Consider the following 54,600-nt stretch of genomic DNA (forward strand, 5'->3'; position numbering starts at 1 on the left):
GCCGTTGCGGTAGCGCCCGTCCTCCAGGGTCAGCCAGCCGAGCACGGCGGCGACATCGGCCACCGCGCGGGTGCCGTCCGTGGTCGCGCCGATCGCGGTGGCCAGCTCGTCGAGGGTCTTGGGGCCGTCCTCCTCCAGGGTGCGGAAGATGCCGAGCTTGGCGGCGGAGGTGAGCGCCGCGTAGCGGATGGTGGAGCCGATCACCTCATCGATCGGGTTGCCCGCCAGTTCGGCGTCGGTGGTGGTCTTGAACATGGCTGATCTCCTCGGGATGGCAGGGAACGGCCGCACAGCGGAGGCGCGGCCAGGACATCCCGTGCGCGCGGCGGGCGCGGGCACGGGGAAGGTGCTGGGACTGCCGAACGGGGACGAGCTTCAGCCGGCCGGGACCGGTGGGAACCGGTACGCCCGGGGGCGTAGCGGCTCCGGCGGCGCCGCGAGGGCGCGCAGGAGGTGTGCCACGCCTTGCCGGCCGTGGTACCTCACTCCGGGGTAAGGGCCCCGGGGCGGTGTGGCGTCGGGCCGCGATCGGCTGCCTGTTGACGCCGTCCGGTGCCGGGACGGCACCGGAGCGACCGGCCGGGCCTCGCGGGGCCGCGGAGCTTCCGCGGCCCCGTCGCTTCCTCTCCAGCCCCGTGACGGGGCCGGCAAGGAGCCGGGAAAAGGCGGCCTGGGCCGGTGGATGGAGGAGCGGACATCGGAGGGTCGGGGCCGGATGAGGAAGGCCTCGCGGAGCCCGTGCGGCGACGACGTCACCGCCTCCCGGGACAGGCCGGCCACGGGTGGCGCCGGGCGGCGGCCGCACGGGGCCGGGAGGACAGCCGGGCCCTCCGTTCCCGCCCGCGGCGCACGGCTGACGGCCGGTGTGCCGGGGCCGGGGGCGCCGCACGGCGGGCGGCCCCGGGAGCGGGCCGTGGCGCCCGGAGGGGCGCCTGGAGCGAGCGCGGCCATGGTGCCCGCGCCCCCACGACGCGGGCCGCCATTGCCCCGGCCACCGCCGTCCCGATGAGTGGGTGACGGCTGATCACGCCGCGGTGTACCGCCCCGGACCGTGAGTCCGCAGGGGTCGCCGCAGGCTCCTGACGGCTGTTCATCGGGTCCCCCCGTCGCAGCTGCCTCAGTGCGGGTCACCGATGATCAGGCGGACACCTCGTCGAATCCGACGGCCGCCCGTCCCGCCACGTGGACGTGGGCGGTCTCGGCGATCCGGCGACCGAGTGCCTCGGCGGTACGCAGGTCGCTGGCGCAGGGCGTGACGTCGGCGCCCTCGTCGTTGTTCGACTGGGACATGGCGCCCAGCCAGCTGCCGAGCCGGTTGAGGTCCTCGGGGCTGCCGGACGAGGTGTTCCAGCCGCCGTACTCGGCGAGGCCGACCCAGACCATGCCGTGCTGGGCGGCGAACAGCGCGATGTCGATGAGGGAGTTGAGCTTGTCCCCCGCCATGTTGCCGCTGTTGGTGAAGCCGCCCGCGATCTTGTTCTTCCAGCGCATGTTGTCGCCCCAGACCTGGCTGGTGGCCTCGACGAACGCGCGGAAGACGGCGCTGCTGCCGCCCATGTAGGTCGGCGTGCCGAAGATCAGGGCGTCGGACTCCTGCAGCACCTCCCACAGTTCGTCGTTCAGCTCGGCGAGGGAGACCAGTCGCACCTGGGTGTCGGGGACCTTCTCCGCGCCGGCCGCGACGGCCGCGGCCTGCTTTGCGGTGTGGCCGTATCCACTGTGATACGCCACCGCAACCTTGATCTGCATACTTCTCCCCCACCCGGGAACGAAACGATGGTTTTAGCTTTCACTAAAGCTGTCCAGAAAGCTTTAGGCGCTGGTTACGCTATCCATGCCCGCACTTCCAAGGCAAGCGTCTCCGGCCAACACCCTGAAAAGAACAGGTAAATCCGCAGGTGGGGACATCCTGCACAACCACTCCCACACCTCCCGACACAGACGCATCGCGTCGGACACCCGTCATCACGGCCGATTCGGCGCCGATCTCACGTCGTCGGGTGAAATCGGGCGCCACGGCACACTTCCCTACCAGACGCGCGGAGCCACTCCCAGGGGGCCACTCACCCGTCAAATCCCTTTTCGGTCAAGGAACTTCACCGGTCGTCGCGATGGACGCGGCTCCCCGGCCCACCCTCAATAGCTATGTGACCCAGGTCACATGAAGGGGTGTCATACGTCGCGGGGACGTCATCCGTGTGCAAGGTGACGGGCCCGCACGGGGCCCTGATCACGGGGAAAGGACAACCCATGCGTAACAGGCGAATTCTCAGCACCGCGGTCGCCGCCGCCGCACTCACCGTCATCGGCCTGACCGGTGCCTCCCAGGCGCACGCCGCCACCGGGGCCGAGGGCGCGGTGTCGGCCGTCTCCTCCGCTCAGCAGCAGGTGAAGCCGATGGACGGCCCTCCCGGAACGGTGTGGACCGGCAAGAAGTTCTGGACCCTCAGCGGGTGCCAGGCGGCCGGCACCGACCTGGTCAGCAGCGGAAAGTGGGCCGACCCCTTCTGCGACGGCTCGGGCCTCAAGTACGACCTGTGGGCCCGGCCGCTGTAAACCCGCCACAGAAGCGGCAGTTGACCGGTAGCCGCTGACGGTGACCTGAGCAGGGCGGCCCGTTCCCGCGCACATCCGCGGTCACGCGGGGACGGCCGTCCGGTTCGGGCACGAAGAGCAGGGCGGCGGAGTGGGCGTCCGCGTCGGCCCGGCGCCGGGGCCCCGGCGGGTCACATCCCTCGGGGACCGGCGGCGACGGCGGGAACATGGGCGAGGGCCGCGCTGGAGATACGGTAGCGGCCGTTCGGTACCTCGGCCGCCGTGACATGGACGGTGAGCGGGCCCGCCCATTCGTAACCGCGGTCGGCGGCGTGCCGGGCCAGCACGTCGGTCAGTTGCCGGCCCACCTCCCCGCCACGGGCGGCCAGTTCGTCGTGCACCCGCTGCGCGAGTTCGACGGTGTAGTCGTTGGGCACGAGGACCCGGCTCGGGCTGCACACGACCGCATGGTCGTCGCATTCCTGCCGTAGCGCTTCGAGCAACTCGACCGGTTCGGTGTGGAAGATCTTGGCCAACAGCGCGCTCTCGCAGTCCTCCACCACGCGCTCCCAACGCCTCAGTATTCCCATGCTTGTCGCCTGCCCCAGGGTCAACGCCACATGCCGACGCGGTGCGGGGGCGGTTCCGGCCGCCGGAACTCCCTTGGCCTCCGCCGTGCGGGCCGTCACAATGAGCGCGTGCCGATCATGACGTTCCCGGAAGCCGCCACCCCACCCGCGCTGCGGACGCAGGTGTGCGAGCTCCAGGACGAGGCATGGCCGCCGGACTCCGCGTCGGCGCCCGGCACGTTCGCCCACGACCAGGCGTTGCGGCCGGTGTCGATGCTGCTGGTCGAGGGGGCCACGGTGCTCGCCGCGCTGGACATCCTCACCAAGGACATCGTGCACGCCGGACAGCGCTACCGGGCCGCGGGCCTGAGCACGGTCGTGACCCGCGCCACCGCCCGTGGAAAGGGCCACGGCCACCGCCTGGTGACGGCCGCCCGTGCGGCGATGGCCGGCATGGACCTGGACATCGGCCTGTTCACCTGCGACCGGCCGCTGCGGACGTTCTACGAAGGCGCGGGCTGGCAGTGGCTGCCCGGTGCCGTGGTCATCGGCGGCACACCTGTGAACCCGTTCCCCAGTGACCGGCCCGGCTTCGACAAGGTCACCCTGGGCGACTTCTTCTCGCCCCTGGCCCGGAGCCACCGTTCCGCGTTCCCGCACTCCCGTATCGAGGTGTATCCGGGCGAGATCGACAGGCTCTGGTGACGGCTGCTCGCCCGGGACGGCGGTCGGCGGCGCACAAATGGCCGGAAGCGGTCAAGCGCCGCGTGTGCGGGGCCCATGGTCGATGATGGAGGCAGCGGATGCGCCCGTCGGCCCGGACCGGTGACACCAGTCCGAACCGTCCGGCCAGCCCTGCGGAGGAACGATGGTCAGTGCTGGGGAGTTCCGCGAACCGGCCGACGAGACAATGCCGGAGGTCCGCCCGCGGCGTCCGCTGGGCCTCCGGCCGCCGGGCTGTCCCTTCTGCCTGATCGTCTGCGGCCGGGCGCCGGCCACGGTGCTGCGCGAGTGGCCGGAGACCCTCGCCATCCGGCCCCGTCACGGTGGTGTCACCGACGGGCATGTGCTGCTCATCCCCCGGGTGCATGTCGCCGATGTCGCCGAGGACCCGGTGGTGTCGGCGGCCACCATGCTCCGGGCCGCCGAACTCGCCGCGGAGGCCGGGGACTGCAACGTGATCACCTCGCGCGGCGCCTCGGCCACCCAGACCGTCCGCCATCTTCATCTCCACCTGGTCCCGCGCGCCGAGGGCGACGGCCTGCTGTTGCCGTGGACCGCCGTTCGGCCCGCGGGGAGCTGAGCCGCAGCGCGGGTCGTGCGGGTGCGGGGGCCGTCCCCGGCGGTCAGGCGAGGAAGAGGACCGTGATGGTGTCGATGGCGACCAGGACGCCGTAGGAGAGCAGCATCGTCCGGGACAGTGCCACCGCCCGCCAGGGCACGGGGCCACCGTGCCGCTCGGCGTCCATGCTGAACGGCGGCACCCCCGGGCTCCCGCGTTCGGCGACCTTCTCGTACAGGCTGCGGAACCTCCGTTCCTGGCGGAGGTAGTAGCTGTCGAGCAGCCAGAACCCGGCCGCCAGTCCCAGGGCGACCGCGGCCGTCTTCCAGCTCGGCCCGCGGGTGGCGACCGCGATGAAGGCGCCGCTGACGGTCATGGCCCAGCTCTTGACCAGGAACGAGGTGTTGGCGTGGCGGGCGATCACGGCCTGCAGGAACTCCAGGTGTTTCACCTCGTCCGGGCCGAGGTGGGCGGGCACGGTCATGAGGCCGGGCCTCCTTCCTCGGGCCGCCGGCGGACCGTGCCGGCGTCCTGGGACTCCCCCACGGGTGGTTCCGCGGGCCCCGGCCGGTGCTCCTCAGCCGCCTGGTCCCCTTCCGGCGCCTGGTCCTTCTCGGAAGCCGGGACGTCCTCCGGTGCCGGTGCGCCCTCAGGTGGCCGGTCCCCGTCCGGACTCGTCGCTTCGGCCTGCGCGACGGGCTGCCCCGGCGCGGCGTGGAACTGCGCGTTCAGGTCGGCGGCGATGTCGTTGAGGCGATCTTCGAGCGCGTCGGGGCCGTAGCGTTCGAGCACCGTGTAGGCGTGGTCGAGGAGTTCGAGGCGGGCCCGGGGCGGGGTGGGACGGTCTCCGGTGCCGGGCCGGGTGCCGTTGCGTGCGGCGGCGGGGCGGGGCCACACGCGTGCGGTCAGCGGGAGGTCGTAGCTGCCGGCCACACCGGTGCGGGCGCGCTCCTCGACGATCCGGATGCAGGCCTCGTCGAGCGTACGGTGGGCCTCGCTCACCGCCGCCTCGACGGTGGACCGCAGTCGCCACCAGGACGCGGTGTGCGCCACCAGGCTGCGCCGGGCGGCCCGCAGCAGCCTTCTGCCCTGCTGCTCCGCGTCGGCGACCCCCTGCCGGGCCTCCCGGTCGCTGTCGGCGCAGGGGTTGTGGGCGAGCACCTTGACCACGATCGCGGCGGTGCTGAGCACCAGGGTGAGGATGACGACGGCGCTCTGGTCCGGTGCCAGGTCGACGTGCTCGCGCACCGCGCCTGCCGCACGCATCCGCGCCCATATGCCGACCATGGTGAGGATGGCCAGGGTGAAGAGCACCGGCCCGGCCGCGTTGGGCCAGGGCAGCTCGCCGGCCCTGCGGCGTTCCGTACGCGGGCTGCTGGGCCAGAGCGCCTCGCGCAGGGCCGCGATCGGTCCGCGGCGCGTCCGCTCCAGCGTGCGGGCGGTGCGGGTACGCCGCCGGAAGACCGACTCGGCGAGGAGGCTGCCCGCGGCCAGCAGGCAGACCGCGACTCCGAAGCCGGGCAAGTAGGCGAGGTAGTAGCCGAATTCGCCGTCGCCCAGTCCGAAGAACCGCTGCATCAGGGTGCCGATGAACATCGTGTCGAAGGCGACGCAGGCGACCAGGGTCGGCCACAGCAGCCGTCGCCAGAGCACCGGCCGGCGGCGCAGGCTCTCCGGCCCGTCATCGGCATGGCGGGCGCGCAGTTCTCCGACCCGCTCCTGGGCCTGCCGGGACGACCGGGCCACGACGAACCGCTCGGCCGCTTCCAGGGTCGTCCGGGCTTCCTGGAAGGTCTCGGTGACCGCGGTGGCCGCGGTGCCGAGTCCCGGCTGTGCCGCGGTCAGCGCGGTGTTGGCATCGGTGAAGGCGCGCATGAGGGCGGCCTGTTCCCGGCTGTCGGTCTGGTCCACGGGCCTGGCGGACGGCCGTTTCCCGAGGTCCAGGCCGACGAAGGCGGGGTCGCCGCCGGGGCAGTCGACCGCCGACTGGTAGCGGGCGGCAGGCCCCGCCCGGTCCTTTCCGTTGGTGGTGTTCATCGCTGCCCGTCGCCCTCACTTCCTGGTGATGTGGATATCGACGCGCCGGTCGCACTGCAGCTTGTCCTCGGCGGACATCCGGCCTCCCGGCGCGTGGTCCGGCTTCGCACAGCCCGTGGGCAGGCCCCGGCCGTGTGCCGTCACCCGCCGCACCCCGAGTCCGGTCAGCACGTCCTTCACCGCGTCGGCGCGTGCCTGGGACAGCTGGTGGTTGTTGTCCGGCCGGCCACGCGGGTCGACGTAGCCGAGGACGGTGACCCGGCTGCCGGGGGTGGTGCGGGCGCTGACCGCGACATCGTTGAGCAGCGGCAGGGCCTGCGGGCGGACGGTGGACGCGTTGGTGTCGAAGAGCGCCGCGCCGGGGAGTTCGTAGCTCTCCGGGCGGTCCTGGGCGTAGCGCACGGCCGGGTCCTGGGGCACCTTCTTCCGCGGGCGGCTGTGCTCTGCCGTGCCGATGGCGGCCGGGGCGAGGGTGCAGGAGGTGCCGGAGGTCTTCTTGCGGCCGGCGCCGCACAGGCTGCGCCACAGGTCGCTCAGCCAGGTCCGCTGGGCCGCCGTGGGCGCGCGCCGGTCGGCGGCCGGCTGGCCGACGCCGGCGAGCGTGAGATGGACTCCGGTCAGGTCCGGTGTCTCGTCCCGGGCGGCGCAGACCCGGGTGATGGCCTTGATCTCGCTCCGGTCGCGGAAGGCGGCCGCGCGCAGATCGGCGCAGCCCGTGGTGGACAGCCCGTCGGTCAGCACGAGCAGGCCGCGGCGGCCGGAGGTGCCGTCGAGCGAGGACGCTCCGGCCGCGAGGGCGGCGAGGACATCGCTGCCGCCGCTGCGGGGAGCGGCCCGCTGCGCCTTGCCGACCAGGCCCGTCAGGCATCCGACGGCCTGTTGCTTCCGCTTCTTCTGGTTGATGGTGTTGTGGTTGTCCCTGACCCAGTCGGTCGAGCGGTCCTTGGCGATCCAGGTGATCTGCGTGGAGTCGCCGCTGAAGCTGCCGACCGAGACGGTGTCCTTGCGCTCGACCAGCGCCGTGAGCAGCGGGCCGATGCTGTGGGCGTAGTCGCGTCCGGCAGTCTTGCCGCGTACGGAGCCGGAGTCGTCGACGAGGACGACCGTACGGCCGGTGCTGTCGGCGGGTTCCTTCATCCAGGCGCAGGCGTCCAGGCGCGGTGCCTCGCCGCATGCGCTGAGGAGGCCGGCCAGCAGCGCCGTTCCGAGGGCGCCGGCGAGGGCGGGCGTGCCCCGGCGCCGCCCGGTCCGCCGGGCCGCTGCCGCGTGGTCAGTGGTGTCGGTGACGTTCACGGAGCAAGCTCCCCGACCTCGCCCACGGTGTCCACCCAGGAGAAGGGGCTCAGCCCCATCTGGCGGCAGAACTCGCTCAGGGCCTTGTCGTAGGCGTTGGCGTACTCGAACAGGCCCACCTGCTCATGGTGTTTGGCCGCCGCGGTGAGGACGTCGGCGAGCGCCTCGGCCCCGTTGCGGCGGGTGTTCTTGAGGGCCTGCATCACCTTGCAGAAGTCCTCGTCGGCGAGCGCCGCGGCGAACGGCACCAGGAGCCTGCGTTCGGCGGCGCCGAGGGTGCCGAGCAGCTCCAGCTCGCTCATCACCTGCAGCCAGCGCTCGGTCAGTTCCCGCACCTGGTCGGCCTTGAGCTTGCCGAGGCGGTGCTCGTTCACCATCCGTACCTCGGCGAGGTGGAAGGGCCGCACATGGTCGCGCAGCGCCGGGTCCATCCGCATCCGCACCGAGGGGCGGCAGCGGATGAGGCCCTTGTCGTCGTGGTAGCACCAGCCGCCGCGCAGCTCCTTGTTGACGGTCTTCTCGGCGGCCACCGGGTCGCCGGGGTCGCAGGTGCGGGCGACGGACCAGGCGCGTCGCAGCAGTTTGCGGCGGGCCGCGTCCTCGTGGAGGGCCGCACGCTCCCGCAGGACGTCCAGCGTCATCTCCCGGCTGCTCCAGCGGAAGTGCGGGACGAGTTCGAAGGTGAACACATCGCCCTCGGCCGCCACCGACAGCGTCTCCTCGGCGGGCGGCAGCTCCACGGCCACCTCGTGCTGTGCCGCCTGTCCGAGCGCCGGGCCGTCCTCGTGCTCCGGGTCGTCGGCGGTGTCCGGGCCCCCGGTGGGCTCCGTGCCGTCCCTGCCCGTTATCCGGTGCCACCAGTTGCGCAGCCTGGTGCGGAGTCCTGTGCGCTGGGTCATGGTCTCTCTCCTCTTCGTACGGGGTGTCGTCAGGACGCGGCGCCGGAAGCGGACCCGGCCTCGGGCGGCCCGTCCCGGAGCTGGCGGATGGTGCGTGAGTCGGGGTGCCGGCCGGCCCATATGCCGAGGTAGAACCCGGCGCGGAGGGAGAGCGGCGGGGCCCAGACGCGCGGCACGAGGACCTCCAGGAAGGCGGCCAGTTCCTTGTCCGCGTCCCCGGCGAGCAGCCAGCGCCGCAGCAGGTCCCAGGAGCGGGTCGCGCTGTCCTGCCCCATCAGGGCGTGGCGCCAGAGGCGGACCAGGGCCTCGGCGCGGTCCTCGTCACTCATGGCGGTGTCGGCCAGGACGGGCCGGTCGCGGCGGTCCGGTCCTGCGCCGTAACGGCTGAGGATCAGCAGGCTGCGGATCGCGTGTTTGCTCAGATGGTCGTTGCCGGAGGTGATCCAGCGGTCCAGGGCGTCGGCGGTCGGGCCCGGAGCGCCGGCGAGGTAGAGCCAGGACATCGAGAACGCCACCGAGCTGCTGAACGCCAGCTCCGGCCGGGTGCCCAGTTCGCGCAGCGCCCAGAGGGCGTCCGGGACGTCCTGGGCGCCGACCAGGGTGCCGTACGCGCGGGCCGCGCTGTCCTGGAACTCCCACCGGGGGCTGCTCAGCCAGCTTCTGATCTGGGCCCGCACCCTGCCCACCATGCGGGGGTCGTGCGCGGCCATCTCCAGGGCGAGCGCGGCGGACTGCCGGTACGCCGCGGACTTGCGGGCCCAGTGCCGGATCAGGTCCCGGTAGACGCTGTCGAAGTCATGGCTGAGCAGAATCCCGGCGATGTGCGCGGCCCGCACCCGAATCCGTTCCAGCGGTCCGCCGACCAGCGCGGTCAGCCACTCGCGCAGGGGGTCTCGGAGGCTGTCGTAGTCGTGCCAGACGACCTCGATGACGGCGTGCATCAGCTCCTCGTCCACGAGCCGGGCGCAGCGGGGGTTGTCGTCGGCGCGGCCGCCGGACAGGGCATCCCCCGAGGCGCGCATCTCCGGTGGGATCAGCTGGTCCAGCTCTCGCGCGAAGACGTGGTTGGCGGGTGCGGGTTCCCGGGTCTCGTAGCGCGGCAGCACGGTCGCGCTGAGGACGTCTCCGGCTTCGAAGACGTCGGAGAGCGGGTGGCCGTGGAAGAACGCGTAGGCGATCCGGAACGCCTGGCGGTGCGGGTCCAGGACCGGGCCGTGGGTGGTGTCGGCGGGGACCTGGAGCAGCTGCTTGGCCAGTCGGCGCAGGCGGTCGCGCCACTGGCCGATGATGTCGCTGAGGCTGGTGTCCTCGGAGTGGATGCTCTGTGCCAGCAGTTCGGCGAACTCCACGACGCTGCGTACGGACGGGGCTCCGTCGAGGGTGCGCTGCACCTGCCGGGACTCCAGCATCCGTGTGGCGAACGCGGTGGTGTGCTCGGCAGTGCAGTCCTGGTGGGGGCACCCTCCGGGGTGTCCGGCGAGCAGTCGGCGCAGATGGACCGCGAGCACCGCGCCGAGGGCCGGGCGCCGGTGCTCGACGGCGTGGGGCTGGAGGCGGTCGGGGTCCACCGGGCCCAGTTCGCCGAGGACGACGAGGTAGGCGCGGTGTTTGCGGGCGAGGTGGCCGAGGGTCTCCAGGGTCGACAGTTTCAGCGGCTGGTCGTCGAGGTCCACCACGAAGCCGCCGGGGGTGAGGAGTTCGCCGGCGCGTTGGCAGAGCGCCTGGAGGATGCCCGGGGCCTCGCTGTGCAGGATCTTGAGGTGGTCGTCGGGGCAGCGGCCGGCGAGCAGCGTCAGTGCCGTGGCCTGGCGGCCGCTGCCCGGCTGCCCGGCGAGCACCAGGACGTGCTGGGCGGCGAGCCGGGCGGCCATCTGGGTCTGCTGGTCGACGTCCTGATGGGAGTCCAGGTGGTGGGCGACGGTCAGCGGGGAGACGCTCAGTACCTGGATCTCGACGCCGCTGTCGCCGCCGAGGGTCAGCTGCTCGGCGTAGAAGGCGGAGCCGCTGCCGTTGGCGACGGCACTGCGCTTGAGCTTGTTCAGGGCGTTCTGCTGCCGGGCCTCCTGGTAGCGGGTGAAGTCGCCGGCGTCGCCGGTTTCCCGGCGGGGAGTTGACCGGACGGTGTCCTGGGGCGACGGCCGGCTGTCGCCGTTGGCGGCCGCGGCCGGGGCGTCCGGGGCGTTCGCGGTGGTGGTCCCGGTGCTGTCGGACGGTCCGGCCGGGCTCGGCTCAGCGGGGTCGGCCGCGGGCGGTGCCGGTTCCGCCCCGGCGGCAGCGGACTCGTCGGCGGGCGCTTCCTCCGCCGCGGCCTGCGGCCCGGCCTGTTCGCTCTCGCTCACCGCCCGCCTCCGCCCCGGGCGTCGCCGTTCTGGTTCACGGTGGCGTTGCCGCTGCCGTTGGCGACGGCGCAGCCGTCATAGGTGGAGTGCGAGCCGGGCTGCGGGGCGCCGTACGCGGGCGGCGCCTGCTGCGTGGTCCGCTGCGGCTCCGTCCTGCGCACGGGTACGTGGGCGCGCAGTGCCTCCGTGATGACGGGGAGGTCGAGATGGGCGTACGGCACCCGCAGCTGCATGAACTGCCGCTCCGCCAGCTCGGCGATGCCGGCGGGCAGTTCCTCCTTGGCCGGGAGCCGGGCCGAGTCGATCAGCACAGGGATGACGGTCCTGCGCCAGGTGAGGGCGTGGTGGATCTCGTCGTGGACGTAGTCGCCCGGTACGTCGATGCGGCGGCGGCCGTCGGTGTCGGACAGGGAGAGCCAGTTCGGGCCGATGAGGACGAGGAGGACGCCGCTGCTTTCCAGGTGGCGCCAGAGCTCGGGCGGAAAGTGGGCGCCCGGCGCCGTGGTGCGGCGGTCCCGGAAGACGTTCTCCGGCCCGAATACCTCCTTCAATTTCTCGTCGAGCAGGACGGCCGCCACGGCGCCGTCGCCGGTCCGGTAGTTGATGAATACTCCGGCCATGGGTGTTCTGCCTTTCCTCGGGATGACAGCGGTGGATTGCGGCAGCCGGATGCTTGGTGAGTTCCTCGGGCTGTCGCGGGCGCAGGGGGATAAAGCCGAGATTCACAGGGGTTTGAGGCGTGGTCAACGCGTTGCCCTCGGCCTTTCGGCCGGGCAACGGAACACCACGGGTTCGGCGGGTGTGCGGTTCTTCGCGCGGTCTTCCGCGCGGTGCGGGTGGCGGTTCGGGAAGTCAGGCCGGTGTGCCCGGACCGGTCCGGTGGGTGTGCAGACCGATCGCGAGCTGGGGAAGGGTCCGACGGACGAGAGGATTCTTTGGCCAACGATTCAGGGCGCGGCTCAGACGGAGAAGATCAGCGCGGATGGTGGCCGAGTCGATGAGGGCGACATGGGAGGCGACCGATTCCGCGATCGCACAGGCCTGCTCGATTTCCCCGACATTCGCCAGTGCAAGCGCCAGCCGGGCACCATATCGGGCTCTGGCGCGGCGGAATTCCGGCGGAATGGCGTCCAGACCATCGGCGAGCAACGTCACGGCCTCCGCCGGGGAACCGAGGTCGTGCATGCACCAGCCGGCGACGAACGCCGTCAGATCCGGCAGATGGATACTGCCGAGGACCGGGTCCGTCCCGTCCGGCGGCACCGCACCGGACGTCAGCTCCGCTCCGCGGTCGAGCGCCCGGCGACAGGCGTCGCGGTCCCCCACCAGCGCGTGCCCCTGCGCCTCGCGCTGTGCGGCGAGACCGCGGATGCGAACACTGCTGGCCTGCTGTGCGGCCCGCCGTGCCAGCTGGACGGTGGCCACCGAATCGCCGGTGTACAGGGCGAGTTCGGCGCGCCGGATCAGGGCGTAGGCGGCCAGTTCGTCATCGCCGCCGTCGGCGGCCAGCTGGACCGCCTGTTCGGTCCACCACAGCGACGCGGCGTCGCTGCCCGCCTCCTGTGCCATCCAGCCGGTGTACTCGGCGAACCGGGAGGCGAGCCGGAGCACGACGGCGCGGTGGGCGGGCTGTGCCTGGTGCGCCATGCCCCGCAGGGCGCTGGTGGCCGCGATGCTGAGCTGCGCGACCACCGAGGGCCCGAAGAGCTGCCCGAGCCGGCGGAACTCGTCGAAGACATTGCGGAAGTACGGCAAGGCCGAATTCGTCTCCCCGCTTTCGAGGAGCGGTGGCGCGAGAGACCAACTCACAATGGTGGAGGGCAGGACAGCACCACCGGGCGAACCCGGATCGAATGCCGTGAAGTCGCTCTCGCCACCGGCGTGCATACGTAAGGACCAGGGCGTCCCGACATCCACCTCGGTCATGGGCGTGACGGCGGTATTGCGCTCGGGTGCGGAAATCAGGCTGCTGAGGTGCCCGTCGGCGTGGAGAGCGCTGTCGCATAACTGCGCAAGATCGTGACTGGGCGCCTTCACGCCACGTTCGATCTTGCTCAAGTGCCCTTTGGAAAAGCGGATCAGGATCGCCAGTTCACCCAGCGACAGCCCCGCCTCAATCCTTCGCCGGCGTAACTCCGCCCCGAACCGCACAGGAATCCGCTGCACCCCGCTCGCCCCCCTCGTCGTTCGCGACCGGTGAAGGGAGTGTGCCACGCATCACAGCAACTTCCACATACCCTTCACGAATTGCTTGCTATCGGTTTCATCACGCTCCGCTTCTGGCGAGGTAAATCGCCTTCTCCCAGGAAGGACGCCGTACACCACGGCCACTTCGAGGGCGCAGCCCGTTCCGCAACACCGAGAACTCCGCCCGGACGCGCACCCTCGCCGCCCCCTGGGCGAGAGCAGCGGAGCGGCCCGCGGGCGGAGCCGTCTCGGCCGGATCGCTCTTCACGCCCGCCGCATTATGGAGTTTTCCCGCCGAAGAGGGCGATATCTGTGGCAGGGTCACGGCATGACGATCAAGGATGAACCGGGCCCCGTTCCCGATGGCTACGCACGGATCGACCCCTGGGTGATATCGCAGGACACCGGTGCGGAGATCGAGTTCCTGCAGCAGGTGTTCGGCGCCACCGAACGCGGTGCCCGTGTGCTCAACGAGGACGGGAGCGTCGGCCACGCCGAGGTGGACGTGGCGGGTTCGGTGGTGTTGATGTTCGACCGGCAGCCCGGCTGGCCGCACCTGCCCGCGCATCTGAGGGTCTACGTCGAGGACGCCCGGACGACCGTCGACAAGGCCCTCGCCTGTGGCGCCCACCTGGTGACGCGGCCGACCGAGCTGGCCTTCGGACAGCTGGCCGCGCGCGTCCGCGACCCACAGGGCCACCTGTGGTGGATCTTTCAGCGCCTGGAAGAGGTCTCCGCCGAGGAGATGGCCAAGCGGTTCGCCGAGCCGTCCTACCGACGAGCGATGGAGTATGTGCAGAGCTCTCTGGCGGAGGAGCTGGAAGGCCACACGCCGTAGCCGGAGCGAGTGCTCCGGCTAGCTGATGAGGTCCTCGGGCCGCAGGTACCCGGCGGGCCGCTCGTGTTCGCCGACCCAGCGGTGTGCGGCGCCGGAGCGGGCCGCCTCGATCAGTGCACCGCCGTAGTGGCGGACGGCGAAGACCGGGAGGCCGATGCGGTAGCGCCGGTCCGGTATACCTGCCAGACCGGCCTGCTCCTCGACGAACAGCGGTGCCAGTTCCGGTTCCTGCGGTTCCGGTACGCCGCCGGCGGGGCACAGTTCGAGGCTCACCAGGCGCCGCCCCGGGTTGCCCGGCCCCGGGCACCAGAACAGGCCCACGGTCTCCAGCGCGTCCCACGGCATGACCGCGTGCGCCGACTTGTCGTGCCACCACCACACACCGGTCGCGTCGAACGCCAGGTAGGCGTCCCGGTCACCCCACACGGCCCACGCCATGACCACCCCGGCCAGGCCGAACACCAGGAACCAGATCACCGCGAACACCCAGGTGCCCACGCCGTATCCGTAGACCGCACAGGAGACCGGCAGCAGGAGGCCGAGGACGAGCGCGGCGACGGCACCGGGCAGGGTGCGGCGCATCCGCTGCTTGCCGAAGGGGAACATGGCGGCGTCAGGGGCAGGTGCACGTCCGGGGAGCATGCGGGCAGTCTATGAAGCCGCTTCTGCCTTCTGAGCAGCGGGCCGAACTGCCCGAATCAGGACGTAAGTCCGGGTCATTCGCCCACCGTCGAAAACTCGTTTGCCCGGCCGCCGTGCTGCCTCTACTCTCCCGATCATCGACGTGTAGCTCAGCAGTAGAGCGCCGGGCTTCCTACCCGGAGGGCGCGGGGGCGGCACCCGCCACGTCGGCTTATGAACGACGACGCTGAGCAGCAGCCCCTCACCCGGGTCCCGGCCTATGCACAGGACCAGTTGGCGAAGTCCTTCGTCACCGCGCTGACCCACGAGGAAGACGGGACCCGCCGACGCGCGGAGGACCGGGCCCACCGCTGGCAACGCGTCCTGGACGGCCTCGCCGGCGGCTCGTTGACGGTCGGTTCGCGCACCCCGGTGGCCGGGCTTCCGGCCTGGGTGACCCCCGAGGTCGTCCGGGGCGGCTTCGCGACCGGTGCGGCGAGTGCCGGCGGGCCGCTCCAGCCGTACGAGGAGGAGGCGGCGCGGCTGGCGGGTGTGGCGGCCGACCGCCGGGCGCTCTTCGTGCACGCGCTGTCCGAGGCCGGGCTGGCCGACCTGTGGGCGCTGCTGGACAACGGGCGCTACGAGGTGGCGGTGCCCGAGGAAGCCGCACTGCTCACCGTCGCCTGGCTGGTGCGCTCCGGGCAGCTGACCGAGGCGGCCGATCTCGTCGAGGTGCTGGAACCGTTCGCCGGCCGGCTGCGGTTCACTCCCCGGCCGTCGGCGGCGCCCCTGCCGGACGCGTCGGCCGTGCATCGCCGGACGGTCGCCGACGCCGGCCGGACCCTGGCCCGTCGGCGGCCGCACGCCGCGATCGAGGCCCAGCGGGAGGCGCTCACGGTCTGGCAGCCGTTCGCCGACGAACTGCTGGTCCTCTGGCTGGAGACGGCGGAGGGAGAGCACGTGCTCGCGCGCACTCCGGACAAGGACTGGCGCGAGCGCGGGACCGCACTGCTACGCAGGTACCGGCAGCTCGCGGCGGCCCATACGCACTGCCGAAAGCACCGCAGCCCCAAGGAGAACCTGGGCATCCTGCACCGCGCCCTGGCGGAGACCGTCGCCGGGCGTCCGCTCAGTGCCCGCCGGCTCGGTCTGCTGCAGCATGCCGTCGCCTCGATGGTGCGGCGCCGCGGAGTGCCCGGTTCCGAACAGCACCGGGCGCTGCGTGGCCGGCAGGCTGCGCAGGGGGCGCTGCCCTCGCACCACGCGCTGGCACAGCTGGTGCTCCGCCGTCTCGGCGCGCTGCCCCAGGACATCGGCGCGGCCGATGTCGACGCCCTGGTGGTCCCGGTGACCGAGGAGGAGCACCGGGAGACCGGGCTGCCCCCGGGGGCGCCGGTCCCGGCGACGATCCGCAGGGTCGTCGAGGCGGCGCTGAGCGCTCCGCTGGGCACCCTCGTGGAGCGGGGTGTGGTGCCGTCGGCCGAGGTCCTGGCCGAGCTGGTGCCGCAGCTGGTCGCCGCCACGACCGCTCAGGCGTACCCCGACGAGGCGCTGCGGACCCTGATGGCCACGAACTACCGGGCGTTCCGTAACCGCCGCTCGCTGCTACTGCTCCGTCTGGAGCGGCAGGTACGGGTCGAGGAGCTGCCGTGGGTGCGGGCGGTGTCCGGGCAGCGGGGCGACGAGGCAGCGCAGGAGGAGGCGCAGTCCGCGCTGCGGCAGCTGGGCGAGCTGGCGGTGCAGGGGTTTCCCGGCACGCTGCTGCCCAACCCCCTGGTCCGCGAACTCGGTGTGCTGGCCCGCCAGGCCGACCTCGGCGCGCCGATGGTCGAGGAGCTGGCGGCGGACATCTTCATGGGCACCTTCAGCCCGAAGTTCCTCACGGCCGCGCGGATCGCGGGCGAGCTGCTGCGCGGCTCGATTTATGAGCGCTACTACGGCATCGACTACAAGGCGCTCCGCGACCTCGCGGTCGTCGAGGCAGGTGAGGCGCTGACCCGCAGCTATCGGCCGCGCAGCTCCCCGCGGTTCGCGCAGCTGTGCCTCGCACGGGCCGGGTCGTCCGGGCGGAGCTGGGTGGCGGCGAACGGCCAGGTGATCGAGCAGGCGCAGATCCTCACCACGCACAACCTGGCCACGCTCGTGCGCCAGGTGGGCATCGCCCCGGAGCCGGGCTGGCAGGACCTGGCCGGCCGCTGCTTCCGTACGGTCTGCCGGCTGACGGCCCAGGTGCATCACCATCCGCGGCCGTTGGCCACGATCAAGGACGCGGCGTACGCGTGGCGGCAGCTGGTCTTCTTTCTCTCGCTGTGCCCGCCCGCCGAGCACTCACAGCTGCTCGACCGGCTGGACGAGGAGACGGCCCGTCACCCGGCGCATGTCGCCGCCCGGCTCGCGCCCGCGCTGGCGGGGCTGCGCCTGGTCACGGACGGCGGAAGCTTCGCCGACGACGGAACGGCGCTCGGCGGCCGGGCCCGCCGCTTCCTCGGCTGGAGCACCGGGGAACACTGGCTGCGCGGGCTGCCGCCGACGGGGCAGCCCGCGACACGCTGATACGTCAACACGCCGCCCGCTCTGCCCGAACTGAGCGAAAACCTCCAAAACCCCCTGCTCATTACTGTGCCCGCGCAATCGATCATGCGAGGGTGCTTGGTCGCAGACTTGCAGGACGCGGTGCGCGCCGGTGCGCCGGCCGCCCCCTCCTCCGCGACGACCCGAAGGACGTGCGTCATGAGCGAACGAGTCATCACCCCGCGCAGCCGCGGTTTCCTCTTCCTCGACTCCCATCCGGCCGGCTGCGAGCGTCTGGTGCAGGAGATGTGGCAGGACGTCCCCTCCCCCACCGAGGTACCGGGCAACGCGCCAGTGGCGCTCGTCATCGGCTCCTCGGCGGGCTACGGGCTGGCCGCGACGATCGCCGGTCTCGCCCGGGTGGGCATCCGCGGCATCGCCGTCTGCTTCGAGAAGGCCGCCACCGAGCGGCGCACCGCCACGGCGGGCTGGTACCGCACCGCCGCCACCGCCGAACTCGCCCGCCGGCACGGTCACGAGATGGTGTTCCTCAACGGCGACGCGTTCTCCGACGCGACGAAGGACCAGGTCGCGGAGCTGCTCCGGGAGCGCTTCGGCCGCCTGGACCATCTGGTCTACTCGGTCGCCGCTCCGCGCCGCACCGACCCGGACACCGGCGCCACCTACGCCTCGGCCCTCAAGCCGATCGGCGAGGCGTACCGCACCAAGACGCTCGTCTTCGACAACGACGGGACGCCGGAGGTCAAGGAGGTGGAGACCGCACCGGCCTCGGAGGACGACATCGAGCAGACGGTCGCGGTCATGGGCGGCGCGGACTGGGAGCGATGGATCGACCATCTCGCCGGCCGCGAGCTGCTCGCCGACGGATTCACCACCGCCGCCCTGTCCTACATCGGTTCGCCGCTGACGGACGGGATCTACCGGCAGGGCACCATCGGTGCCGCCAAGTCCCACCTCGAAGCGACCGCCCGTACGCTCGACGAGCGGCTGGGCAAGCTGGTCGGCGGCCGTGCGGTGACCTCCGTCAACGGCGCCGCGGTCACCCAGTCCTCCACTGCCATCCCCGGTATCGCGCTCTACGTGGGCCTGCTGCGCGGGGTGCTCGGTGACGGCATGGTGCCGCCGGTCGCCCAGCTGGCCGGCCTGTGGGACCAGCTCACCGGTGCCCGGCCCCTCGACGTCGACGACGACGGCCGGGTCCGTCTCGACTCCTGGGAGCTCAACAGCGCGGTCCAGGCGGCGGTCACCGAGCGGTGGGAGTCGGCCACGACGGAGAGCATCACCCGCCTCGCCGACCTCGGCTGGTTCCACTCCGAGGTCCAGCGGCTCTACGGTTTCGCGGTGCCGGGAATCGACTACACGGCCCCGACCGCCACCCAGGTGCCCTGGCCGGACGCCCGCTCCTGACCCCGGAAGGAAATGCCGGCGAGCGCTCGGCAGCGGTGATGACGAGGATTTCGAGCGCCCGTCACCGGATGTGGCCGCGTTTCCGTCACCCTAGGGTTTGCCGGAGTAACTCACTGCGTTGACCGGGCTGTTGACCGGGCCGGAGATTCGAACGGTTGCGAGACGGTGCAATCGGAACGGGATTGAGCCGTCAGACAATTCGGGGGTGATGCCGGGGCGTCGTCTCGGCCCTTCCGGTTTCGCCGTCCTCATCCATCCGCCGAGGGGGATGATCCGTCTCGCCGCTGATGCCGAGTGCCTTGCGTGTATACCCCCATCAATTCCAGGGGATCAGCCGGCGGGCGCGGTGACGGGAGTCACCGAGAAATGCGGAGTGTGCGGTGCGCTCTCAGGCCGTGGCTGTCGCGTCACGGTCTGAGGGACCGCTGCCCGAGGTGTCCTGACGGGAGATGACCGCCGTCACCGTCTTACCGGCCGGCTTGCTGTGGACCTCCACGGAGGACGCGAGGCGACAGACCATCGACCAGCCGAAGCCGCCGCCCTCTCCGGACACGTCGGGGGTACGGGGCCGCGGCAGCGCGGGGCTGGAGTCGCCCACTGCGACCAGCACCGACTCCGGGTCGGCGGTCAGCCGCAGCGTGCAGAGCTTCCCGCCCGCATGCCGTACGGCGTTGGTGACCAGTTCGGAGACGACCAAGATCACCGCGTCGCTGGAGTCCCTTTCCAGAGCCGGCTCAAGACGCTCCAGGAAGGTGGCCGCAAGATGCCGGGCGGGCCCGACCACTTCGGAATAGCAGTCCAGTTGAAGCTCCAGCACCGGCAACGCCGTGACCGTGCGCGGAGCCTCGGCGGTGCTCATGATAAAGCTCACCTCGTATCGCGTCGACTTGCCTTCAGGCCGGAAAGCGTGCCCCCTTCCCGAGCTATCAACCACACATATCCGAGTTCGGACGAAAATGTTTGCCGTTCGCAACATCGGAATGATCGAACTCTGGCCTGTCCCGGCGGGCACGGACAAGCGATGCGCCGCGGACCATCTCACGGTGCCGGAAGCCGGACGGTGAGCACGATGACCTCCCGGGCCATCAGGCTCACCGTCCGATTCCGGCACCGAAAACGATCAGCGCGGCAGCATCAGAAGAAGGGGTACCGCAGTTGTCATCCTCTGGACATTCGCGTGCCCGTATCCGTCGCGGGCATTCGGAAATCACCCCTGAGTTTGCCGCTCGATTCGACGGGTAAAAGTGCCTGCGTTCCATCCGTCGTACGGCTGGCGCCTCAGCGCGGCACCCCCGGCCCGCCTTCCGCTCGCCCGGGGAAGCCCTTGCCAGGCCAGGGCGGCGCAGCCTCGGAGACGCCTCAGGGCAGGCGCCGCGTCCCACGCCCGGGGCCGCCCGCACCACGCGCCCGGCTCACCCTTCCGTTCCCCGTGCGGCCGCGACCGGCTCCGCCGCCTGGGCGCCGTCAGCGCGCACGAAAAGCCGCAAAGGTGCATAGACCACCACGGAAACCAGGAACGCCACGTAGTACGCGAAATCAGCACCGTGCAGCGCGGCCGCCACCGGGCCGACGAAGAGGGTGGTGTCCATGAAGGGCACGGCCGCGGCGAAGGCCACGACGAAGGCGACACAGGCGGGCCACCACGGCTGGGGACGGCCGAACTCGGCCTCGACGTCGATCGGCGCGCCGCCCCGGGCCCTGGCCCGCAGCCACGCGTCGACGAGCACGATGCCCACGAACCCGGGAATCCAGTAGCCGACGAACAGCAGCACGTTCTGGAAGCGGAGAGTGGTGTCCGCGCCGTGCATCCAGAGGACGAGCAGAAAGCCGAGCGCGGCGGCCGCCGCCGCGGCGAGCGGCCGGGGAACCCGTATGCCGGCCGCTTGCAGGGCCAGCGAGCCGCTGTAGTCGTTCATGGCGTTGCTGCACACCGCCGCGGCGGCGATGGCCAGCAGCCCGAAGGCACCGAGGACGCCGCCGCCCAGCAGTCCGTGCACCCCGGCGGCGGTCTGGTCGGTGAACAGCTCGGCTCCCCACAGCCCCAGCGCCTGGACCCAGGCGAAGGAGAGCACCATGCCGAGCAGGGAGTACCAGAACATCCGGCGGCGGGACGTCGTCCGGGGCAGGTAGCGGCTGAAGTCCGAGGCGTACGGCGCCCACGAGACGGCCAGGCTGAGCGCGATGGTACTGGTCAGGACGAAGGCCCCGAACCGGTCGGCGCCGTGCGCGGAGCCCGAGACGGGCAGCGGCACACCGGACAGCAGCCGCACGCTGAGCACCACGAACGCGGCACCCAGCACGAAGGTCATCACCGTCTGGAGCTGATGGAGCGCCTCGTAGCCGAAGACGCCGACGACCCCTTGGAGCAGCAGGACCACCAGCGCCCCCAGCCAGAACGGCCAGCCGAGGAGCTGCGCCAGCGCCTCGCCGCCGAAGAGGCCGATGAGCGCGTCCCAGGCCACGGACGAGAGCCACTGCATGATGCCGGGCAGGGCCACCCCGCGTCCGAAGGCGAGCCGCGAGAGCGGGAGCTGACCGGTTCCGGTCTGGCTGCCCCACGTGCCCAGGTAGGCGGCCGGGACCGCGCCCACGACCGTGCCGAGCACCATCGCGGTGAACGCCGTCCAGAAGTCCAGCCCCAGCGAGACACCGACCGTGCCGGAGAACACTCCCGTCATGGTGAGGTTGGGGGCGAACCAGACGGTGAAAAGGCGGGCAGCCTTTCCATAGCGGTTGTTTTCGGGCACCGGGCCGATTCCGTGCCGCTCGACCGCCAGGTCGCCGGGCCGGGCAGGCATCCGCCCCCGGAAGGCGGATTCTTCGATGGTCATGACTCTCCAGGCATCAACAGATGCGCCCTACGGTAGGCCGGACAGCCGGCCCGCCCGTCACGGCCCCCTGGCACGGCGCCGCCACCACGGCCGCTACCGTACGGAGGCTGTGCCGTCCGCAGGGCGCGTCCTCAGGGCGCCGGGCGGGTGCGCCGTCGCCTGGGATCACGGCGGTCCCCGGATCAGCCACCGGACGGCCGCACGTCGAGCGGGCGACCAGGTGTCCGGTGTGCGCGGCCTCAGCCCAGGGCGCGGTCGAGGTTGAATGCGGCGCTGATGAGTGCCAGGTGGGTGAAGGCCTGGGGGAAGTTGCCGGTCTGTTCGCCGGTGCGGCCGATTTCCTCTGCGTACAGGCCGAGGTGATTTCCGTAGGTGAGCATCTTCTCGAAGGCGAGCCGCGCCTCGTCCACTCGGCCGGCCCGGGACAACGCCTCGACATACCAGAACGAACAGATCGAGAAGGTTCCTTCATCGCCCCGCAGCCCGTCGGGGCTGCTGCGGGGGTCATAGCGGTAGACCAGCGAGTCGGACACCAGCTCCTCCCCCAGGGCGTCCAGAGTGGAGAGCCACTTCGGGTCGGTCGGGGAGATGAACTTGGCCAGCGGCATCATCAGAACCGAGGCGTCGAGCACATCGTCGCCCTCGTGCTGAACGAACGCCTGGCGCTTTCCGGACCAGCCACGGTCCATGATCCGCCGGTAAATGGCGTCCCGGGCCGCGCCCCAGCGGATCATGTCCGCCGGCAGCCCCCGGCGAAGGGCGATCCGCATCGCCCGTTCCAGCGCCACCCAGCACATCAGTTGTGAGTAGAGGAAGTTCTGGGTCTTACCGCGGGTCTCCCAAATCCCTTCGTCGGGCTGGTCCCAGTTGTCACAGACCCAGTCCACGAGTTTGCCGACGGTGTCCCAGTGCTCGCTGGACAGCGGCTCTCCCCATTTGTCATAGAGGTAGAGCGAGTCGATCAGCGCGCCATAGATATCCAGTTGGAGCTGGTTGACGGCGTCATTGCCGATCCGGACGGGGCTGGAGCCCAAGTGGCCCTCCAGATGCAGGAGTTCCTCCTCGGGCAGTTCGCTGCGCCCGTCGATGCCGTACATGATTTGCAGCGGGCCGGCGGCACAGTCCGTGAGGCAGACGTTCTGGGACAGGAAGTGCACAAAGGCCTTGGCCTCGTCGGTGAAGCCCAGCCTGAGCAGCGCGTAAATGCAGAACGCGGCGTCCCGCACCCAGGCATAGCGATAGTCCCAGTTCCGCTCGCCGCCGATCTGTTCCGGCAGGCTGGTCGTGGGCGCGGCCACGATCGCGCCGGTCGGCGCATAGGTGAGGAGCTTGAGAGTGAGCGCGGAGCGGTGCACCATCTCGCGCCAGCGTCCTCGATAGCGGGAGTGCGACAGCCAGTTACGCCAGTACCGCACCGTGGCACCGAACAAGTCCTCCGCCTCCGCCAGCGGACAGGCCCGCGGCGCCACCCCGTCACCGATCCGGTCGAGGGCGAACACCGCGGCGTGGCCCTCGTCCAGCGTGAACGTGCAGCAGGCGTCCGGACCGTCGATCTCGACCGGAACGCTGGACGACAACGCCAGCGAAAGATTCTGGGAGTCAAACACGATCTGGCCCTGCTGCGAACTCACGGTGTGCACACTGCGCCCGTAATCGAAACGGGGAGCCACCCGGGCGGTGAACGGCAACGATCCGCGCACGCAGAGCACCCGCCGGATCAGCCGGTGCCGGTCCGCTTCACGGGAGTCGTCGACGATCGGCATGAAGTCCTGGACCTCGCCGACCCCGTTGTCCGCGAAGAATCGCGTGATGAGGATATTGGTGTCGGGAAAGTAGAACTGTTTCGTGCGGGCAGGCACATCCGCGGCCAGCTCGAAGGCCCCGCCGCGATCGGCGTCCAGGAGCGCCCCGAAGACACTGGGCGCGTCGAACCGTGCGCAGCAATACCAGTCGATGGTGCCGTTGGTCCCGACGAGCGCAGCGGTACGCATATCGCCGATCATGCCGTGCTCGGCGATGGGCGTATAACGGAGTGCGTCCGCCTTACTGGGGCGGAGGCTCACACCGGCGGTCATATACCCTCCCCGGCTGGGGGAGCAGATGCAGTGAATTCAGATTACCCCCCAGACAATGCGAGCGGCGACCGGCCGGATGCGCAGCAGAATTACCCGGCCCGGCGGTGCGATGGCTGTGTGATGGCGGTTTCGTGGGGCATCGGCGGGCGTGGTGGCAAGCGTCGTGATGCTTGGTGGTGTGCGTCGTGGTGCTTGTGGCGTGCGCCGTCGGGCGGCGGAGAACGACGATCCGCGGCCGTCGCCCACCCAAGCCATACGGTGACCATTGGCCACTCACCGTGACGCGAGTGCCGGCTCCCCCGCCCTCGCCGAGCCCGGCTGTCCCTCACCCCGAAGCGCCGCCCGAGGACACCCCCCTGGCGCCCTCGGGGTGGGTTACGGACGGCGTCCCCACGCGGAGATCATCGGGGCGGTGGCCAGGTCGAGGCGCCCGGTGGCGACGTTCGCCAAGTGCCGGTCGATCTCCGCGTCGGTCGCCAGCCCCTCCGCCACCAGACGGTCGCGGATCTGCCGTACGGTCGCGTCCTCCAGCACGGCACAGGCCGGCGAGGTGATGGGGAAGTACGCATCGGCCTGCACCTCGTCCAGACCGGCTTCGCGGAGCACTCGGGGCAGGGTCCGCCCGTAGGCGAGGTCCGCGCCGCGCGCCGCCATCAGGGAACGGAAACCGGACCGCAGCCGGTTGGCGAGCTGCTGTTCGGGACCCGACTCGTCCGGGCACAGCAGCGGCTGCAACGCGGGATCGGCGTCCTCCAGAAGCAGCCGGCCACCGGGCCGCAGCGCCTGGACCATCCGGCGCAGGGCCTCGGCGCGGTCGGTGACATGCACCAGGACCAGCCGGGCGTGCACGAGGTCGAAGCCGCCGGGCGGCGGCGGGTCGGCCGCCACGTCGTGAGGCAGCACCTCGATCGGGCCGCCCGCGATCTCCTGGGTCCAGGACACATCGATGTCGGTGGCGACCACCGTGCCTCTCGGACCGACGCGTTCGGCCAGCCCGAGAGGCACGGAGGGACCACCGGCGCCGACTTCCCAACACCGCATGCCCGGACCGATTCCGAGCCGGTCGACGTGTCGGAACGTCACCGGATCGAACAGCTCGGCAAGGGCACCGAAGCGGACGCCCGCCTCGGACTGCCTGTTGTCCAGAAGGTAGCCGCGTGCAGCGTCGTCATCAGCCATGCGGCGATTCTGGCAGACGGCCGGAGTCGGGCTCGTGTGCCTGTGGACAAGCACTGGAACCGCCGACTGCCGCGCAGTGGGCGCGTCCCGATGCGCGGCTCAGTGCGTCCGGTTGTGAGCGCGGGCCTCGGCGGCGGACTTCAAGTCGCGCAGCCAGGCTTCGAGGCCCTCGCGGAGGAGCTTGGTCGCGGTGGGAACGTCCGCTTCGACCTGGGCGCCGGTGTGGGTCTCCTCGGTACTCACCCGGACACCGCCCCTGACCTTGGTGAAGCTCCACACGTGAACACCGTCGATGCGCAGTCCGTCGCCGGTCGCGGGGCCGGTCCAGCGGATGCACGCATGGTGCTTGATCTGCTGGACGGTCGAGGTGATGTCCAGGCTGGTGGCGGGAGTTGAGGGGTTGGGGGGTATCGGAGTCGTCCACCGGAATGCCGAACCCCTGCGGAAGGGGCCCTGGTCAAGGCGTTCCACGGTCTTCACGGGGGACTGCCAGGACGGCCAGCGCTCCACGTCGGTCTGCAGCTTCCAGATGGTGCGCAGCGGGGCGTTGATGACGGTCTCGGTCCGGTGGCGGACGAGGGCATCGGGGTCGACGCCCTTCCCACGGCAGGTGAGGGACTTGCCGGGGTGGGAGGTGTGGGCGCCGGCGGCCCCGGCGGGTGCGGCGGCGGCGCCGAGGACGGCGAGGGCGAGCGGGACGGTGAACAGGGTGGCGCGGAGGCCGGTACTACGGATGCCGGACATGGAGTTCTCCTCTGTCGGTCGGGAGGTGAACGCGGCCCGAAGCGCGGGCGGCGCGGCCGTACCGTGGCGCCGCCCCCACTAACTAGAGACTCACACGTTCGTTATAACTTGTAACGCGCGACGAAGTGGCGGTCAATAGACGCGTGATAACTTCTCACCAACCCTTGAGGGTGTAGCCGATTGATTGGGGACGGGCAGGCCATGGCGACGACGGGCACGAACACCCCACGGGAGCGCTATCGGGCCCAGGTGCGAGCGGAGATCACGAAACGCGCCTGGGAGCAGATCGCCACGGCGGGGGCCTCCGCGCTCTCCCTCAATGCGATCGCCAAGCAGATGGGCATGAGCGGACCGGCGCTCTACCGCTACTTCGCCAGCCGCGACGACCTGATCACCGAACTCGTCCGGGAGGCATACCGAAGCCTCGCGGAGACCCTCCGCGTGGCCGCCGCCAGCGGCGCCGACCTGGCGGGGCTGGCACACGTCCTGCGCGACTGGGCCCTGACGGACCCCCAGCGGTACTTCCTCGTCTACGGCACTCCCATCCCCGGCTACCACGCACCCGCGGACATCACCGCCATCTCCTCCGAGATCATGACGACCCTGCTCGACGCGTGCGCGGCGCTCGCCCCGGACAGCGCCACGTCACCCTTCGCCGCCTACCTGGAAGACCACCGGGACTGGGCCGCCGACCACCCCGCCGCACCCGAGGCCCTCCACCGGTTCCTGACCTTCTGGACCCGCCTGCACGGTGTCCTGTCACTGGAACTCGCCGGCCACTTCACCGGCATGCACCTCGACCCTGCCCGGCTCTTCGCCGCCGAGCTGGAAGACCTCTTGGCGCCCAGGGCCTGAGGTCGCGTACAGCCCCGCCTTTGACCGGGCGCCGTCAGCCGTCGAAGCGGTGGCGGGCGGTCTCGATGTGGGCGAGGTACCGGTGGGTCCAGTCGCACATGCCGGCAACGGTCGCTCGCAGGGCTCGTCCCGGCTCGGTGAGGGTGTACTCGACCCGGGGCGGCACGGTGGGGTGCACGCACCGGTCGACCAGGCCGTTGCGCTCCAGCATGCGCAGGTTCTGGGTGAGCATCTTGTGGCTGATGCCCTCGATCGCGTTGCGCAACTCAGTGAAGCGCAGGGTGCGTTCCCCCACGGCCTCGATGATCAGGAAGGCCCACTTGTTGGCGACGTCCGAGAAGATCTCCCGCGCCAGCGAGTCCGCGCGTGTCAGGTCCGCCTCGTCCTTGGGCGAGCCCGTGAGCTGCTTGGTCACCATCAGGTTCCCCCGTCACCGAAAAGTGCGTTCTTCCATGTCAGCAGGCACTCTCCTACGGTTCCTGAGTAACCACAAGAGACCACAGGGGTCTCGCACGACATGGAGGCAGGCAGCATGACCATCACCCTGATGAACCCCAGCGGACTGCCCAGCATCGACGTCTACCGACAGGTGGCGATCGCCTCTGGATCACGACTGGTCTTCATCGCCGGACAGGTGTCCTGGGACGCCGAGGGAGTCACGGTCGGCGAAGGCGACCTCACCGCACAGGTCGAGCAGTGCTACCTCAACATCGGCACCGCCCTGGCCGCGGCCGGTGGTTCCTTCGACGACGTGGCGAAACTGACCGTCCACGTCGTCGACTGGACCCCCGACAAGATGCCCCTGCTCCTGGAGGGAATCTCCCGGGCAGCCGCGAAACTGGGGGTCACCCCGGTCCCACCGGCCACACTGCTGGGCGTCGCGGCACTGGACGTCCCCGCCCATCTGGTCGAGATCGAAGCCACCGCGGTCCTCGACTGAGGACGGGCAGGGCCTCATGAACCGCTGGGTCGTGCGGTGCTCTGCGCCCGCACGACGGCCACCGGTTACCGGGCCTGCGCTGCTTTGTCACCGTCCGGACGATCGCCGGCACCGCAACACGGCTCTGGGGCCGAGCAGAGTCATTCGCCGAGCGCGACCGGGCCGAGCCCGGACGGCAGTTGGCGCACGGCCAGCGCCACAGCCTCCTGCGCCGTGGCGAATCGGCCGAGATCCTCGCGGGCAAAGTCCCGTTCCACCCTGTACGTGCCGTCGCTGTTCGCCATCAGACACGGTCCGACCACGGTCAGGTGCGGCCGGGTGGTGGACGAGAAGCGCAGCGCCCAGTGGCTCGTGAACGGGTAGAGGGCGCGCAGCGCCGGCTCGGCGTGCGCCGCCTCGATCAGGGCTTGGTACGCCTCCTGCCAGGCAACATCAAGCTCGCTCGCCACCTGGCGCAGACTCTGCCACTCGGACTCCACCAGGCGCACGGGGTCGGGGACGGGCACCTCGAACCGTCCGGTCAGGCGCACGAAAGGCACCGCCTGGCGGATGTCGTTCAGGGCCGCCCCGTCGTGCCACGCACGGGCGGCCCTGGCGACCTCCGCCAGATCGTCCGTCGTGCCCTCGATGAGGGTCAGGCTCTGGAACGGTTCCGTGCCGCGGATCGACCACTGCCGTTCGTGCCACCAAGCGCTGATCTCCAGCGGTTCGCGATGCGGCAAGGTGCTTGCGACGGCCGCGTGGAGCAGCGGAGCGGTGTCCCGGGACGTCACGGGGACGGCATCAAGTCGGCTTTCGGCTGCTGCCTGGAGCGCTGCGGCGAGACTGCCGTAGGCCGCGACGTCGGGGTACAGGACTGCGGGGTCAGGAGCGGTGGCCACGGCTCCTGATTGTGCCCGAGCCACCGAATCCCGGGGCGGGCAGCCCCCGGCGGTGAGCAGATACGTCCGCTCGTTCGTGGTCTTGGTATTCGAGGCACCAGGCCGCGGACCGGCGTCAGACCGCGGCGAGGAAGTCGCGGACCGCAGCCGCGAATCCGGCCGGGTCGTTGGCGTAGACGAAGTGGTCGGTGTCCAGCTCGACGAGGTGGGTGCCGGGGCGTCGGGCGACCATCTGTGCCGCCTGCTCCGCCGGCAGCACGCCGCCCTTGGCGCCACGCACCAGCAGTGCCGGGCAGGTGGAGCCGGTCCAGTCGGCCCAGTGGTCGCCGTGTACTTGGTCCTCGGAGTCGTAGATGTCCTGGGGGTGGAAGTGCAGGCCCCAGGTGCCGTCCGGCCGCTCGCGAACGGCCGACTCGAAGTACGGTGCGTACGGGCCGAGTTGCGCGAGGAACGCTTCCCGGTCGCGGGCGCCATCCTCCGGCAGGTTCAGCACGAACGCCAGTGGATTGCCGCCGTCCAGGCCGAGTTCGGCGCATCCCTCGGCATTGATCAGCGCGGTGACGCGCTCGGGGTGCCGGGCCGCGAACTGGTAGGCGTTGATCGCGCCGAGCGAGTGGCCGAGAAGGGCCACGCGGTCCAGACCCAGGTGCTCCATGAGGGCTTCGAGGTCGGCGAGGTAGCCCTCCCGACCATAGTCGGCCGCCCGGCCGGACTCGCCGTGGCCGCGCTGATCGGGGGCTATGACCCGCCACTCCGGGGCGAGACGGGCGGCGAACTCGGCGTACGACAGGCCCTCGGACATGTGCCCGTGCAGGGCGAGCAGCGGCCGGCCGGGGCCGCCGAAGTCCACGTAGGAAAGGGCGCGGCCGTCGACGGTGAACGCGGAGCGCTTGGCGGTGGCGGTGGCAGGGTCGGTGTCCATGGCATCACCATAGAGAGGATCTATACGCGCGTACAAGACGTTTGTTTAAGTGTGACTGAGCGTCCTAGTTGGCCAGTCTGGCCAGATACGGCGCTCAGCTGGGTACGCCAGCGGTGAGTCAGGTTGTACGAGAGCGGCTGGAACGCGTCAGTGCCGGGGTGCCCTGAGGGTCTGGTCGGCAGTCGCGAAGCGGTGCTCCGTTGGCTTCAGCACGTCGTAGAGGTAGCCGAAATATTCCGTTTCCGCCGTTCCTGTAAGTACCGCCAGCAGGAAGGCGAGGCATCCCATGCCGTGCTGCTCCCACAGCGGGCCGCGCCCCTCGTTGTAGAGCACGGTCCAGTCGTCGGGATGCTGACCGGGCCGCACCAGCCAGTACAGGAACGCCCCCGTGCCCTCCTCGAACGCCCACGGCAGGACCCGCGCCCCCGCCTCCAGCAGGCCGGCGGGCCTGTCCTCGAACTCCCACAGGCCGGCCAGGATCTCGTCCCGTTCCGTCGTCTGCGCGTGCAGGTCACAGTCGCTGTAGGCGGAGCCGGGGACGAGCAGCCAGATCGTGTCGTCGAAGATGCCGTCGCCGTACGTCTCGACGAGCTGCTTGTAGTCGGACGGCAGAGCCACACCCAGGGCGCGCTCAGCCTGCACCCAGTCCACCGCAGGCAGCGCATCGGCAGGCGGAGGGCAGAGGCGGACGAGGGCATCGAGGGTGACCATGGAACGGACGCTACTGGACCCCCAGCCGGTGCCCGTGAGCGGGTCGGCTGGGCAGCCGAGGACCGACTCGACTCCGGCCCAGGTACCCCGCTCACCAGGCGGCTGGACGCTGAGCGCAGCGGTGGCCAGATGAACCGCTAAGTGGCCAACTGAAGCGCTAAGTCACATTAAGGCCGGTGCCCGCCACCTCTGCGCAGCCGCTAGAAGTCCATCTCCACATAGTCGATGTCGGTGAACTCCACCTGGAGCCCGTCGGCCCGTCGGCCGCGGTCCTTGAAGTAGATCTCCTGCAGGCCCTCCGCGGCGATGTCCTGCAACTGCTGTTCCGACGCACCGGTGGCTTGGGCGTCGAAGAGGCGGGCCGCGTACGACGGGGGCAGATGCTGGGTGATGAGCCGGATGCGACCGTCGTCGGTGGTGCCCGGTGCGGCGGTGAACCCGAAGCGCGCCCGGGTCTCGATGACGATGCCGGTCGTACTGGCCGCCTTCTTCTTGGCCCGCTCTCGGACTCGCGGCTGCCAATCCTTGGTGACCTCGGCGACGAGCCGAGCGGCCAGTTCCGCACGGGGGCGCTTGATCTGGTCCTTGAGGTAACGCTCCACCGTGCGCTGGGAAATGCCCAGCCGCTGCGCCACCACCTTGGTCGATCCCTTCTCGCGCTTGACCAGGAATCTCATCTGCACGCCGGCGGATTTCGGGATGGGGCGCGTGGCGGTATGCGCCGCGGCCTTGTCGAGACTGTCGCCGAGAATTCCCATCGCGTATGCCTACTCTCCGCCGACCGCGGCGTCGCTGCCCTTGATGTGCCGGGCCGGGTTGATCTGCTCGTCCTCGATCATCGAGGCCACCCACAGGAAATCCTGGGTGCCTTCGTGCTTGACCATTCCCGGGGAGACCCCGAGCCGGAACCCGCCCGGCAACGGCTTCCCGTCTTCCGTACGGGGAAGGAAGTCGAGCGGGCCGGGACCGTGCGAGAGGTAGACGGCGCAATCCGACAGCACGGCGACCGGGAAAACCCCGGCCGAGGCGAGCTTCCGCATTTTGCGGTGCATGTTGGTGCGGGCCTTGCCGATCAGTTCCGCGCGAATGTGCGGGCTCCAGGTCGGCCTTTCCAGAGCAGGCCACCGCTCGCCATATGTGTAGCCGATGCCCTGCGGCCGCTCACGGAGCTTACCGATACCGCCCTTCACGGACGACTTGATGGCCGACAGTACGGCGGCCTGTCCCGGGTCGGCGTCCTTGTGCAGGGCCATGGCAGCGAGGAACTCGTCGTCCGGCATACCGGCGGCAACACCGAGATCCGCCATGGTGGCCATGTACGCGTCGCGCAGCCGGGTGTACCAGGCGTCCAGGTAGGCGCCGTGCTCGTACCGGACGTACGCCTCGGCCGGCTGTACCCGGGCGCCGAGTTCCACCGCGTAGGCGACGGTCGAAGTCGCGTACCAGGCCGGGCCGGTGGGACGGGTGCCCTTGGGGGTGAAGGGCGACGGAAGCCGCGGATCGAGGTCGATGTGGGAGAGGTCCACCAGCCAGGTGCCGGGCAGCTTGGGGTCGAACGCCGGGGAGCTGACGTGTGTCGCCGCGCCGGTCCCGACGGTGAGTCGATTCGCGGCGGCGGCGAAGGCCATGTTGACGTCGATCCCGACCCCGTAGGCGTAGCCCCGCGCGCACTCCTCGTCGGTGAGCGGCCGGAACCAGTCGAAGGCCTCCTCGTCCAGGATCTGGTCCGGGGTGCGTTCGTGGTGACGGGGGTAGTGGGCGGCCACGACCGGATGCTCGCCGGGCGCCTCCGGCGGCGCGGGGTCTACGGGCTCGGCCAGGGCGCCGGGGTTCGGACCGGACACCCATGAGCCGGTGGCCGCGTCCCTGACGGCGCGGGTCGGCGGGCGCAGTGCCGTCATCAGCTCCAGGCCGCAGACGGCCGTCGAACCGCGCGGGGTGATGACCCGGGTCGCGTACGAGCCGAGTACCCGCGCGAGTTCGGCCGGCGGCAGCTGGCCCGAGTCCCCCCAGGAGCGCGTGTCGAGCGCGCCCCAGGGAAGGATCGCGAACTGCACACACTGTCGCTCCCCGCCCTGCGCCGGCCGGTAGATACGCGGCCAGGGACCGAAGCCCCGGCGCGTGAGCCGCCACTTCGCACGCAGGAGTTGCCGGACGACCTGGTGGTCCTCCGGAAGCCGCAGACCACGTCGGTCCGCCAACTCGCCCGGTAGGCCCAGGCGTTCGGCGGCGTCGGCGGTGATGACGACGAGCGGATCGGCGTCCTTGCCGTGACGGTGGAGGCGCGGCGCGCCGAGCTTCGCTTCGTTCAGCGCCCAGTCGACCAGGGCCGGAAAGGTCGTGGCAGGGCAGTCGAGCACCAGACCGTCGACAGAGTAGGCCGAGCCGTCACCGTCCAGCACGGCGAGCGGGCCGTGGGCGAACCGGGGGTCGGCGGCGGGCGGGGGCGCGGTCGGCGTGGCGGCTGGGCCCTTGGCCGGTGTTTTGCCCGCGGCGTTCCTGGCGGGCGGGCGACGGGAGGTGGATGGGAGCGAGGCGGAGGACGAGGGTGTGGACGAGGGGCCGGTACGTCCGGTGCCTGCCGGCCGGGTGGGGGCGGGGACGGGTGCAGACTCGGGGACGGGGGCAGGGGCGGAGGCAGGAGCAGTGCCAGGGCTGGGCGCCGAGGCCGGAGCCTCAGCCGGGGCCGGAGGTGGCGTCGTGGCGGCCGAAGCATGGCTCGCTCCGGGCGTGGCGACTGTCGGCGTGCCGCCATGGGCATGAGTCCCCTGAGCGGGGAAGCGTTCGGCCAGGCCTTCCAGAAGCCGGATGTAGGCGGCGCGCTTCGGGGCCCGTGGCTCGGTCCGGCCCAGCTCCCAACTGGTGATGGTCTCGCGTCGCACCGACAGGGCCTTGGCGACCTGATCCTGGCTCAGGCCACCGGCCTCCCGCAGCCGCTTACGTTCGGCCGGCTCGGGCAGAGCATCCTGCACGGCAGCCTGCGCGAGCAGCGCATCAACCGACGCGAACAACGCATCACGATCGTTGGGCACAGGGAACACCTCCGCCACCACCCTATCCGAAGCGCACCACGAAACGCCTACGAAACGCACACCGGATCACACCGCCCAGCAGTGGGGCGACATATATCCCGTTTGAGCTGGTCTTGTGCCCTTTGGAAGTGGACACAGTCGACGCCGACAACGCCGCTGGCGTCGCCCCGGGCATACCGGCTTGAACGGGGTTGCCGATGCTACTTCTCGGCATTTGCTGGGCCGCTGTGGACTTCCATAGCCGCAGGCAGCACCACCGCCCCAGCCCCCGAAATGACCCGTACAAGAAGCCACTTGGACAGGGAAAACGCAACTTCGACAGGGCCCGCAGAGGCGGCTACCTTCACCTGGTCTTCGGCGATCGCCCACGGTCACAGAAGAGTTCCTTCAGGCTGAGCCGCCCGCGACGGGATGAGTTGGCCACGCCCCACTGCCCCTCGCCCCCGTGCGTAAGCCACCGAACCGGTCCACCTCGGGTCCACACCAGGCACCCCCACCAGGGAGAGATGTATGCCCCATCTTGCGCTGTACACATTCGGCGTCCTCAAGTCGCCTCTCGCCGATCCCACACCTCTCACGAACGAGTTCTACGACATTGGTGCGGCCGTCTACCAGAAGATCAGTCAGCACCCCGGATACCTCGGGCGTGCTGAAGCGGCAGCCGGTGACCGGGGCATGTTCTTCGGAGCGGACTGGGGTGCATGGGGAGAGTTCGCCGTACCGACCTGGTACGACAAGGGCCGTACGGTGGAAACCACCGCCCTGGCCACGACTCTCTCCCTCTGGACCGACCTGCGCCCCGCCTTCGAGGCCGTCTACACCGGTCTGCACCGTGAGGCACTGAACAGGCGTTACGACTGGTTCGAGAGGCCAGAACACCCGAGTTACGTGTCCTGGTGGGTCTCCGACGGCGTGATACCCACCTGGCAGGACGGGGTTTCCAAGCTGGAACACCTCCACGACCACGGCTCCGCGCCGCACGCCTTCACCTTCCACCGCTCATTCGCCCCGGACGGAACTCCGGCCAGGGTCAAAGACATCGGGCCGAAGTGTGATCAGGTGCACTGACAAGGAAGCCTCAACGACTGGATGCGCTGTCAAAGCTTGATCACTGTTAGAGGTGTTCGCAGATCAGGCCGCGTACCCTCGGCTGCGTGCCTCGCCATGCGAAGAAGTCCCGCCGACTGGTCGCCGACGGGCGTGTGTACATGTGGACGATGCGCCACAGCCACCGAACGCACGACGACGGCCGGTCCATGGACTGCCGCCACGTCCTGACGCTGTCCCCGCAACCGGCCGGCACCGGCGGCCCACTGCGCATTGTCTTTGCCGACGGTCCCGGCAGATACGTCCCGGGCGGCGCCCCGTTCGGCTCCGGGGACGTTGGCTTCACCCAGGGTGCAGGCCTGAATCTGCACGAGCCGGGCGCCGTCCGGGCGTTGCTCGACGTGGCACTGGCCGGTGGCTGGCAGCCAGGAGAGCGGCGGGCGGTGGAGGTCGACGGCTGGTCCCTGCTTGAGCCGGCGGCCGCCGCCCGAGCCGGGGAGACCAGCCCCGGGGGCTTATAGGAGGCTCTTGACTTCACTGAACCCGAGAGGAGCCCACCATCACGCAGCGAGCAAACTCCGATGAGACGGGCTCCGAACGGACTCCCGTTCACAAGCGACACAGCTCTTGCGAAGAGGCAGAACTCCCTCCTCTCGGCGGCAGTCAAGGCGGTGGCCGCAGCCGGGTACCCGGCTGCGGCCACCGCCTCGTCTCCCCGGCGGAGACAGAAGGCGTTGGTGCCGCACGGTCGTCGCCCATCATCCCCGCGACCATCTCGTTCGGCGCAGTGACAACGACGGTCTCAGCGATCCTTACAACCCCGGTCCAAGACGGCGGACACCATCGCGACCCGGGCGCGACCACCACCCTCGCCGCGCCTGAGGGACGGAACTCGACCGGTGTGCCCGCCAGCTCCACCCAAAGCTCCTGGGCGCGAGCGGGCAAGAGAGCATCTGCCATGGCCGCATCCTGTCGGCTTCGACCCCGGAGCGCGACCGGATTCCTGCCGTATAGACAGCCCGCACGGCAGCGGGGAGCACGCCCATCAAGCCCGGGGCCTCACACCTCCCCAAGCCACAGCAGCAGCAACAACTCAACCACTCGCCCCACGCCCCCGTCGGTCACCGTGCCGCACCAGCAGGCTCCCCAGTGCGGTGCGCCGGTGCAGGACCGACCGTCCCGCGCGGGTCGTGGTGATCAGGCCCGCGCCGCGTAGTGCGGCGGTGTGAGCGGAAGCCGTGGCGTTGCTGACGTTCAGGCGGCGGGCGAGTTCGCTGGTGGTGTGCTCCGCCGCGAGGTGGAGCAGGATGTCGAAGCGGGTGCGTCCCAGTACTCCGGCGAGCGCCTCGTCCGTGCCGACCGCCCCGGACGGCGAGAGCGGCAGCCCCGGTCCGGCCTGGTAGGTCACGACCACCGGGTGGTTGGGCAGGTCGGAGATGAGCGGGTGGCCGGTCCAGTGGAAGGTGGGCAACAGCAGTACGCCGCGGCCGTGCAGCTCGATGTCGTTCTCGTAGGGCGCCGCGCATTGCCAGACGTTGCCGTGCAGCCGGGCGCCCGGGACGAGTTCGGCGAGTGCGGCGCCGATGCCGTGCTCGGCGACGGACAGGGCATGGCGGGTGAATTCCGCCTGGTGAAGATCCTGCACCAGGGGCCATACGGGGCGCAGGGCCGTATCGAACGCCGCCTGCTGGGCGCGGCGGAGGACATGCCAGGCCGCGCCGTCGCCCTGGTGCAGATCGCGGAGCCACAGCGGTGCCGGCGCGGGCTGCCGGGCATAGACCCGCTCGATTTCGGAGCGGACCAGGGCAGGGGGCGCTGCGCGGACGGTGTCCAGCCCATCCTCCAGGGTGTCACTGAAGACATCGAGGAAATTGGGGGCCGCCTCGGCGGGAACCAGGTCGCCGAGCGGCTGGACAACGGGCGGCAGGGACCGCAGCAACCGTCGTCGCCAGCGGCCGAAGAGCAAGGGCTCGTCCGGGTAACACATCTTCATCAGGGCCACGTTCAGCTCTTGCAGCGGGGCCGGACGGGGTGCGAACCGGACGCGGGCGAAGTCGGCAGCCGTGAAGTGGATACGGAGCACTACTCCCCCTGCCGGCACCATCGCCATCGTTTAGGGCAGGGCCTCAACGATGGCCCGATCTCCCCGCCGGGTGCCAACCTCCAGGTCAAGCCCCCTCCATTCACGCAGGGGGCCGCCGGAAGGCACAAGGACCGACGTCACAGAAGCACAAGGGGAGAGCTATGTTCCGGAAGAGCGTCCATGGTGGGGAGCGTGCAGGCGGAGCTTCTGCGGCGGATCACGGCAGCGATGGCGTGCCCGGGGAGGAGAAGGCGACGGGGACAGACCGTCGGGCCCTCACCAAGTCAGCCACGCTGGCAGCCGCGATGCTGCTCGCGGGCGGCGGTGTGGCGCGGGCACAGACCGGGAAGCCGCGCAGCGCGAAGGACCTCACCCTACGGTTGCCGGCGCCGACCGGGCCGTACCGGATCGGGGTGACCACGCTGTTTTTGGTCGATCACGCCAGGCGCGACCCATGGGAGGCGCTGCCCGTTCGGGAGGTGATGGCCACGGTGTTCTATCCGGCCCGCACGGTGAGCGGCTACCCGGTCGCGCCGCAGATGACCAGGGGCGCCGCGGAGCGTCTGCCGTTCATCGACCCTCTCTTCCATGAGGGGCTGCCGGTGAAGGGGGTGAACTGGGCGGCCACCCGGACGCATGCGCACACGGGCGCGCCCGCACAGGCCGTGCGACGCCCCGTGCTGCTGTACAGCCCGGGCGGAGGCGATCCGCGCACCCTCGGTACCGGGATCGCAGAAGAACTGGCCGGCCGCGGATATGTGGTGGTGACCGTCGACCACCCCGGCGACGGCAGTGAGGTCGAATTCCCCCGCGTGCGGGCGGGGAGGAAAAGGGTCCGCGAAACGGTCTTCCGGGGCGACCCCCGAACGGACCCGGCGCTGTTCCGCACGGTGATCGACACCCGGATCGCGGACATCCGGTTCGTGCTCGACCAACTGGAGGCCCTGGCAGCCGGGCAGAACCCGGACGCGGCGGGACGCCCGCTGCCGCAGCACCTCGATCGGGCCCTGGACCTGCGGCGGGTGGGCATCTACGGCCACTCGGCCGGCGGCACCACCGCGGCCGAGACGATGTACGAGGACCGGCGCATCCACGCAGCGATCAACCTTGAGGGCTTTCTGGACCATCCGCCGGAGTCCCCCGGCCAGGAGGGTCGACTCTTCCCGATCGCCCAATACGGCACGGACCACCGTCCGCTGCTCCTGCTGGGAACCGATGGCTTCCCGCACCAGAAGGAGCTGGAGCGTTCCTGGTCGGCGATGCTCGCCCGCTCGCCCGGCTGCACCAGCCGCCGGGAGCTCGACCACGCCGCGCACTGGGTGTTCACCGACTACGCCGCCCTCGCGCCCCAGCTCCAGGCCGCCGGGCTGATGACCGCCGACAACCGGATCAAGCTGATCGGCGCACTGGACCCGGCCGTATCGATTCCCCTGGTCCGCCACCACGTGCACGCGTTCTTCGCCCGGCACCTGCCCGTGTGCTGACGGGCGCGGTCGGGACCTGTCGGACGACCCCGGGCTCACCGCCGGCCCCGGACTCGCCTCCCGGCCCGGCGGCGTTGACGGCCCGTCACGAATTCCGGCCCGGCCTCTCGCCATACGCTCGCGGACCGTAGGACCATGGCACGTCGCCTCGCGCATGTCTCTCGTTCCGTACGCCGGCCCTCGGAAGGACCTGCCTCATGAGCAGACCGATTGCCGTACGCCGCCGCTTCGCCCTGCTGCTCACCACCCTGCTGCTCGGATCGCCGTTCGCGCTCGCCCCGCCACCGCCGGCGCACGCCGCATCGCCCCCGAACGGCCCCGGGCAGTGGCACGGGCAGCGGCATCAGCAGAGCCACAAGCCAGGGCTGGCCGCGTCGGCCGACACGTACTGGACCCCACAACGGATGCGGGCAGCACGTGCGGCCGCCCCGGGAAAGGGCACGCCGGCCGCGCGCCCGGCGACGGCCCCCACCCCACCGAGTCACCCTTTCGACGGCCTGCCCCAGGTGGGGACGTTCTTCTGGACGGACGGCAGCAACACCGGCCGGTTCTGCGGCGGCACGGTCGTCCGCAGTCCGCACCGGAACCTGGTGGTCAGCGCCGCCCACTGTCTGCGCTCCCCCGATCCGAAGCGGCAGCTGTCGTTCGTGCCGCAGTACCACGACGGGCTCAAGCCGCACGGGATCTACCCCGTCGAGCGGATCTACCTCGACCAGCGGTACTACGACCTCGGCACGAGCGCGGGAGCCCGCTGGGACTTCGCCGTCGTGCGGCTCGGGGCACGGGAGGACGGGGCCGAGGTGGAGGAGGTGACCGGCGGCTTCGACCTGCTGCCGTACCCGGGCTATGACCACCGGAAGGTACGGCTCATCGGCTACCCCGGCAACAAGGACAGCAGCCATCCCAAACCCCTCGACTGCACCTCCGCCACCCACCGCTACACCAGCACCGATCCGGCCGCTCCCGGCGACTTTCTGGAAATCTCCTGCGCGGGCTATATCGGCGGCACTTCCGGCGGGCCGTTCCTGGTGCGCGGCCTCACCGGATACGCCCTGATCGGTGTCATCGGTGGTTACCACACGGGCGGCGATTTCCCGGACGTCTCCTACAGCTCGTACTTCACGGTCGACACCCTCGCCCTCTATCTGCACGCCGTCCATGGCGATCCGCCCGCCACACCACATCAGGGAAACGCACCGCGCTGATCGTGCAGTGTTGCGGCCTGACAGGCAGGCCTGCACTGCGGGCCGCATAGCGTCCACGGAAACAGCGGAACGGAAAGGTGAACACGGGGCCATCACCACGCTCAGCCGCTCGCCCACCGACATATCCGGGCACGGCACCGGCTCCTGTTAATGTCGGCGAAGGCGGAAGGCCGGTTGCCCGCCAGGCCACAGTGGAAGGTGACGCCCGTTGGTGCCGTCGTTTCTCTTGTCCGTACTGAATCGCCTCTTCCGAAACGAGGCGTGGCGCCGGCTGCACGCACAAGCGGCGCTCTGGGTCACCGTGGTCATGACCTCGGTACTTCTTGCGGGCGCCGCACTGGTCGTGGTCGCCGAATCCGGTGCACCGCACGCGAATATCACGTCGTATCCGAAGGCTTTGTGGTGGGCGATCGAGACGGCGACCACCGTGGGATACGGAGATTTCTACCCCGTCACGCTGTGGGGCCGCATCATCGCTTCGCTGTTGATGCTCAGCGCGATTACGGCATTCGGGGTCATCACGGCGGCTCTCGCCACCTGGTTCGTCGGCCGCGCGGAACAGGACATGGTCCGCCTGGGCAAAGCCGTGGGGAACCATGCACGCGAGGACGCGGAGGCACTCCGTTCAGAGCTGCACACACTGCACGAGCGCTTCGATCACGTCGAGAATCTGATCCGGGACAAGGGAACGCACTCCGCCTCCTGAGAAGGGAGGCGTGGGCACGGGCCACAGGCGTCGCCGGCAATGTCCGCGTGCGCGGGAAGCCCGGGAATACCTGTTCGTACGGTCGGCCGCGCGTCTAAAGTGATGACCGTGATCGATTCAGCTGACGTCCGACGTATCGCCCTCTCGCTGCCCGAGACAGTGGAGAAGGAAGCCTGGGAGATGCCCACGTTCCGGGTCGCCGGGAAAATGTTCATCACGGTCCCCGACGATGAGACGTCATTCGCCGTGCGCTGCCCCATTCACGAGCGCAAGGAGCTGATCGCCGCGGAGCCGGAGAAGTTCTGGGTGCCTCCGCACGAGGCAAGCTCCCATTGGGTGCGCGTACGACTGGCCGCACTCGAGGACCTCACCGAACTGCGTGACATCCTCGTCGACTCCTGGAAGCAGGCGGCCCCGCCACGACTGGTGGAAACCTTCCCCGGAAGCGACTGACCCAGCGGGTGCCCCTGCGACTGCTTCCGCTGTCGCCGGCTCCCGCGCCTGCCCTCAGTCGCGGCGGCGCAGATCGCTCCAGTCCAGCGCCTTGGACGCCGTCAGCTGCGAACGCTCGGCGGCCTCGCGGGCCTCGGCGAGAATGTCTCCGTGCTCCTCGACGAGCTCTTCGTAGATCGGTGTGGGGCTGGAGGTGCGTGTGGAGGTCGTCATGTCTGGTCCCGTTCCCTTGTGATTCCGTGTACTGCGGCTTGGTAGGTTCTGGCCGCCCTGGGAAGAAGGGAGCACCACGGTGGAAATCGTGATGCGCAAAGGGAGGTTGTCCCCACACATGTGCCGCTCCCCCGTGCGGCGCTGGACATCGTGTCATGTGCGCGGCGAGCACGCAAAAGATCATCCCAGAGCCTGAGACCGCTGGTGGCGCCCCGAGCCCGAGCAGATCGACTGGTCCATGACCCGCGTCGACACGCTCTGCGGGCGCCTGGCCGAGCCGGCCACCTAGCGGTTGAGCCTGTTCGTACCCGACGCCGCGGCCGATTCCACCAAGAGCCGCCCAACCGGCCGCTAGGGTGAGCCGACCAGCAGGTGAATTCCGGGCATCGGTAAAGGGTTTACGGCGTGAGCGGCGCCTTACGGATGGCCGAACCGGCGACCGACCCCGCTCGCCACAGCCGCTACTACCGCCTGGTTGCCCGGAATCGGGTCTGGCTCGCCATGAGGCTCCTCCCGCTGCCGCTCATCCCCGTATACCTCGCCACCTGGGTGCTGCTCAGTCTCGTCCGCATCCACTCCCCCAAGGCGCTCCACACGTGGTTCGGCGGCCTCCGGGAGGGGCTGATGGGAGGCTGGGGAACACGAACTCCCTTGCGGTGGCGCACCGTTCTGCGGCTGACACGCGCCGGCCGGCCACCGGTCGTGTAGCCGGAGCGCCACCGCGACCGGGATATGGGACGGAGCATCAGCAGGAGGCGATGATTCATGAGTGGGACGTCATATGTGCGGTTTCAGGCGCTTACGCGCAGCCAGCGGGGCCATTTCCCGGGTGTTTTCGCTCTCGCCAACGGCCTGGCGAGGAAGGGGAAACTGACCGATGAGCAGTTCCGGTTCTGGCGTGCCGGTAACGATTGGTACGACGCGAATTACCCCAACCCCACGGACGTGGACCCCAGTGTCTATGACCACAGTCTGAACCCGGGAGCGGTGGCGTGGTTCAAGGCCTCCGCGGTGCATCTGATCGAGCGGGTGGACGGCTACCTGGAGATCCTGGCCGCCCATGAAGTGGCCTGTGAACGCGTCGAGTCCACGGCCCCCGGACGCATCGTCTACGAGGACGAGGTGCAGGTTGTCGTTGTGCCGTGGGAGAGGGAATCCGCCCCGGCCGGGGACTGAGCCGGCGGGTTGCGGGGCCCGCCCCGGCCCCGAGGGCGGGGTCCCCGCTATCCGGCCAGACCGCCACCCTCCGGGTACGCGGTCTCAGTGCGCGATGCTGTCGATGAGTTCGCGCGCCCCCTGGCGCAGCAGTGCGACGGCCACCGAGGTGCCGAGGGTCTCCGGGGTGAGCGGGCCGGCCCATTCGTGCGCGTTGAGGACGGTCTTGCCGTCGGGGGTGAAGACGCAGGCCCGCAGGGACAGTTCGCCGCGGCGGTCGGTCTTGGCGTAGCCGGCGATCGGGCTGTTGCAGTGGCCCTGCAGGACGTGCAGCAGCATGCGTTCGGCGGTCGTCTCCTGGAACGTCCGGGGGTGCCCCAGGCCACTGACGGCGTCGATGGTGTCGTGGTCGTCCTCGCGGCACTGGAGGGCCAGGACGCCCGCGCCGATCGGTGGGCACATCTCGTCCACGGACAGGATCTGGGTGATCACGTCCGTGCGGCCGATGCGTTCGAGGCCGGAGACGGCCAGCAGCAACGCGTCCGCCTCGCCCGCTGCGAGCTTCTCCATCCGGCGGTTGGCGTTGCCGCGCATCGGCACACACTGCAGATGCGGGTGGGAGGCGGCGAGCTGTGCGATCCGGCGGACCGACGAGGTGCCGATCCGGGTGCCCGCGGGGAGTGCGTCGAGACCGAGTCCGCCGGGGTGGATCAGCGCGTCCCGCACGTCATCGCGTTCCAGGAAGGCGGCGAAGGTGGTGCCGGCCGGCAGCGGACGGTCGCCGGGGATGTCCTTGACGCAGTGCACCGCGAGGTCCGCCTCACCGGCCAGGAGGGCCGCGTCGACCTCCTTGGTGAACGCCCCCTTCCCCTCGACCTGGGAGAGGGCGCCCATCCAGCGGTCGCCGGTGGTCTTGACCGGGACGACCTCGGTGGCGATGCCGGGGTGCAGCGCGCCGAGTTCGGCGCGGACCCGCTCCACCTGGGCCAGGGCCATGGGCGAGTCGCGGGAGACGATACGGATCAGTTCTGGGGCGGACATGGGCCCACGATAGACCGTCAGATACCGGTGCCGACCCACCCGCACACCCCGGCGCCGCCGGTCTCCCGCTCCTCCGCGATACGGTCCCACCATGTCCTGGTCAACATCCCGATCGACGTCCCCCACGATGTCCCGGTCCACCGAAGCCGCGATTCCGGTCCCGCCGCCCGCCGTCACCGCGGACGATCTGGACCGTGTGGTGCAGCTCGCCGTGTCCGTGCTGCGCCAGGCGCCGGCGGCGGCATGGGACGGCAGGGCAGGCTCGCTGGAGTGGGACTGCTGGGAGACTGTCGAGCACCTCAGCGATGACCTCTTCGCCTACGCCGTCCAACTCGGCCCCAGAAGGCCGCCGTTGGGGGGCAATGTGCCCTTCGTATGGGAGAGCCGGAGGGACGGCGGTCCCGCGAACGCCGTGCATGCCGACCGCGCGGCGGGGCCCGCCGGACTGCTGCAGGTGCTGGAGGCGAGCGGCGCGCTGCTGGTGGCGATGGTGCGGACGACGCCGCCCAAGGTACGCGCGCACCATGTGTTCGGGGTGTCGGACCCCGGGGGCTTCGCCGCGATGGGGGCGGTGGAGACCCTCGTGCACACCCATGACCTGGCGGAGGGTCTCGGACTCGACTGGAACCCGCCCGCCGACGTGTGCGCCGGGGTACTCGCACGACTGTTCCCGGACGTCCCGGACTCCGCCGACCCGTGGCGCACCCTGCTGTGGGCCACCGGGCGCACCGAACTGCCGGACCGCCCCCGGCGCACCACGTGGCGCTGGGACGCGCGCGTGCGGACATAGGTCCGCGCGGCTGCGCCACCCGGGTGAGCGGGGAGCTCGGACGTCAACCAGCCGTTTACGGTGCGCAGTGACCAAGCCCAGGCCGACGACGGAGCGACGGCCTGGGCTTGTGCCGGGGATGCCGGGGCGGTCTCCGCGGTGCGCAGAGATTGCCGCTCAGGCGTTCCGGAACGAGGCGAGGTGGGCGAACACCACCACGTTGTCGACGTAGTCCTTGACCTTCCGGTCATAGGCACCACCGCAGGTGATCACGCGGAGCTGTGCGGTGGAGGCGTCGGCGTAGACCCTTTCGTTGGGGAACCTCGCCTTGTTGAAGGTCTCGACGGAGTCGACCTTGAAGGTGGCGACGATGCCGTCTTCCCGGGTGATGTTGATCGTGTTGCCCGGCTTGAGCGACTCGAGTTGCAGGAACACCGCCGGCCCGGTCTTGGTGTCCACGTGACCGGCGATGATCGCCGATCCGCGCTCGCCCGGCGCCGCGCCGTCCTTGTACCAGCCGACGAGGTTCTTGTCCCCCGCGGGCGGCGCGTTGAGCTGCCCGGTCGGGCTGATGGTCAGGGGGGTGAAGGGCGCGTCTACGGCGATCTGCGGAATCGACAGCCGCTTCGGTGCGGAACGGGGCAGGGCCAGGTCAGGGGCCGTCGTCGAGGCGGCGCCGCGCGGAGCGGCGGACTCGGCCACGGCGGAGTGGGACGACGGCTTGGGGTCCGCCGAGGTGTCCACGGAGTTGTAGACGAGGAGTGAGCCGAGCAGAAACGCTCCCGCAGACCACAGCAGACCGCGGCCAACGGGGCGGGACGCGGGAGCGGTCCGGGAGGGATTCGGATTCGGCTGGGGCGACTGCGGGGCGGTCATCTCAGGGTGCCTTTCATCATCGACGCGGGGGCATGAGGGGGACATCGGTAGCGCAATCGCCGCGGCCACCGTCCACGTGGAACGGTGGCCGCGACAGCGCTTCGGTCTCCGTGCGGGTGCCTTATCAGGCAGCCGCGCTGCCCGAGGCGTTGCGACGACGCAGCATGTACGCACCGGCGCCGAGGCCACCGAGCATCAGGACGGAGCCGGCAGCCATCCCGCCGCCGGTCGCCAGGCCGCCACCACCAGTGTGGATGCCGCCGTGCGGCTTGCGGTGGTCGCCGCGCCCGTAGCCACCGTCACGGTCGTGGTCGCCGTAGCCACCCCGGCCGTGGTCGCGGCCGTGGTCGCGGTCGCCGTAGCCGCCGCGGCCGTGGTCACGGTCGCCGCGCCCGTGCTTGTCGTGGTCGTCGCCGTAGCCGCCGCCCTGGTCCCAGTCACCGAGCACGGTCTTGGCCATGGCGCCGCCACCGGTGTGCACGCCACCGCTCGGCCTGCGGTTGTCACGGCAGTGGTCACGTCCGTAGCCGCCGCGGCCGTGGTCCCGGCCGTCGCGGCCGTAGTCACGCCCGCCGTCGCGGCCTCCGTCACGGCCACCGTCGCGGCCTCCGTCACGGCCACCGTCGCGGCCGTTGCCCCGGCCGTCGCGGCCATCGCGGCCATCGCGGCCGCCACGCCCGTCGCGGCCGTCACGGCCGTCACGGCCGTCACGGCAGTGGTCACGCCGGCGGTCACGGTCGCGGTCGCGGTCCCGACCGCGGTCACGGTCACGGTCGCGGTCGCCGTTCGTGGCCTGCTGGTGGTTGCTGGAGGAAGCGCTGTCCGACGCAATGTCCTCCGTGATCATGGCGTTCGCAGCGGGAGCAGAGATTGCAAGCACCGCCGTAATGGCGGCTGAGGCGAACAGGGTGCGAGCAGTGCGCATGGGGACATGTTCCTTTCGGCGCGACTGCGAAGGCTGACTCTTTGTCGGCTCATCGGATCGCAGTGGCGACGTGATCACCGTCAGCCGGATTGCGACCGCGCACCACCGGAGAACGTCGCATTCGAGGTACGCCGTGGGCTCTTTGGGTGGCGGAAGGCGGCGGATTCACCCATTGGACGGCGCGCGTCGTCGGCGTGTCGCGTAACGAGTGGGCTAGAGGCGCTCCTGCGGCCCTCCACGGCGGCCAATTCCCAGCGCACGAGCCCGGCGAGCGAGGCCCTTCCGGGGCACGTCGACGGCCCCTGACTGCGACACGCCGAAGGCCCCTGACGGGTCGAACAGCTCTACGGCGAGGGTGCCGGGCGGACGTCGCCGCCCCGGGCCATCGCGCGGACGACGACCCGTATTCGGCTCGGCTGGGCGGCTGCCGCTGGCTCGCAATTCATGGACAGTCGAAGGGAATTGGACAGAATTCCCCTCCCGTCGCCGGTCGCGCCGGGCCACGAAACTGCTCGAAATCGGCGAAGTGACCGTGGTGATGAGCCTCTTGACGTTCTGGCCATGCGCGGAAGGTCGACCGTGAATTTCTGAACGGCCCATTGAAGCCGGGCTCTTCGCGTCGGACTGACGGGCCGATTCTCGTCGGACGACACCGGCCGGAAGCGGCTTTGGGGCGCAGCACCCCGCCCCCCTCCCCGTGATCGGCGGAAGCGATCGCCCTGAGCCGGACACCGAGGTCGGTATCGCCTTGACTCCAGAAGGAGTTGGGCTGTGCTGCTGCCCTGGTCACCGACCCCTACGCGGCGGCCTCGTACGGATGCGGACCCCACCGCAGAGGAACAGCGCCCACCCCGGCACGGCGGCGCCTCGGACGAGCCCCCCGGCCCTGCCAGGCCGCCTCGCCGACAGCGGCTCCGACGGCGCCGGCGCCGTCTGCCCGACGCGGCGACCTCACTGCCATGGACGTCCCCCGCGCTACCCATTGACACCCCTCCCCCCGTTCCGGGCGTCTCCCGCACGTACGGAATGACCGGCCCCGTGCACACCAATGGCGAAGCATCCCTCACCCGGATTGAGGAATGCGTACGCCCACCGGGGCCGGCCGAGAGGCCGCCCGCGATGTTTCATGTGAAACATCGCGGGCGGCCGGACCCGCCCTCAGGTGGTGCTCTCCCGGAGCGCCTTTTCGACGATTGCCTCCAGGCGAGCGTGGTGCGCACCTCGCCAGTAGACGCGGCCGCATGCCGTGCATTGCGCGAAGACGTCGTACGTACGCTGCGTGCCGTGTTCCAGGTGCTCACGGACGGAGTTCTTGTCGGCGTCCATGAGCCGGCCGTTGCACGCGGTGCAGCGCGTCCAGGGCGCGAGCGTGGGGGCGAAGCGCCCCAGGACGTCACGGAGTTGGTCATCGGGACGGTCGCTGTAGACGAACGCGCCCGCCCAGATCTCCCGCCGTCGCAGCAGGCCGCGGTCCCGGGAGAGCAGTACCCGCTGCTCCTTCGCCGAGAGCGCGGCCAGCGCCGCGTCGCCCGGGTCCTCGTTCGTGTAAGCCGCGTCCACGCCGAGCAGCCGCAGCCTGCGCGCGAGGGTGCCGAGGTGAACGTCGAGCAGGAACCTCAGCGGCGCGCCGGGCAGCCGCTGCGGACGTTCGACGGCTTGCACCTCGACGCTCTCGCCGGCCTGCGGGACATGGGAGACCGGAACCTCGGTGCCGTCCACGACCAGCCGGCCGACCTCGGTGAGCGGGACGCCGAGCGACTCGACGACATGGCCGAGTGTCGACGAACCATCGGTCGCCACGGGTGTACCGGCGGTGCTGTGCGCTGAACCCACGAAGAGGTGCAGAGCGGGGTCGAAGCTGAAGGGGATCTCGGGTCCGTTCACGCCGGACAGCATGCCATCGTGCGCGCCATGCCAGCCAGCGGATTCCTGCCGGTCAGAGGGGTGCAGCGGCCGCTCGGAGCACCTCGCGACGGGCGGCGGGCAGCGGTCCCTCTGGCTACGTACGGACCGTAGCGGTCCGCGCCCCCGGATTGTTCATGATGGAGCAGGCTCGGCCCCCCGCTGCCCCTAGCCTCACTGCCACCACATCACCACCATCACCACCATCACCAGCGAGGGGCGGTACCGGTGAACTGGCTCATCCACGACTACCGCGAGGACGGTCTCGCCGAAGTGGTCCACCTGATCGACTCCACGGCCGAGCTCGGGCAGGAGTCCTTCCTGAGGAGCATCTCCTCGGGGAGGGGCTGCTGAACGCGGGCTATACGCGGCAGCCGGCGGTGGCCTACTTCGAGAAGGTCGAGCCGCACGACGGGCCCGCGGCCGGCCTCCTGGAGAACCTCGGAGGGCGGTTCCTGCCCGCTGATCTGTGGGCCAAGGTCGCCGGTATGGCGGCGGAGAAGGACCTCATCGAGCGGCGGGTCGTGCTGCCGCTGGCGGAGGCGGAGCGAGCCGCCCGGCACGAGGTGCGGCCGCCGCGGTCCATCGCCCTGTTCGGCCCGCCAGGCACCGGGAAGACCACCTTCGCCAGGGGCATCGCGGCCGGGCTCGGCTGGCCGTTCGTCGAGCTGCTCAATCTCCCGGCTGGCCGACGAGGGCAATCTTGCGGCGGCGCTGCGCAGCGCGTTCGCCCGGATCGCAGAGCTGGAGCGGGTCCTCGTCTTCATCGACGAGGTCGAGGAGATCGCTCCGGTCCGCCATGAACCGGCGCAGCCGGGCGGGCTGCACGGGGTGACGAATGAACTGCTCAAGCTGATACCCGGGTTCCGGGAGCGGGACGAACGGCTGCTGGTGTGCGCGACCAACTCGATCCGCTCGCTCGATCCGGCCTTCCTGCGGCCCGGCCGGTTCGACTACCTGATCCCCATCGGTACGCCGGACTGGGCGGCCCGGTCGGCGATCTGGTCCCGGTACACGGACGGCCGGGCCGAGGTGGATGTGGCGGCGCTGGTGGCCGCCAGCGAGCTGTTCACCCCGGCCGATATCGAGCACGCCGCCCGGGTGGCCGCCCAGACGTCCTTCGAGCGTGACCTGGAGGCGATCGGCGGCGGCGCGGGCACCCACGGACGGCTCGGCGCGAGCACCGACGACTACCTCGCCGCCCTCACCCGGTGCCGGCCGACGGTCACCCCCGCCATGGTCGACGAATTCAGCGCGGACATCACCGCCCACGCCCGCTGCTGACGGCTGATGGGCCTGGTGCGCCGGCCCTCGACTCCGACGGCCCCCATCGCCACCGTGCACCCTGCCGTTCCACCTTCACGGGACCGCGACCGGACGGCAGAAGATGGACAGTCGGCGCACTACAACGAAGGCAGTACAGCGGGTGGGCTGGGACCGCTGGGACTCCTCCGTGGGGCCGATGTTGCTGCCGGGGTTCGCCGCATACGGTCTGAACGGTGCCGGAAGTCGTGCATCATCGGGGATCATCAAGAGGGGCGGGCACGCATGACGGAGATTGTCGATCTGGAGGCCTACGGCAAGGACTTCACCACAGATCCGTATCCGTACTACGCCAAGCTGCGCGCCCAGGGGCCCGTACACCGGGTGCGTCTCCCCTACGGCCAGGAAGGGTGGCTGGTCGTAGGGCACCGTGCGGCCAGGGCCGCGCTCAGCGATGCGCGCCTCAACAAGGACTGGCGCAAGACCGGGCTCCAGAACGACGCGGGCGAGGAGTCGGCCCTGTGGACGAGCATGCTGGACGCGGACCCGCCCCACCACACCCGGCTGCGGAAGCTGGTGGCCAAGGAATTCACGTCCCGCCGCGTCGAGGCACTCCGGCCGCGGGTGCAGCAGATCACCGACGAGCTGCTGGACGCGATGCTCGCCGCCCCCGAGGGCCGTGCGGACCTGGTCGAGGCACTCGCGTTCCCGCTGCCCATGACCGTCATCTGCGAACTGCTCGGCGTCCCCACCGTGGACCGGGAAGCCTTCCGTGCCTGGTCGAACGAGATCGTCGCACCGACCGGTGAGGAAGCGGCCCAACAGGCGGTCGTGGCGATGTCCGGCTATCTCGTCGACCTCATCGAATCCAAGCGCAAGGCCCCTGGCGACGGCCTGCTCAGCGCCCTGATCCGCACCAGCGACGAGGACGGCGACCAGCTCTCCCGCGACGAGCTGATCGGTACGGCCTTCCTGCTGCTCGTCGCCGGCCATGAGACGACCGTCAGCCTCCTGGCCAACGGGGTACGAGCCCTGCTGCAGCATCCGGCCCAACTGGCGGCCCTGCGGGCCGACTTCTCCCTCCTCGACAACGCCGTGGAGGAGATGCTGCGCTACGACGGCCCGGTGGAGACGGCCACCTGGCGCTTCACCGCCGAGCCGGTCGAGATCGGCGACACGCTGATCCCGGCCGGCGAGACCGTCGTCATCGCGCTTGCCTCCGCCTCCCGCGACCACGAACACTTCGCCGCCGCCGACGACTTCGACATCACCCGCGACGCCCGCGGACACGCCGCCTTCGGTCACGGCATCCACTTCTGCCTCGGCGCCCCGCTGGCCCGACTGGAGGCCCGCATCGCTCTCCGGTCCCTCTTGGAACGCTGCCCCGACCTCGCCCTGGACACCGACGTCGACGACCTCATCTGGCGCACCGGGATGCTCATCCGGGGAACGGAACACCTGCCGGTGCGCTGGGGCAGCTAGGACCGCGAGGCAGTTGGAGTACGTCTCGTCTCTGTGGACCGCCCGGGACTCGGCGCCTCAACACCTGCTCCTGGCCAGATCTTCTCCAACTTCGCTGCTGATATGCGGCAGCTCTGCGTGCTGCGAGGGCTGGGACATCCGGCTGTGGTCGGGAACTCACAGGGGGCGCCCTTCGCTCTCGCCTGCGCTGAGGAAGGTGTGGCCTCGGCATTGGCCGTCGTCTCCGGCGCGACCTCGCCGTGTATCAGCAGCCTGATTTCGCGGCTGTTTACCGCAGAGCTCTGGACGAGGGTTTTCTCCAAGGTGCTGCCGGCTACGCCCGCGACACGGTCCTGTCCATGGGGCGGTGGCCGTTCGCCCTCGAAGAGATCACCGTCCCGGTCGAGATCTGGTACGGCGAACGGGACACCAGCCACTCGCCCGATAACGGAGCGCTGCTCGCTACCCGTATGCCCGGCGCTCATCACCGTGTCGTATCGGGGATCGGTGGCGCGCTCCTGTGGACACATTCCGAGTCGATCCTCACTTCGCCCTTTGAGAGGGCCACAACCGACCAGTAGGCGACCGACTCATGGCCGTGTCAGTACGTGAGGTGTGTGCTGTGTGAGGTAGTCGGGAGCACCGGGTCAGTTGACGCGGTCGGCATAGCCCTCGGGGAGGTCGGCCGGGTCCACGGCGATGACGTCTTCGTTGTTCTCGCCGCAGTCCTCGAAGAAGGTGATCTTCGCGAACTCGGGGACGACGCAGATCGGGTAAGCCGGGCCCTGCTCACGGTACTTGGCCATCTGCTCCAGGTGGTCGTTCTGGTAACAGACGCTGCGCTCGGGGTGCCGGTGCACCCAATGCGGGAAGAAGATCACGCCGTGGAGCAGGCGCTTGGCAGGCAGCACGTTGACACTGACCGAGGTGCCGGTGGGCTCGGTCCAGGAGATCTTGTAGACGTCCGAGTCGAGACGGACGAGGTCAACTGCCTGGTCTTTCACCCAACGGCCGCCGACCATGCCGGTGTGGATGCGGTAGTCGATCGTCCGGGAGTTCTTCACATACATCTCGTACTGCCAGCCGTTGGCATAGGTGTAGAGGAAGTGCTTCCCGGTGAGGCCCGAGAGGTCCTGCGCAGGGACGGGGTTCGCGACGGTCGTCATGGCCTGGCTCTCCTTGCTGGTGTACGGCGTCTCGCACTGTCCGGCACTACACTTTGCAACAAAACTATTTTGAAGCAAAATCATCCTGCTGTCACAATGGAGCCGTGGACACCGCCGCCGACCTCAGCCGCCTCCTTGGCCCCCTACGCCGGGCCGCACTGCGCTCAACTCGCGCCGCCGAGAGCCTCCCCGACCTGCCCGACGCCCAGATCGAGCTGCTGCGGGCACTGTCCGCCGACGGCCCGCTGGGCACCCGGGCGGTAGCCGAGAGGCTTCGCATCTCCCCCTCGACGGTCAGCAATCTGGTGCGGACGATGACCGCGGCAGGCCTCGTGGAACGTCACTCGTCCACGACGGACCTCAGGGCGGTGGCCCTGTCCGTGACCCCGGGCGCGCTGGAACTCCTCGAGCGCTACGACCGGGCCAGCCGGGAGACGCTGGAGCAGGCCATGGACAGGCTTCCCCCCGGCGACCGCGACACGCTCACCGCAGCCATGCCGGCCCTCGCTCGACTGGTGACCGCCTTGGGAGGATGAACGGGCGGCCGGTGGAGCCGCTGCGGCCCTGCCTCACCTCCGCGTCAGCAGCTCAGATTGTCGCCGGGCGTGGTCCCCAGGATCTGCACGAAGCCCTGGTAGCTGTTGATCCGGCTCTGCACCTGGCCGGGGTTGCCGCCGTTGCATTCGAGGGCCCCGTTGATACTGCGGATGGTTTCGCCGAAGCCGGCGCCGCTGACCATCGCCTGGTGCGGGGTCATGGTGCCGGGCCCGGTCTGGGTGTTCCAGTACCAGAGGGCGGTCTTCCACGCGACGGCGGCGTCCTGCTCCACCAAGGAGGGGTTGTTCAGCAGATCGATGCCGAGCGCGTCGCCCGCCGCCTTGTAGTTGAAGTTCCAGCTGAGCTGTATCGGCCCGCGACCGTAGTAGGCAGCCTGGCCGGCGGGGCATCCATACGGCTGGGTGGCGTCGCAGTAGTGGGGATAGTTCTCGGTGTTCTGCTCGACCACGTGGACGAGGCCACCGGTCTCATGGCTGACGTTCGCGAGGAAGGCCGCGGCCTCCTGACGCTTCACGGCGTCGCTCCCGGTGTTCGCGAACTCCGGATAGGCGCCGAGAGCCGCGGTCAGCCCACTGTAGGTGTAGAACGCGTTCCGGTTCGGGAACATCTGATTGAACTGCGCCTCGCTGACGACGAACCCCTCGGCCCGGGCGTCGGCACCGGGCGAAGCCGCGGCACAGTGGGAACCACACCCCGTCGCGGCAACCGCAGGCATCGTCGGCACGACGAGGGCTACGCCCACGGCGACGGTCGTGGCACTCAGCAGCGCGGCCATACGTGACCTCATTACGGTGACTCCTTCTCGCCGGCCACCCTCCGGACAGGAGGGGGCCACACGTGTGGGGGGGGATCACTCAACCGGGAGCGGCAGTTGCCGCCGATCACCAAGACGGATCAACTGGCGGGCGGGAAGCGGGACATTGGAGCGCGGGTGGGTCAGTGGGGCAGGTGACACGAGACCGCCAACGAGCGCGACACGACGGCAATGGCAACTACGGCTACGGCCACGGCCACGGCCACGGCCACGGCCACGGCCAGCATCGCGGGAATGCTGCGGTCTAGACCAGCGTTAGATTATGGCGCTGCCTTGCGCATGTCCATACCAGTGCAGTGATCCACCGCAAGCAACGGGTTGAGGGCATGGCGGGCGTCAACTTCACGCACTCGACAGGTATTTGTGGGGGGCCGAGGTTTGAACTGACGGCAGGTACCCTGACGTGGTGTCGCGTACCGAGTTAGAACGACTGGCCAGAATCCGGATGCAGGTCACCGGCGAGACGCTCGAACGCGCCATGGCGGTACTCGAAAGCCATACCGCCGGCACCACACCGCAGCCCGACCCTGCCCCTCAGCCCCACTCCGCCGAGACCAGCGGCGGCGAGGAGGGCGAGCGGGAGACAAGCCAGGCTGAGGTCGACCGAGGCGACGAAGCTGGCCCGACCAGCGAGATCGGCGAGATCGACGAAGAGAGCACCGCGGATTCCACACAGGCACCGAAGCCCGACACCCACCGATCACCTCGAAAGCGCGGCCATCTGCGCGGCCTCTGAATTTCACCCGGCCACGGAATGCGGCCGGAGATCACAATGCTCGCCTCCCCCGGATATCGCGCCACGCGCCGATCACCTGACGCAGTCAGTGAAACGCAGAAGGTGATGGGTGGCTTACCGGGGGGGGAGGTTCACAGCAGCGCGGCGAGGCGCTCGAATGTCGCGGGCCCCACACAGCGCAAGGGGCGCTCTACAGAACGTGCGCACGCATGCGCACGACTACCCAAGGGATGGGCTGCTCCTGCAGCTCACGGGGTGAGGGGACGCGCGAGCATCGGCGTGCGGAGCATCTGGTGCCCCCCGCTGGCCTGCATGCGGACCTCGCCCCGGTCACTGATCTCTGCGCGTACGATCCCCGACTCGTCCTCGTAGACCGGATACCCGCCTGCCCCCGCCCGCTCGGTGCGATGGACGATCACCACGTCGTCCTCCACTGCGGGAGCTTGAAATACCAGCTCATAGCATTCCGGGTAATCCATCAGGGCCTCCCGATGAAACTGGGCAGGTACCTCCGACGGCTCTCCCCGCGCCTCTCTCAGCGCGCCGCTACACCCCGCCATTTCCATCGTCGCCCACTCCCGCCCGCAGCGCCTGAGGAGGATGCCGGGGAAAGCCCCGCGCCTGGCCGCTGCGCCACGGCGAGAGCCAGGACGACAGAGATCGGCTGCTGGCGGCGCCCCTCAACCGGCAGCGCATTCATACCCCCGTCACCCTCGCCCCTTCGGCAGGCACCTGCGACTGAGGGTCGGCCACCGCCGGCCTACTCGCGCAGACCTCGCTGCCACCACCGCCACCTCCACCGCCTCTGCCACCACCTACTCTGCGGTGAGGAATGACGCCGCAGAGTGGCAGGGGGCTACGGGAGTCGCCGTCGACGAACCAGCCACGCTCCTCTTCGGCCCGCCGCGGGACAGTCCGCTCCCGGCACACCACCGAGAGGCTGCGCCGGAGCCACCTGACTCTGCCGCTCGGATGAGTGCTCCGCTCCCGTGCGCTGTCACGGGAGCGGAGCGGGTCCGAGAAGCGCCAGCAGCTCGGATAGTTACCGAAACCACGGTACGGGGCACCACTGACAACGCGGGTCGGCGGAACACGACGGTGGGACCAAGGAGCGGCGCCCCTGGAGGTTCCGCTGTCTGAGGTCGATGCAGGGAGGGCTGTTGCTCCAGGGGTATCCCCTGAGGTTCTGCCGTGGGAGACCCCGAGCGCACCGGCGCCAACCGGGAGCTGAGACGTCACTCGATCGAGAGGGGCAGGTGTGACGGGAGAGGTGTCAGCAGTGGGACGGACGATGGCTGGGCGGCCTCGGATTTCGCTTGCGACGGTGGTCTTGGACTGCCTGGATGCTCATGCGCTGTCGGACTTCTACCGGCAGTTGCTCGGCTGGGAGGTGAAAGCCAGCGAGCCGGACTGGGTGCTGCTCGCCTGCCCGGACGGCGGCACCGGCCTCTCGTTCCAGTCCGAGCCCGGATATCAGGCCCCCGTCTGGCCGGAGCGACCCGAGGAGCAGCAGAAGATGCTCCATCTCGATCTCCGGGTCGATGACCTTGACGAGGCCGAGGCCCATGCGGTCGCGGTGGGAGCAAGGCGCGCCACATTCCAGCCGCAGGACGATGTCCGGGTACTTCTTGATCCGGCCGGGCATCCGTTCTGCTTCTTCCTCCATTGAGCGCAGTGGTGTCGGCGGGGGCTTGTCCTGGGTGCGGGCTCGGCCGTGATCGCCAAGCGAATACGGGCGACCGCGGAGCGTGTGGGAATGGACACATGCCGCCAGCAGGGGTGCCGGTAAGGGCCGATCGTCTTTGCTGGTCAGGAAGTTGAGTGTGCGTCGGAGTGTCAGCCAGAGCAGCAGCTGTGCGCCGTGGGCCAGTTGTCGCGGGAACGCGTTGTCAGTGTCTGCCCCTAGCATTGCTCATATGTCCCCGACTCCTTCTGCCCATACTGGTATGACCGTCCCTGCTTCCGAGGCGAACGAATCGATCCGGCGTTTTGTGCGCGCCCGGCGCGGTCTTGCGTGGTCGGCTCAGGACATGG

At 70.2% G+C, this 54,600-nt stretch carries 58 protein-coding genes and 1 tRNA gene (2 of these 59 cut by a window edge); 28 read left to right on the forward strand and 31 right to left on the reverse strand.

The window, feature by feature from the left end:
• Positions 1-255 carry the 5' end (the start) of a methyltransferase gene (locus ACGFN2_RS19055; protein ID WP_362613528.1) on the reverse strand. It extends 750 nt beyond the left edge of the window, so the window shows 255 of its 1,005 coding nt (coding positions 1-255); it begins with the start codon at positions 253-255; the stop codon falls past the left edge of the window.
• Between the two features lie 882 nt (positions 256-1,137).
• Positions 1,138-1,749, reverse strand: a complete 612-nt coding sequence (locus tag ACGFN2_RS19060) for a flavodoxin family protein (protein WP_362613531.1) — start codon at positions 1,747-1,749, stop codon at positions 1,138-1,140.
• A gap of 501 nt (positions 1,750-2,250) precedes the next feature.
• Between ACGFN2_RS19060 and ACGFN2_RS19065 the strand changes: the two genes are divergently transcribed.
• The gene (locus ACGFN2_RS19065) at positions 2,251-2,556 is read left to right on the forward strand and encodes a hypothetical protein (protein WP_393361830.1); all 306 of its coding nucleotides are present in this window, start codon (positions 2,251-2,253) and stop codon (positions 2,554-2,556) included.
• A 170-nt stretch (positions 2,557-2,726) separates the two neighbouring features.
• On the opposite strand, the gene ACGFN2_RS19070 is transcribed toward ACGFN2_RS19065, so the two are convergent.
• Positions 2,727-3,125, reverse strand: a complete 399-nt coding sequence (locus ACGFN2_RS19070; RefSeq protein ID WP_362613537.1) for a DUF3662 domain-containing protein — start codon at positions 3,123-3,125, stop codon at positions 2,727-2,729.
• A 117-nt stretch (positions 3,126-3,242) separates the two neighbouring features.
• Here ACGFN2_RS19070 and ACGFN2_RS19075 point away from each other — a divergent pair, with 117 nt between their 5' ends.
• Together ACGFN2_RS19075 and ACGFN2_RS19080 are read left to right on the forward strand one after the other, a co-directional pair.
• Complete coding sequence (locus ACGFN2_RS19075; protein ID WP_393362029.1) at positions 3,243-3,809, forward strand: GNAT family N-acetyltransferase; 567 nt, start codon at positions 3,243-3,245, stop codon at positions 3,807-3,809.
• 163 nt (positions 3,810-3,972) lie between these two features.
• On the forward strand, positions 3,973-4,407 hold the full coding sequence (locus tag ACGFN2_RS19080) for an HIT family protein (protein ID WP_393361833.1): 435 nt from the start codon (positions 3,973-3,975) through the stop codon (positions 4,405-4,407).
• A 43-nt stretch (positions 4,408-4,450) separates the two neighbouring features.
• Here ACGFN2_RS19080 and ACGFN2_RS19085 read toward each other — a convergent pair whose 3' ends face one another.
• The 7 genes from ACGFN2_RS19085 to ACGFN2_RS19115 form a co-directional block, all read right to left on the reverse strand.
• Positions 4,451-4,870: a hypothetical protein gene (locus tag ACGFN2_RS19085; RefSeq protein WP_362613541.1), complete on the reverse strand. Its 420-nt coding sequence runs from the start codon at positions 4,868-4,870 to the stop codon at positions 4,451-4,453.
• On the reverse strand, positions 4,867-6,423 hold the full coding sequence (locus tag ACGFN2_RS19090; protein ID WP_393361836.1) for a hypothetical protein: 1,557 nt from the start codon (positions 6,421-6,423) through the stop codon (positions 4,867-4,869). The genes ACGFN2_RS19085 and ACGFN2_RS19090 overlap by 4 nt, the downstream gene beginning before the upstream one ends.
• Before the next feature lie 15 nt (positions 6,424-6,438).
• The gene (locus tag ACGFN2_RS19095) at positions 6,439-7,716 is read right to left on the reverse strand and encodes an OmpA family protein (protein WP_393361839.1); all 1,278 of its coding nucleotides are present in this window, start codon (positions 7,714-7,716) and stop codon (positions 6,439-6,441) included.
• Positions 7,713-8,615: a hypothetical protein gene (locus ACGFN2_RS19100; protein ID WP_393361842.1), complete on the reverse strand. Its 903-nt coding sequence runs from the start codon at positions 8,613-8,615 to the stop codon at positions 7,713-7,715. The genes ACGFN2_RS19095 and ACGFN2_RS19100 overlap by 4 nt, the downstream gene beginning before the upstream one ends.
• Positions 8,616-8,644: 29 nt before the next feature.
• A complete protein-coding gene (locus ACGFN2_RS19105) occupies positions 8,645-10,954 on the reverse strand; it encodes a hypothetical protein (protein WP_393361845.1) in 2,310 nt (769 codons plus the stop codon).
• Entirely contained in the window at positions 10,951-11,574 is a 624-nt protein-coding gene (locus ACGFN2_RS19110) for a toll/interleukin-1 receptor domain-containing protein (protein WP_393361848.1), read from the reverse strand. Before ACGFN2_RS19110 ends, ACGFN2_RS19105 begins: the two co-directional genes overlap by 4 nt.
• A 232-nt stretch (positions 11,575-11,806) precedes the next feature.
• Positions 11,807-13,120 carry a helix-turn-helix transcriptional regulator gene (locus ACGFN2_RS19115; RefSeq protein WP_362613558.1) on the reverse strand — a complete coding sequence of 438 codons (1,314 nt, stop codon included), beginning with the start codon at positions 13,118-13,120 and terminating at the stop codon, positions 11,807-11,809.
• A 349-nt stretch (positions 13,121-13,469) separates the two neighbouring features.
• Between ACGFN2_RS19115 and ACGFN2_RS19120 the strand changes: the two genes are divergently transcribed.
• On the forward strand, positions 13,470-13,979 hold the full coding sequence (locus ACGFN2_RS19120; protein WP_393361851.1) for a VOC family protein: 510 nt from the start codon (positions 13,470-13,472) through the stop codon (positions 13,977-13,979).
• Positions 13,980-13,997: 18 nt separating this feature from the next.
• Here ACGFN2_RS19120 and ACGFN2_RS19125 read toward each other — a convergent pair whose 3' ends face one another.
• Positions 13,998-14,621 carry a hypothetical protein gene (locus ACGFN2_RS19125; protein WP_393361854.1) on the reverse strand — a complete coding sequence of 208 codons (624 nt, stop codon included), beginning with the start codon at positions 14,619-14,621 and terminating at the stop codon, positions 13,998-14,000.
• 138 nt (positions 14,622-14,759) lie between these two features.
• On the opposite strand from ACGFN2_RS19125, the gene ACGFN2_RS19130 reads away from it, so the two are divergent.
• From ACGFN2_RS19130 to fabV, 3 genes are all read left to right on the forward strand, one after another.
• Positions 14,760-14,831: transfer RNA gene (locus ACGFN2_RS19130), tRNA-Gly, on the forward strand.
• Between the two features lie 3 nt (positions 14,832-14,834).
• Positions 14,835-17,153, forward strand: coding sequence for a hypothetical protein (locus tag ACGFN2_RS19135; protein ID WP_393361857.1), 2,319 nt, complete (start codon positions 14,835-14,837; stop codon positions 17,151-17,153).
• A 177-nt stretch (positions 17,154-17,330) separates the two neighbouring features.
• The gene (fabV, locus tag ACGFN2_RS19140) at positions 17,331-18,539 is read left to right on the forward strand and encodes an enoyl-[acyl-carrier-protein] reductase FabV (RefSeq protein ID WP_393361860.1); all 1,209 of its coding nucleotides are present in this window, start codon (positions 17,331-17,333) and stop codon (positions 18,537-18,539) included.
• 388 nt (positions 18,540-18,927) lie between these two features.
• On the opposite strand, the gene ACGFN2_RS19145 is transcribed toward fabV, so the two are convergent.
• The 5 genes from ACGFN2_RS19145 to ACGFN2_RS19165 all read right to left on the reverse strand — a co-directional run bounded on the left by ACGFN2_RS19145 (position 18,928) and on the right by ACGFN2_RS19165 (position 25,368).
• Positions 18,928-19,398, reverse strand: a complete 471-nt coding sequence (locus tag ACGFN2_RS19145; protein ID WP_393361863.1) for an ATP-binding protein — start codon at positions 19,396-19,398, stop codon at positions 18,928-18,930.
• Between the two features lie 553 nt (positions 19,399-19,951).
• Entirely contained in the window at positions 19,952-21,370 is a 1,419-nt protein-coding gene (locus tag ACGFN2_RS19150; RefSeq protein ID WP_393361866.1) for a purine-cytosine permease family protein, read from the reverse strand.
• 239 nt (positions 21,371-21,609) lie between these two features.
• Positions 21,610-23,445, reverse strand: a complete 1,836-nt coding sequence (locus ACGFN2_RS19155) for a glycoside hydrolase family 15 protein (RefSeq protein WP_362614809.1) — start codon at positions 23,443-23,445, stop codon at positions 21,610-21,612.
• 375 nt (positions 23,446-23,820) lie between these two features.
• Positions 23,821-24,624, reverse strand: coding sequence for a class I SAM-dependent methyltransferase (locus ACGFN2_RS19160; RefSeq protein WP_393361869.1), 804 nt, complete (start codon positions 24,622-24,624; stop codon positions 23,821-23,823).
• A 99-nt stretch (positions 24,625-24,723) separates the two neighbouring features.
• Positions 24,724-25,368: an SRPBCC family protein gene (locus ACGFN2_RS19165; protein ID WP_393361872.1), complete on the reverse strand. Its 645-nt coding sequence runs from the start codon at positions 25,366-25,368 to the stop codon at positions 24,724-24,726.
• 201 nt (positions 25,369-25,569) lie between these two features.
• Here ACGFN2_RS19165 and ACGFN2_RS19170 point away from each other — a divergent pair, with 201 nt between their 5' ends.
• The gene (locus tag ACGFN2_RS19170; RefSeq protein ID WP_393361875.1) at positions 25,570-26,223 is read left to right on the forward strand and encodes a TetR/AcrR family transcriptional regulator; all 654 of its coding nucleotides are present in this window, start codon (positions 25,570-25,572) and stop codon (positions 26,221-26,223) included.
• A gap of 34 nt (positions 26,224-26,257) precedes the next feature.
• Here the strand turns inward: ACGFN2_RS19170 and ACGFN2_RS19175 are convergent, their stop codons facing one another.
• A complete protein-coding gene (locus ACGFN2_RS19175) occupies positions 26,258-26,641 on the reverse strand; it encodes a helix-turn-helix domain-containing protein (protein ID WP_362614819.1) in 384 nt (127 codons plus the stop codon).
• 114 nt (positions 26,642-26,755) lie between these two features.
• On the opposite strand from ACGFN2_RS19175, the gene ACGFN2_RS19180 reads away from it, so the two are divergent.
• Positions 26,756-27,163, forward strand: coding sequence for a RidA family protein (locus ACGFN2_RS19180; protein ID WP_393361878.1), 408 nt, complete (start codon positions 26,756-26,758; stop codon positions 27,161-27,163).
• Positions 27,164-27,303: 140 nt separating this feature from the next.
• Here ACGFN2_RS19180 and ACGFN2_RS19185 read toward each other — a convergent pair whose 3' ends face one another.
• From ACGFN2_RS19185 to tap, 5 genes are all read right to left on the reverse strand, one after another.
• Positions 27,304-28,044 carry a DUF6193 family natural product biosynthesis protein gene (locus tag ACGFN2_RS19185; protein WP_393361881.1) on the reverse strand — a complete coding sequence of 247 codons (741 nt, stop codon included), beginning with the start codon at positions 28,042-28,044 and terminating at the stop codon, positions 27,304-27,306.
• 115 nt (positions 28,045-28,159) lie between these two features.
• The gene (locus ACGFN2_RS19190; RefSeq protein WP_393361884.1) at positions 28,160-28,966 is read right to left on the reverse strand and encodes an alpha/beta fold hydrolase; all 807 of its coding nucleotides are present in this window, start codon (positions 28,964-28,966) and stop codon (positions 28,160-28,162) included.
• A 147-nt stretch (positions 28,967-29,113) separates the two neighbouring features.
• Entirely contained in the window at positions 29,114-29,677 is a 564-nt protein-coding gene (locus tag ACGFN2_RS19195) for a hypothetical protein (RefSeq protein ID WP_393361887.1), read from the reverse strand.
• A gap of 200 nt (positions 29,678-29,877) precedes the next feature.
• On the reverse strand, positions 29,878-30,435 hold the full coding sequence (gene tpg, locus ACGFN2_RS19200) for a telomere-protecting terminal protein Tpg (protein ID WP_362614104.1): 558 nt from the start codon (positions 30,433-30,435) through the stop codon (positions 29,878-29,880).
• 9 nt (positions 30,436-30,444) lie between these two features.
• On the reverse strand, positions 30,445-32,709 hold the full coding sequence (tap, locus tag ACGFN2_RS19205; protein WP_393361890.1) for a telomere-associated protein Tap: 2,265 nt from the start codon (positions 32,707-32,709) through the stop codon (positions 30,445-30,447).
• 510 nt (positions 32,710-33,219) lie between these two features.
• Here tap and ACGFN2_RS19210 point away from each other — a divergent pair.
• Both ACGFN2_RS19210 and ACGFN2_RS19215 read left to right on the forward strand, forming a co-directional pair.
• The gene (locus ACGFN2_RS19210) at positions 33,220-33,777 is read left to right on the forward strand and encodes a DUF3291 domain-containing protein (RefSeq protein WP_393361893.1); all 558 of its coding nucleotides are present in this window, start codon (positions 33,220-33,222) and stop codon (positions 33,775-33,777) included.
• An 86-nt stretch (positions 33,778-33,863) separates the two neighbouring features.
• Positions 33,864-34,277: a hypothetical protein gene (locus ACGFN2_RS19215; RefSeq protein ID WP_393361896.1), complete on the forward strand. Its 414-nt coding sequence runs from the start codon at positions 33,864-33,866 to the stop codon at positions 34,275-34,277.
• A 572-nt stretch (positions 34,278-34,849) separates the two neighbouring features.
• Here ACGFN2_RS19215 and ACGFN2_RS19220 read toward each other — a convergent pair.
• The gene (locus ACGFN2_RS19220) at positions 34,850-35,839 is read right to left on the reverse strand and encodes an ArsR/SmtB family transcription factor (RefSeq protein WP_393361898.1); all 990 of its coding nucleotides are present in this window, start codon (positions 35,837-35,839) and stop codon (positions 34,850-34,852) included.
• Positions 35,840-36,144: 305 nt separating this feature from the next.
• Here ACGFN2_RS19220 and ACGFN2_RS19225 point away from each other — a divergent pair, with 305 nt between their 5' ends.
• From ACGFN2_RS19225 to ACGFN2_RS19240, 4 genes are all read left to right on the forward strand, one after another.
• Positions 36,145-37,323, forward strand: a complete 1,179-nt coding sequence (locus tag ACGFN2_RS19225) for an alpha/beta hydrolase family protein (RefSeq protein ID WP_393361901.1) — start codon at positions 36,145-36,147, stop codon at positions 37,321-37,323.
• 197 nt (positions 37,324-37,520) lie between these two features.
• The gene (locus ACGFN2_RS19230; RefSeq protein WP_393361904.1) at positions 37,521-38,528 is read left to right on the forward strand and encodes a trypsin-like serine peptidase; all 1,008 of its coding nucleotides are present in this window, start codon (positions 37,521-37,523) and stop codon (positions 38,526-38,528) included.
• A gap of 208 nt (positions 38,529-38,736) precedes the next feature.
• Positions 38,737-39,234, forward strand: a complete 498-nt coding sequence (locus ACGFN2_RS19235; RefSeq protein ID WP_393361907.1) for a potassium channel family protein — start codon at positions 38,737-38,739, stop codon at positions 39,232-39,234.
• A 108-nt stretch (positions 39,235-39,342) separates the two neighbouring features.
• Positions 39,343-39,687 carry an MmcQ/YjbR family DNA-binding protein gene (locus ACGFN2_RS19240; RefSeq protein WP_362614086.1) on the forward strand — a complete coding sequence of 115 codons (345 nt, stop codon included), beginning with the start codon at positions 39,343-39,345 and terminating at the stop codon, positions 39,685-39,687.
• Between the two features lie 54 nt (positions 39,688-39,741).
• Here ACGFN2_RS19240 and ACGFN2_RS19245 read toward each other — a convergent pair whose 3' ends face one another.
• Positions 39,742-39,900, reverse strand: a complete 159-nt coding sequence (locus ACGFN2_RS19245; protein ID WP_362614085.1) for a hypothetical protein — start codon at positions 39,898-39,900, stop codon at positions 39,742-39,744.
• A 405-nt stretch (positions 39,901-40,305) separates the two neighbouring features.
• Here ACGFN2_RS19245 and ACGFN2_RS19250 point away from each other — a divergent pair, with 405 nt between their 5' ends.
• The gene (locus tag ACGFN2_RS19250; protein WP_393361910.1) at positions 40,306-40,608 is read left to right on the forward strand and encodes a hypothetical protein; all 303 of its coding nucleotides are present in this window, start codon (positions 40,306-40,308) and stop codon (positions 40,606-40,608) included.
• 57 nt (positions 40,609-40,665) lie between these two features.
• Positions 40,666-41,076: a hypothetical protein gene (locus tag ACGFN2_RS19255; protein ID WP_393361913.1), complete on the forward strand. Its 411-nt coding sequence runs from the start codon at positions 40,666-40,668 to the stop codon at positions 41,074-41,076.
• A gap of 84 nt (positions 41,077-41,160) precedes the next feature.
• Here the strand turns inward: ACGFN2_RS19255 and hemC are convergent, their stop codons facing one another.
• A complete protein-coding gene (gene hemC / locus ACGFN2_RS19260) occupies positions 41,161-42,096 on the reverse strand; it encodes a hydroxymethylbilane synthase (protein WP_362614079.1) in 936 nt (311 codons plus the stop codon).
• A 127-nt stretch (positions 42,097-42,223) separates the two neighbouring features.
• Between hemC and ACGFN2_RS19265 the strand changes: the two genes are divergently transcribed.
• Positions 42,224-42,886, forward strand: a complete 663-nt coding sequence (locus ACGFN2_RS19265; RefSeq protein ID WP_393362032.1) for a maleylpyruvate isomerase N-terminal domain-containing protein — start codon at positions 42,224-42,226, stop codon at positions 42,884-42,886.
• Between the two features lie 156 nt (positions 42,887-43,042).
• Here the strand turns inward: ACGFN2_RS19265 and ACGFN2_RS19270 are convergent, their stop codons facing one another.
• Both ACGFN2_RS19270 and ACGFN2_RS19275 read right to left on the reverse strand, forming a co-directional pair.
• Entirely contained in the window at positions 43,043-43,741 is a 699-nt protein-coding gene (locus tag ACGFN2_RS19270; RefSeq protein ID WP_393361916.1) for a class F sortase, read from the reverse strand.
• Between the two features lie 124 nt (positions 43,742-43,865).
• On the reverse strand, positions 43,866-44,201 hold the full coding sequence (locus ACGFN2_RS19275) for a hypothetical protein (RefSeq protein WP_393361919.1): 336 nt from the start codon (positions 44,199-44,201) through the stop codon (positions 43,866-43,868).
• A gap of 51 nt (positions 44,202-44,252) precedes the next feature.
• Here ACGFN2_RS19275 and ACGFN2_RS19280 point away from each other — a divergent pair, with 51 nt between their 5' ends.
• A complete protein-coding gene (locus ACGFN2_RS19280; RefSeq protein ID WP_393361922.1) occupies positions 44,253-44,639 on the forward strand; it encodes a hypothetical protein in 387 nt (128 codons plus the stop codon).
• 1,185 nt (positions 44,640-45,824) lie between these two features.
• Here ACGFN2_RS19280 and ACGFN2_RS19285 read toward each other — a convergent pair.
• Complete coding sequence (locus ACGFN2_RS19285) at positions 45,825-46,550, reverse strand: Mut7-C RNAse domain-containing protein (protein ID WP_393361925.1); 726 nt, start codon at positions 46,548-46,550, stop codon at positions 45,825-45,827.
• Positions 46,551-46,796: 246 nt separating this feature from the next.
• Here ACGFN2_RS19285 and ACGFN2_RS19290 point away from each other — a divergent pair, with 246 nt between their 5' ends.
• From ACGFN2_RS19290 to ACGFN2_RS19310, 5 genes are all read left to right on the forward strand, one after another.
• Positions 46,797-46,922 carry a hypothetical protein gene (locus ACGFN2_RS19290; protein WP_362613574.1) on the forward strand — a complete coding sequence of 42 codons (126 nt, stop codon included), beginning with the start codon at positions 46,797-46,799 and terminating at the stop codon, positions 46,920-46,922.
• Positions 46,923-46,948: 26 nt separating this feature from the next.
• Positions 46,949-47,371, forward strand: coding sequence for an AAA family ATPase (locus ACGFN2_RS19295; protein ID WP_393361929.1), 423 nt, complete (start codon positions 46,949-46,951; stop codon positions 47,369-47,371).
• Positions 47,313-47,852 carry an AAA family ATPase gene (locus tag ACGFN2_RS19300; RefSeq protein ID WP_393362034.1) on the forward strand — a complete coding sequence of 180 codons (540 nt, stop codon included), beginning with the start codon at positions 47,313-47,315 and terminating at the stop codon, positions 47,850-47,852. Before ACGFN2_RS19295 ends, ACGFN2_RS19300 begins: the two co-directional genes overlap by 59 nt.
• A gap of 264 nt (positions 47,853-48,116) precedes the next feature.
• Entirely contained in the window at positions 48,117-49,313 is a 1,197-nt protein-coding gene (locus ACGFN2_RS19305) for a cytochrome P450 (protein ID WP_393361932.1), read from the forward strand.
• Between the two features lie 33 nt (positions 49,314-49,346).
• Positions 49,347-49,904, forward strand: coding sequence for an alpha/beta fold hydrolase (locus ACGFN2_RS19310; protein WP_393361935.1), 558 nt, complete (start codon positions 49,347-49,349; stop codon positions 49,902-49,904).
• A 35-nt stretch (positions 49,905-49,939) separates the two neighbouring features.
• Here ACGFN2_RS19310 and ACGFN2_RS19315 read toward each other — a convergent pair whose 3' ends face one another.
• A complete protein-coding gene (locus ACGFN2_RS19315; protein ID WP_393361938.1) occupies positions 49,940-50,458 on the reverse strand; it encodes a phenolic acid decarboxylase in 519 nt (172 codons plus the stop codon).
• A gap of 104 nt (positions 50,459-50,562) precedes the next feature.
• On the opposite strand from ACGFN2_RS19315, the gene ACGFN2_RS19320 reads away from it, so the two are divergent.
• A complete protein-coding gene (locus ACGFN2_RS19320; protein WP_393361941.1) occupies positions 50,563-50,994 on the forward strand; it encodes a MarR family winged helix-turn-helix transcriptional regulator in 432 nt (143 codons plus the stop codon).
• A gap of 44 nt (positions 50,995-51,038) precedes the next feature.
• On the opposite strand, the gene ACGFN2_RS19325 is transcribed toward ACGFN2_RS19320, so the two are convergent.
• Entirely contained in the window at positions 51,039-51,803 is a 765-nt protein-coding gene (locus tag ACGFN2_RS19325) for a chitinase (protein ID WP_393361944.1), read from the reverse strand.
• Positions 51,804-52,236: 433 nt separating this feature from the next.
• Between ACGFN2_RS19325 and ACGFN2_RS19330 the strand changes: the two genes are divergently transcribed.
• Positions 52,237-52,566: a hypothetical protein gene (locus ACGFN2_RS19330; RefSeq protein WP_393361947.1), complete on the forward strand. Its 330-nt coding sequence runs from the start codon at positions 52,237-52,239 to the stop codon at positions 52,564-52,566.
• A 248-nt stretch (positions 52,567-52,814) separates the two neighbouring features.
• Here the strand turns inward: ACGFN2_RS19330 and ACGFN2_RS19335 are convergent, their stop codons facing one another.
• On the reverse strand, positions 52,815-53,045 hold the full coding sequence (locus tag ACGFN2_RS19335; RefSeq protein WP_362613595.1) for a DUF6296 family protein: 231 nt from the start codon (positions 53,043-53,045) through the stop codon (positions 52,815-52,817).
• A gap of 812 nt (positions 53,046-53,857) precedes the next feature.
• Between ACGFN2_RS19335 and ACGFN2_RS19340 the strand changes: the two genes are divergently transcribed.
• Complete coding sequence (locus tag ACGFN2_RS19340; protein WP_362613614.1) at positions 53,858-54,235, forward strand: VOC family protein; 378 nt, start codon at positions 53,858-53,860, stop codon at positions 54,233-54,235.
• 277 nt (positions 54,236-54,512) lie between these two features.
• Positions 54,513-54,600, forward strand: the 5' portion of a protein-coding gene (locus ACGFN2_RS19345) for a hypothetical protein (protein WP_362613597.1). 77 nt of this gene lie beyond the right edge of the window; 88 of the gene's 165 nt are visible here — the first part of the coding sequence; the start codon lies at positions 54,513-54,515; the stop codon falls past the right edge of the window.

The sequence above is a fragment of the Streptomyces sp. NPDC048612 genome, assembly GCF_043199295.1.
Lineage (GTDB): Bacteria > Actinomycetota > Actinomycetes > Streptomycetales > Streptomycetaceae > Streptomyces.

What these genes read in the sequence shown, in the direction of transcription:
- ACGFN2_RS19060 (WP_362613531.1), bottom strand. Translation starts at nt 1,749, where the DNA reads ATGCAGATCAAGGTTGCGGTGGCGTATCACAGTGGATACGGCCACACC.
- ACGFN2_RS19065 (WP_393361830.1), top strand. Translation starts at nt 2,251, where the DNA reads ATGCGTAACAGGCGAATTCTCAGCACCGCGGTCGCCGCCGCCGCACTC.
- ACGFN2_RS19070 (WP_362613537.1), bottom strand. Translation starts at nt 3,125, where the DNA reads ATGGGAATACTGAGGCGTTGGGAGCGCGTGGTGGAGGACTGCGAGAGC.
- ACGFN2_RS19075 (WP_393362029.1), top strand. Translation starts at nt 3,243, where the DNA reads ATGACGTTCCCGGAAGCCGCCACCCCACCCGCGCTGCGGACGCAGGTG.
- ACGFN2_RS19080 (WP_393361833.1), top strand. Translation starts at nt 3,973, where the DNA reads ATGGTCAGTGCTGGGGAGTTCCGCGAACCGGCCGACGAGACAATGCCG.
- ACGFN2_RS19085 (WP_362613541.1), bottom strand. Translation starts at nt 4,870, where the DNA reads ATGACCGTGCCCGCCCACCTCGGCCCGGACGAGGTGAAACACCTGGAG.
- ACGFN2_RS19090 (WP_393361836.1), bottom strand. Translation starts at nt 6,423, where the DNA reads ATGAACACCACCAACGGAAAGGACCGGGCGGGGCCTGCCGCCCGCTAC.
- ACGFN2_RS19100 (WP_393361842.1), bottom strand. Translation starts at nt 8,615, where the DNA reads ATGACCCAGCGCACAGGACTCCGCACCAGGCTGCGCAACTGGTGGCAC.
- ACGFN2_RS19110 (WP_393361848.1), bottom strand. Translation starts at nt 11,574, where the DNA reads ATGGCCGGAGTATTCATCAACTACCGGACCGGCGACGGCGCCGTGGCG.
- ACGFN2_RS19120 (WP_393361851.1), top strand. Translation starts at nt 13,470, where the DNA reads ATGACGATCAAGGATGAACCGGGCCCCGTTCCCGATGGCTACGCACGG.
- ACGFN2_RS19125 (WP_393361854.1), bottom strand. Translation starts at nt 14,621, where the DNA reads ATGCTCCCCGGACGTGCACCTGCCCCTGACGCCGCCATGTTCCCCTTC.
- ACGFN2_RS19135 (WP_393361857.1), top strand. Translation starts at nt 14,835, where the DNA reads ATGAACGACGACGCTGAGCAGCAGCCCCTCACCCGGGTCCCGGCCTAT.
- fabV (WP_393361860.1), top strand. Translation starts at nt 17,331, where the DNA reads ATGAGCGAACGAGTCATCACCCCGCGCAGCCGCGGTTTCCTCTTCCTC.
- ACGFN2_RS19145 (WP_393361863.1), bottom strand. Translation starts at nt 19,398, where the DNA reads ATGAGCACCGCCGAGGCTCCGCGCACGGTCACGGCGTTGCCGGTGCTG.
- ACGFN2_RS19150 (WP_393361866.1), bottom strand. Translation starts at nt 21,370, where the DNA reads ATGACCATCGAAGAATCCGCCTTCCGGGGGCGGATGCCTGCCCGGCCC.
- ACGFN2_RS19155 (WP_362614809.1), bottom strand. Translation starts at nt 23,445, where the DNA reads ATGACCGCCGGTGTGAGCCTCCGCCCCAGTAAGGCGGACGCACTCCGT.
- ACGFN2_RS19160 (WP_393361869.1), bottom strand. Translation starts at nt 24,624, where the DNA reads ATGGCTGATGACGACGCTGCACGCGGCTACCTTCTGGACAACAGGCAG.
- ACGFN2_RS19165 (WP_393361872.1), bottom strand. Translation starts at nt 25,368, where the DNA reads ATGTCCGGCATCCGTAGTACCGGCCTCCGCGCCACCCTGTTCACCGTC.
- ACGFN2_RS19170 (WP_393361875.1), top strand. Translation starts at nt 25,570, where the DNA reads ATGGCGACGACGGGCACGAACACCCCACGGGAGCGCTATCGGGCCCAG.
- ACGFN2_RS19175 (WP_362614819.1), bottom strand. Translation starts at nt 26,641, where the DNA reads ATGGTGACCAAGCAGCTCACGGGCTCGCCCAAGGACGAGGCGGACCTG.
- ACGFN2_RS19180 (WP_393361878.1), top strand. Translation starts at nt 26,756, where the DNA reads ATGACCATCACCCTGATGAACCCCAGCGGACTGCCCAGCATCGACGTC.
- ACGFN2_RS19190 (WP_393361884.1), bottom strand. Translation starts at nt 28,966, where the DNA reads ATGGACACCGACCCTGCCACCGCCACCGCCAAGCGCTCCGCGTTCACC.
- ACGFN2_RS19195 (WP_393361887.1), bottom strand. Translation starts at nt 29,677, where the DNA reads ATGGTCACCCTCGATGCCCTCGTCCGCCTCTGCCCTCCGCCTGCCGAT.
- tpg (WP_362614104.1), bottom strand. Translation starts at nt 30,435, where the DNA reads ATGGGAATTCTCGGCGACAGTCTCGACAAGGCCGCGGCGCATACCGCC.
- ACGFN2_RS19210 (WP_393361893.1), top strand. Translation starts at nt 33,220, where the DNA reads ATGCCCCATCTTGCGCTGTACACATTCGGCGTCCTCAAGTCGCCTCTC.
- ACGFN2_RS19225 (WP_393361901.1), top strand. Translation starts at nt 36,145, where the DNA reads ATGCTGCTCGCGGGCGGCGGTGTGGCGCGGGCACAGACCGGGAAGCCG.
- ACGFN2_RS19230 (WP_393361904.1), top strand. Translation starts at nt 37,521, where the DNA reads ATGAGCAGACCGATTGCCGTACGCCGCCGCTTCGCCCTGCTGCTCACC.
- ACGFN2_RS19245 (WP_362614085.1), bottom strand. Translation starts at nt 39,900, where the DNA reads ATGACGACCTCCACACGCACCTCCAGCCCCACACCGATCTACGAAGAG.
- ACGFN2_RS19255 (WP_393361913.1), top strand. Translation starts at nt 40,666, where the DNA reads ATGAGTGGGACGTCATATGTGCGGTTTCAGGCGCTTACGCGCAGCCAG.
- hemC (WP_362614079.1), bottom strand. Translation starts at nt 42,096, where the DNA reads ATGTCCGCCCCAGAACTGATCCGTATCGTCTCCCGCGACTCGCCCATG.
- ACGFN2_RS19265 (WP_393362032.1), top strand. Translation starts at nt 42,224, where the DNA reads ATGTCCCGGTCCACCGAAGCCGCGATTCCGGTCCCGCCGCCCGCCGTC.
- ACGFN2_RS19270 (WP_393361916.1), bottom strand. Translation starts at nt 43,741, where the DNA reads ATGACCGCCCCGCAGTCGCCCCAGCCGAATCCGAATCCCTCCCGGACC.
- ACGFN2_RS19275 (WP_393361919.1), bottom strand. Translation starts at nt 44,201, where the DNA reads ATGGCCAAGACCGTGCTCGGTGACTGGGACCAGGGCGGCGGCTACGGC.
- ACGFN2_RS19305 (WP_393361932.1), top strand. Translation starts at nt 48,117, where the DNA reads ATGACGGAGATTGTCGATCTGGAGGCCTACGGCAAGGACTTCACCACA.
- ACGFN2_RS19315 (WP_393361938.1), bottom strand. Translation starts at nt 50,458, where the DNA reads ATGACGACCGTCGCGAACCCCGTCCCTGCGCAGGACCTCTCGGGCCTC.
- ACGFN2_RS19325 (WP_393361944.1), bottom strand. Translation starts at nt 51,803, where the DNA reads ATGAGGTCACGTATGGCCGCGCTGCTGAGTGCCACGACCGTCGCCGTG.
- ACGFN2_RS19335 (WP_362613595.1), bottom strand. Translation starts at nt 53,045, where the DNA reads ATGGATTACCCGGAATGCTATGAGCTGGTATTTCAAGCTCCCGCAGTG.
- ACGFN2_RS19340 (WP_362613614.1), top strand. Translation starts at nt 53,858, where the DNA reads ATGGCTGGGCGGCCTCGGATTTCGCTTGCGACGGTGGTCTTGGACTGC.